Below are 56,199 nucleotides of genomic sequence, written 5' to 3'. Positions count from 1 at the left end.
ATGGGGTTCAGCCAGCACTCGGGGATGGTGATCTGCTGCGACGGGTCCGAGGACGCCGACCGGCGCCTCGCCCGCGTGCTGTGGAACGATCCGGCCACGGGCGTCATGCGCCACGCCGATGCGGGCTACGACATCGCGCTGGATTGCGCGCGCGAGCATGGGCTGAACCTGCCCGGCATCCTCGGATGAGGATCGTCCGCCGCGCCGAGCTGACCGGGCAGCCGTGGCGGAACGGCGGCGGGGTGACGTGGCAGATCGCCGCCGGCCCCGAGGGCGCGGACGTGGCAGCCTTCGACTGGCGATTGAGCATGGCCGAGGTCGCCGCGGACGGGCCGTTCTCGGCCTTCCCCGGCATCGACCGGACGCTGACGCTGATCGAGGGCGCGGGTCTGACGCTCGACTTCGGCGGGGCAGTCGTGCGGCTCGCGCCGGGCGACGCGCCGCTGAGCTTTCCGGGCGAGGCGCCGGTGACGGGGCGGCTCACCGCCGGGCCTGTGATCGACCTCAACGTGATGACCCGCCGCGGGGTGGTGGGCCACCACGTCGTGCCGCTGGCCGCGGCCGAGGCCGTGCCCGCGGGGACGGTGGCGCTGGTGGCGCTCAGCCCCCAGCCGGGACCGGCGGGCGGCGCGGGGCTCGCCCCCGGCGACACGCTGCTGGCCGATCCGGCGGGCGGTTTGGACGGATTGGCGGCAGCCGGCCCCGCGCTGGCCGTCGTCCTGCGGCCGGCCCGCCCGCAACGCTGGATTTCCGGTGCGGCCGACGCTTAGATCGGCCCGCCACATCAGCGGCGCCCGCCGGGCAGGACGCCGCGTTCAACCCGCCCGACAGGAGAGGACCGACACCATGACCATCCGCACCACCCTGCGCGCCGCGCTGCTGGGCGCCGCGACGCTCGCCTTTGCCGCCACCGGCGCGCTGGCCGACCAGCTCGCCGACATCAAGGCCGCGGGCAAGATCGTCACCGCGACCGACATGCACTACGCCCCCTTCGATATGCTGAACAACGGCACCTACGAGGGCATGACCAAGGACCTGTTCGACGAGGTCGCCAAGGAAATCGGCGTCGAGCCGGTCTATCAGGACATCCCCTGGACGGCCGAGCTGCCGGGCCTCGAGGTCGGCAAGTTCGACATCGTGATCGCGCCGGTCACCGTGACGGCCGAGCGGCTCGAGCGCTACACCTTCACCCCGCCGATCGCCGACGCGACCGTGTCGCTGGTCAAGGCGGCGTCGAACAAGGACCTGACCAAGCCCGAGGACATCAAGGGCAAGACCGTCGGCGTCCAGCAGGGCACCGCGCAGTTCCGCCAGCTCGACGCCTATGGCAAGGAGCTGGGCGGCGTCACCGTCAAGGAATACGGCACCACCGACGAGGCCTATGCCGACCTCGCCGCGGGCCGGCTGGACGCGGTCGCGGGCTCGCTGCCGAACCTGACCTATCTGGTGAAGAACCGCCCCGAGACCTTCGCCCTCTTCGAGCCGGCGCAGTTCGGCAAGCCCAGCTACTTCGCCTGGGTGCTGCGCAAGGGCGATGAGACCGAGAGCTTCCGCAAGGCCATCGAGGACGCGATGAAGAAGATGACCGCGGACGGTCGCGTCAAGGCGATCCAGGAAAAGTGGCTCGGCGCCTATACCGAGCTGCCGATCGAGCCGACCGCCAACTGATCGCGTGAACCGGCCGGGCGGGACAACCGCCCGGCCGCCTGCTTCCTTCGCTGACGGGCGCCCATGTTCTCGGTCCAGACCTTCCTCGACGCCTTCCTGCCGCTCGCCTGGGCGGCCCGGCAGACGCTGCTCGTCTCGGTCCTCGGCATCGCGCTGGGGCTGGTGATCGGGGTCGCGGTCTGCGCCATGCGGCTGGCCGGCTCGGGCGTGCTGCGCTGGATCGGGGCGCTGTGGGTCAGCTTTCTGCGCGGGGTGCCGCTGCTCGTGCAGCTTCTGCTGATGTTCTACCTGCTGCCGGTGATCGGCATCGACGTGCCGCCGCTGGTCGCCGCCGTGGTGACGGTGGGCATCTGCGCCAGCGCCTATATCTCGGAGATCTGGCGCGGCGCGATCGCCGCCCTGCCCCGCGGCCAGGCCGAGGCCGCGCAGGCCATCGGCATGGCGCCGGTGGCGATCTGGCGTCGGATCATCCTGCCGCAGGCGGTGGTGATGTCGCTGCCGGCGCTGGTCAACGAACTGATCCTGCTGGTCAAGGCCTCCTCGCTCGTCTCGGTCGTGGGGATCATGGAGCTGACCCGCGCGAGCCAGGCCCAGGCCGCCACGACCTTCCGGCCGCTCGAGGTCTACCTCGCCGCGGCCTGCATCTATCTGGCCATCAACCTCTGCCTCGCCGCCGCCGGCCGCTGGCTGGAAGTGCGGAGCGCAGTGTGATGGACCTGTCGATCCTTCAGCAATACGGGCCGATGCTGCTGCGCGGCTTCGGCGTGACGGTGTTCTGCTGGCTCGCCGGCACGGTGCTCAGCATGGCGCTCGGTCTCGTGATCGCGCTGATCCAGCGCTACGGGCCGCGCTGGGTCAACTGGCTGCTGCGCATCTATATCGAGGTGATCCGCGGCACCCCGTTCCTCGTCCAGCTCTTCGTGCTCTACTACGGCGGCCCGCTGGTCGGGCTGAGGCTCGAGGCGCTGACCGCGGGGCTGGTCGGGCTCACCGTCTATGGCAGCCCCTATTTCGCCGAAATCTTCCGCTCGGGCTTCAACGCCGTCCCGCGCGGCCAGATCGAGGCCGCCCGCGCCGTGGGCCTGTCCGAGCCTGTGATCGTGCGCCGCATCCTCTTGCCGCTGGCGCTCGTCTCGGCGCTGCCGGCGCTGGTCAACTTCTCGATCATCCTGACCAAGGAAACGGTGATCCTGTCGATCATCACCGTGCCCGAGTTGATGTATCAGGTGCAGCGGATGTCGACCGAGACCTTCCGCTTCCTCGAAGCCAACTTCGTCCTCGCGCTGTTCTTCTGGGGGCTGGTCGAGACGATCTCGCGGCTCGGGCGCCGGCTCGAGGCGCGCGTCACCCGCCATCTCATCGAAAGGAGCTGAGGCATGGCCGACGCCGCCTCTGTCGACATCCGCAAGGTCAGCAAGTTCTTCGGCCCCTTCCAGGCGCTGAAAGAGGTCGACCTGCACATCCCGCCGGGCAAGGTGACCTGCCTCATCGGCCCCTCGGGGTCGGGCAAGTCCACGCTTCTGCGCTGCATCAACTTCCTTGAGGAATACGACTCGGGCGAGGTGCGGATCGACGACCGGCTGATCGGCTACGAGAGCCCCGGCGGGCGCAGGATGAGCGGGCGCCGCCTGCGCGAGATGCGGCGCGAGATCGGGATGGTGTTCCAGCAGTTCAATCTGTGGCCGCACATGACGGCGCTGCAGAACGTGGCCGAGGGGTTGCAGCAGGTGCGCGGCCTCTCGCGCGCGGCGGCCGAGGCCGAGGCACGGGCGGCGCTCGACAAGGTGGGCTTGGGCGACAAGACCGCGAACCACCCCGGGCGGCTGTCGGGCGGCCAGCAGCAGCGGGTGGCCATCGCGCGCGCCATCGCCATGCAGCCGCGGGTGATGCTGTTCGACGAGCCGACCTCGGCGCTCGACCCCGAGCTGGTGGGCGAGGTGCTGTCGGTGATGAAGCGCCTCGCGGCCGAGGGCATGACGATGGTCGTCGTGACCCACGAGATGGGCTTCGCCGCCCATGTCGCCGACCGCGTGGCGTTCATGGAACGCGGCGAGATGGTCGCCGTCGGCTCACCGGCCGAGATCTTCGCCCGCCCCGAAGACCCGCGCATCCGGTCGTTCCTGCAGAGCTATCACGAGCGCAACGCGTTCGAGGTGTGAGCGGCAGCGCGCGGGGAGATTGGCCGGCGCGCGACGCTGTCCCGCTGTCCCGACCGCGACCGACTGGCGGGCCGATTTGGCGACGTCCGGTCTCGTGCCGGCAGGGCCGGCGTTCCCCCGCGACCCCGGGCGGCAGCCGGTCACGCCACCCTGCCCCGGCATCGGGACGGAAAAGGCGCCGGGGCCTTTCAGCCTCGGCGCCTCGGGAATGATGGTGGGCGATAACGGATTTGAACCGCTGACATCTTCGATGTGAACGAAGCGCTCTACCGCTGAGCTAATCGCCCGGTAGCGGGGTTCTTAGTCCGGGACGATCCCGGCGGCAAGCCCCCTTTTCACGGGTTTTCGCCATCCGTCCCGCTCCGCATCCAAGGCGCCACCGCACCCCTTCCGCCAATGAAAAGGGCGCGCGCCTCTCGACGCGCGCCCCCTGTTCTCTCGGCCTCAGGCCCTCAGTGGGCCGTGGGCGCCGCCGCGCTCTCGCGCAGCGCGGCGAGGCGCTTGGCCTCGGCGATCTCCCACGCGGCCTCGTCCCACTCCATCGGCTCGGGCATCCGCACCAGCGCGTGCTTCAGGACCTCGCGGACGTTCGACACCGGGATGATCGTCAGCCCCTCCTTCACGTTGGCGGGGATGTCGGCCAGGTCCTTCTCGTTCTCCTGCGGGATCAGCACCGTGCGAATGCCGCCCCTGAGCGCCGCGAGAAGCTTCTCCTTAAGCCCGCCGATGGCCAGCGCGTTGCCGCGCAGGGTGACCTCGCCCGTCATCGCCACGTCCTTGCGGACCGGGATGCCGGTCATCACGCTGACGACCGAGGTGACCATCGCCAGACCCGCCGACGGCCCGTCCTTGGGCGTCGCGCCCTCGGGAACGTGGACGTGGATGTCCCGCTTCGAGAACTGCGGCGGCTCGATCCCCAGCTCGGGCGCGACCGAACGGACGAAGCTGGCGGCGGCGTCGATGGATTCCTTCATCACGTCGCCGAGCTTGCCGGTCGTCTTCATCACGCCCTTGCCGGGCAGCTTCAGGGCCTCGATCTGCAACAGATCGCCACCCGTCTGCGTCCAGGCGAGGCCCGTCACCACGCCGACCTGATCGTCCTTCTCGGCCAGGCCATAGCGGTGCCGGCGGACGCCCAGATAGGCCTCGGCCTTCTCGGGCGTCACCTCCATCGACTTGACCGTCCCCTTCAGGATCTCGGTCACGGCCTTCCGCGCCAGCTTGGCGATCTCACGCTCGAGGTTCCGCACCCCCGCCTCGCGGGTGTAGTAGCGGATAACGTGGGTCAGCGCCTCGTCGGTGACCGAGAACTCGCCCTTGCGCAGGCCGTTCGCCTTGATCTGCTTGGGCAGCAGGTGCTGGCGCGCGATCTCGCGCTTCTCGTCCTCGGTGTAGCCGGCGAGAGAGATGATCTCCATCCGGTCGAGCAGCGGCCCCGGCATGTTGTAGCTGTTGGCCGTGGTCAGGAACATCACGTTGGACAGGTCGTATTCCACCTCGAGATAGTGGTCCACGAAGGTCGCGTTCTGTTCCGGGTCCAGCACCTCGAGCATCGCCGACGCCGGGTCGCCCCGGAAATCCTGCCCCATCTTGTCGATCTCATCGAGCAGGATGAGCGGGTTCGTCGTCTTGGCCTTCTTCAGCGCCTGGATGATCTTGCCGGGCATCGAGCCGATGTAGGTGCGCCGGTGACCGCGGATCTCGGATTCGTCCCGCACCCCGCCCAGCGAGATGCGGATGAACTCGCGCCCCGTCGCCTTGGCGACCGAGCGGCCGAGCGAGGTCTTGCCGACGCCGGGCGGGCCGACGAGGCAGAGGATCGGCCCCTTCAGCTTGTCCGAGCGGGTCTGGACGGCGAGATACTCGACGATCCGCTCCTTGACCTTCTCGAGCCCGTAGTGATCGGCATCGAGCACGCGCTCGGCCGCGCCGAGGTCACGCCGGGTGCGCGACTTGACGCCCCACGGCAGGCTCAAGAGCCAGTCGAGGTAGTTGCGGCTGACCGTGGCCTCGGCCGACATCGGCGACATAGCCTTGAGCTTCTTCAGCTCGCCCAGCGCCTTCTCACGCGCTTCCTTGCTGAACTTGGTCTTGGCGATCTTCTCTTCGAGCTCGGCGAGTTCGTTCTGGCCCTCGTCGCCATCGCCCAGCTCGCGCTGGATCGCCTTCATCTGCTCGTTGAGATAGTACTCGCGCTGCGTCTTCTCCATCTGGTTCTTGACGCGGCTCTTGATCTTCTTCTCGACCTGCAGGACCGACATCTCGCCCTGCATCAGGCCATAGACCTTCTCGAGCCGCTGGGCGACGTCGAGCGTCTCGAGCAGCTCCTGCTTGCGGGCGATGTCGATGCCGAGGTGGCCCGAGACGAGATCGGCCAGACGGCGCGGGTCGGCCGCCTCGGCGACCGAGGCCACGGCCTCCTCGGGGACGTTCTTGCGGATCTTGACGTATTTCTCGAACTCTTCGGCGACCGCGCGCAGCATCGCGGCGGCGCTTTCGGCGTCCCCGTCGGTTTCCTCGAGCGGTTCGGCCGAGGCTTCGAAATACTTCGGATTGTCGGCAAATCCGGTGATGCGGACACGGCTCTGCCCCTCGACCAGCACCTTGACGGTGCCATCGGGCAGCTTGAGCAGTTGCAGCACGTTGGCCAGCACCCCGGTTTCGTAGATGCCGTCGCTGTCGGGCTCATCGACCGAGGCGTCGCGCTGCGCCGCCAGAAGGATCGGCCGATCCTGCGCCATGACGGCCTCGAGCGCCCGCACCGACCGCTCGCGCCCGACGAAGAGCGGAACGATCATGTGCGGAAACACAACGATGTCGCGAAGCGGCAGCACCGGATAGGTGGTGGTATCGGTCATCTGTCGTCCTTTCCTGCCCGGACCGGACGGCCCCCAAGATGGCGGGCACAGGCGGTCCTGCTTGTGAATGCAATCTAGGAACCGCAAAGCCGTGCTGCAATCCCGGCAACCCGTCGCGCACGCTTGTGATCACAACCCGCCAGCGACGAAGTGGGGCGGTCGTCAGCGCGGGATCGTGACCTCGGCCCTGAGTCCGCCGAGGCGCTGTCCCTGCGTCAGCCGCAGGGTGCCGCCGTGGCCGCGCACGATCTCGTCGGCGATGGCGAGGCCGAGCCCCGTCCCCTGCCCCTGGTCCTGGTTGCGCGCGGGGTCGAGCCGCACGAAGGGCCGCAGCGCCTCCTCGCGCCGGTCGGCGGGGATGCCGGGGCCGTCGTCCTCGACCGCGATGCGGAAGCTGCGCGGGGTCACCGCCGCCTCGATCTCGGCGCGGGTGCCGTAGCGGACGGCGTTGCCGATCAGGTTCTCGACCGCCCGCCGCAGGGCCATCGGCCGCAGCGACAGCGTGGTGCCCGTGGCCGGGTCGGCCGAGAAGCCCGCCAGCCGCACCGCCTGCCCGCCACGCTGCGCATCGGCGACGATATCCTCGAGGAAGGCGCGGGCCTCGACCGGCTCGGTCACCGTCTCCTGCGCCTCGGCGCGGACGTGGTCGAGGAAGCCCTCGATCATCGTCCCCATCTCGGCCACGTCGCGCTCCATATCCGCGATCTCGGCGCGTTCAGGGGGCAGGTCCGGCGAAAGCATCGAGAGCCCGAGCCTGAGCCGGGTCAGCGGCGTCCTCAGGTCGTGGCTGATCCCCGACAGCATCAGCTTGCGCTGCTCGTTCTGGCGCTCGATCCGGCCGCGCATCTCGACGAAGGCGCGCCCGGCGCTGCGGACCTCGGCGGCGCCGGCCGGGCGATAGGGCAGGATCTGGCCGCGCCCGTAGGCCTCGGCCGCGATCGCGAGGCGGCGGATGGGTCGCAATTGGTTGCGCAGGAAGATCGAGGCGATGCCGCTCATCAACAGCGATGTGCCGAGCATCAGCACCAGCAGCTGGTGCGGGTTCGAGGCGGTGAGGCGGCTGCGCGGGAAGTCGAGCACGAACGGCCGCCCGCCGCCGACCAGCACCCGGACCCGGCGAATGTCGCGCAGGTCCACGGTCTCGACCGCCGGCACCGCCGCGTGCAGCGCCGAGATCACCACCCGGCCCGAGAGGTCGTAGAAGCGCCGCGCCTCGACCAGCCCCTCGGGGGCCGGCAGTTCGAGCGTCAGCCCCAGCGGCACGGCGATCTCGTTGCCTGCGGCGCGGGCGGCCTCGATGTCGGCGGCACCATCGACCCGGTCGGCGATCAGCGCAAGCTCGGCCGCCGCCGAGCGGACCATCTGCCGGGTCACGTCCTCGAAGTGGCGCTGCAGGAACATCACCGTGACGACCAGCGTCACCACCACCACTGGCAGGAACAGGATCAGCGCGGCCCGGCCGTAGAGCCCGCGCGGCATCAGTCGCTTGAGCCAGTCGAAGTTCATCGCCCTTCCCGCCTGCCGCACCCCGGCCCGCCTGCGCCGGCCACCTCGCGCGGCCGGCTTGCCGCGCCGCTTGCGCCCGCCGCGCGGCCGGTCCAGCCTAGTCGGATGAGCGAGCCTGCGAAAGTGCGCGTGATCCGCGCCGACAACCCCTCGCCCCTGACCGGGCCCGGCACCAACAGCTTCCTGATCGGCACCGAAGAGGTCGCCGTGATCGACCCCGGCCCCGACGACCCGGCCCATGTCGCGGCGATCCTCGAGGCCGCCGAGGGCCGCATCTCGCATATCCTCGTGACCCATCCGCATCTCGACCACTCGGCCGCTGTGCCGCGCCTGGCCGCGGCGACGGGGGCGCCGGTGATGGCGTTCGGCACCGCCGAGGCGGGGCGCTCGCCCCCCATGCAGCGGCTGGCCGAGGCCGGGGCCGTGGGCGGCGGCGAGGGCGCCGATGCGGCCTTCCACCCCGACGTGACGCTGGCCGACGGCGACGTCCTGCGCGGCGCGGGGTGGGAGATCACGGCGGTCCACACCCCCGGCCACATGGGCAGCCACCTGAGCTTTCGACTCGGGGACGCGGTGCTCTGCGGCGATCTGGTGATGGGGTGGGCGACGACTCTGATCTCGCCGCCGGACGGCGATCTGGTGGACTATCTGCGCAGCCTCGAGCGCCTCGCGCTGCTGGCGCCCCGCGCGCTCTATCCCGCGCATGGCGATCCGGTGACGGACCCCCTGCCCCGCCTCGCCGAACTCGCCACCCACCGCCGCGCCCGCACGGCCCAGATCCTCGCGGCGCTGGACGCAGCCCCCGGCACCGCCGAGGCCCTCGCCGCGCGCATCTACACCGAGATCCCCGCCGCGCTGTTGCCCGCCGCGACGCGCAACGTGCTGGCCCATCTCGTGGCACTGGGCGACCTTGGCGCGGTCGCGCCCGAGGGCGGGCTGACGGCCGGGGCGGTCTGGTCGCGCGCCTGAGCCGGGTCGCCGCGGGGGCCCGGGACCGAACGTAACGGCGAGGCGAAAATTTCTCGGCGCCCCCTCTGGACGCACCCGCCACCCGCTGCTACATGGCCCCCGTGTTCCGGCGTAGCTCAGCGGTAGAGCAGTTGACTGTTAATCAATTGGTCGTAGGTTCGATCCCTACCGCCGGAGCCAAAAATCTCAAGATAATCAGCTGACTCCGCAGGTCGCCCGCAAGGCGGCTGTGCTGGTTTTTGCGACAGGGCACCGACAGGTGTAACGATATGCAGAATCCTGATCTGTTCGGTTTCAAAGGCGGGCGTATAAAGATCGGGGAGCGCGAACACTCCATCTACTCCGCGAATGTTTGCGTTGAAGGAGGGATTGTCAAAATCACGGGGCGGTCTGGTCACTTTGACAGCGCCAGTCTGGTAGACCGCCCAGGAACTAACCTTGCTGTCCACCTGCCTTTGAATGTCACTAACTTGATAATCGCCGCATTCAGGGCCTTGCCAGAAGAGCGGCGCGCGCTGCTGCACCGTCAACTTTTCGACCAGATCCTTGATCCGGCGCAGTCAGGAAGGCCCCGTTGATCTGAGAGGGTGAACCGAGAAAGAGCCGCCGCCCTCGGTCTCTCAACGTGCCCATCCCGCTAAGACTAGTCGCGCTCTAAAGATGGTCCGCACTTGCCGTCTTGCGACCATACGATCCTGCCGGCTCCATCCCGCTAGACACCGAACCGCCCCGCACCCACCCCCGCCCACCCCGTGGCAAACGTCTCCGACAGCGCGCGCTGCAGGAAGTCGATGAACCGCCGCTGCTTCTCCGGCAGCGGGCTGACCGGGGGCCACACCGCCATCACCGGCAGCAACCGCGTCTCAGCGTCGGCCAGCAGCTGCACCAGCCGACCGGCAGCCACCGCATCCGCAACGATGAACGACGGCAGCATGGCCAGCCCCAGCCCGGCGATGGCCATGTCCCGCATCGCCTCGCCATTGTTCATGACCACGCGCGAGGTGATGCGCGGCGCGATCCACCGCGGGCCCTGCCGGAACTGCCATAGCGCGGAATCGGCCAGATGGGTGTAGCCGATGGCCTGATGTGCGCTCAGATCCGCAGGCGTCAGGGGGGTGCCGTGGCGGGCCAGATAGTCGGGGCTCGCGACGATCACCTGGCGCTCCTCGCACAGCTTCTTGCCGATCAGCGCCGAGTCGCGGGCGCCGCCGACGCGGATGCCGACGTCGAACCCCTCGCGCGCCAGATCGCGGGCGCGGTCGTCGAAGTCGATCCGCATCTCGAGCCCCGGATGGGCCGCCGCGAAACGGGCGAGGATCGGCGACAGGACCGTCGTGCCGAAGCTCATCGGGGCGGCAATCGCAAGGCTGCCGGTCAGCGTCCCGCCGTGGCCGCCCCAGGCAGCGCTATCGGTGGCCGCGGTCAGCTCGGCCAGCGCAGGGCGCAGCCGTTCGGCAAGGCGCAACGCGGCCTCGGTCGGGGCGATGCGGCCAGCGTTGCGGCGGAAGAGGGCCGCGCCGATGGTCGCCTCGAAATCCGAGATGCGGGTCGACACGACCGACTTGGACAGGTTCAGCCGCGCGGCCGCAGCGGTGACCGTGCCGGTTTCCAACACGGCCAGAAACGTCTCGATCTGGTTGAGGTCATAGCGCATGGCGGCAGTGTCACCCGCGAGGCCGTCGTTCGCAAGCGCCGAACGCGGCATTCGCCCCCTCCCAAGTGGCGTTCGGCAGGTCCGGCGCGCATATTTGCCCCGAACCCATCACGAAGGAGGCCTTGCATGCAACTGACCGGCATCCATCACCTGACGGCGATCACCGCCGATGCGCCCGGCAACAACCGGTTCTATACCGGCACGCTGGGGATGCGGCGAGTCAAGAAGACCGTCAACCAGGACGACACCTCGGCCTATCACCTGTTCTTCGCCGACGGCGCGGGCAGCCCCGGCACCGACCTCACGTTCTTCGACTGGCCGGCGGCGCCCGAGCGGCGCGGCACCCGCTCGATCAGCCGCACCGGCCTCAGGGTGGCCGAGGCGAGCCTCGACTACTGGGCGGCGCGCCTGGGCGAGGCGGGGCTGACGCGGGGCGCGCCGGGCACCACCGACGGCCGCGCCACGCTTGATTTCGAGGACCCCGAGGGGCAGCGCTTCCGCCTGACTGCCGATACCACCGGCACCCCCCACCCGTGGGAGCGGAGCCCGGTCCCGGCCGAGCACCAGATCCGGGGGCTCGGGCCGATCACCATCTCGGTGCCTGAGCTGGCGTCCACCGAGGCGGTGCTGACCCGCGTCATGAACATGCGCCGGATGCGCGACTATCCCGGCCCCGATGGGCAGGTGCATGTGTTCGAGATGGGCGACGGTGGCCCGTCCGCGGAACTGCACGTCGCGGTCGAGCCCGACCTGGCCACGGCGCGGCAGGGCGCGGGCGGGGTGCATCACGTGGCCTTCCGCGTCCCCGATGTCGCGGCGATCCACGACTGGACCCAGCGGCTGCGCGATTTCCGCATCCCGAACTCGGACGAGGTCGAGCGCTACTACTTCCGCAGCCTCTATTTCCGCGAGCCCGGCGGCAACCTGTTCGAGATCGCCACCGACGGTCCCGGCTTCGCGGTGGACGAGCCGTTCGAGACGATGGGCGAGGCGCTGTCGCTGCCACCGTTCCTCGAACCGCAGCGGGCCCGGATCGAGGCCGGGCTGCGGCCCATCGACTGACCCTCGACCCAGCGATGATGCGTGGCACCACACCCAGCGAACCCGCCGGCCCTGCGCCGGCGGGTTTGTCGTTGAAGGGCGCCCCGCGGGCCGCCATAACTTTGTTCAACTCGGATCGGAGAGTGCGATGGCGGTAGCAGGCTTGGGTCCGGTGATCGGACCGGCAGTCGTCCTGATGGGGGCCGCCGTCATCGCGGTGCCGCTGTTCCGGCGCCTCGGCCTCGGGTCGGTGCTGGGGTATTTCGCCGCGGGCGCGCTCGTCGGCCCCTCGCTGCTCGGCCTGTTCACGGACCCCGACACGATCCTGCATTTCGCCGAACTCGGCGTGGTGATGTTCCTCTTCATCATCGGGCTCGAGCTGCGGCCGCAGAAGCTCTGGACGATGCGGGGGCAGATCTTCGGTCTCGGGCTGGCACAGGTCTCGCTGGCCGTCGCGCTGCTGACGGCCGCCGGGATGCTGCTCTTCGGCCTGCCGCTGGTCACGGCATTCGTCGCCGGGGCGGGCTTCGTGCTGTCCTCGACCGCCGTCATCATGTCGACGCTGCAGGACCGGGGCGAGATCGCCAGCGCCGAAGGTCAGAAGGCGGTCTCGATCCTGCTGTTCGAGGATCTGCTGATCGTCCCGCTGCTGGCCATCGTCGCGGTCCTCGCGCCGGGCGGCGAGGCCGAGGGCGGGGCCATGGCGGTCCTGCTGCCGCTGGCGGGGCTCGCCGCGCTGCTGGTGGTCGGGCGCTGGCTGCTCGACCCGTTCTTCGGGCTGCTCGCCCGCGCCCGCTCGCGCGAGGTGCTGACCGCGGGCGCGCTGCTGGTGGTGCTGGGCGCGGCCTTGCTGATGGAGACGGTGGGCCTGTCGATGGCGATGGGCGCGTTCCTCGCCGGGGTCATGCTGTCCGGCTCGAGCTATCGCCACCAGATCGAGACCGACATCGAGCCGTTCCGCGGCCTCCTCATGGGGCTCTTCTTCCTCGCGGTGGGGATGTCCCTCGACCTGCGGGTGGTCGCGGCCGAATGGCCGCTGCTGTTCGCCATGCTCGCCGCCTACGTGGTGGTCAAGGCCATCGCCATCTACACCGTGGCGAGGGTCTTCGGCAGCTCCAACATCGCTGCGCTCAAGCGCACCGCCATGTTCGCGCAAGGGGGCGAGTTCGCCTTCGTGCTCTACAGCGCCGCGGCCTCCGGCGGCGTGATCGACGCGCGCGAGAACGCCATCTTCGGCTCGGTCGTGATCCTGTCCATGGCGTTCACGCCGCTGATCCTGATCGCCGCAGACCGGCTGCTGCGCCGCGACGCCTCGATGGAGGGGGTGGAGCGCGCCCACAACCTGCAGGGCCAGGCGCTGGTCATCGGCTTCGGCCGCTTCGGGCAGATCGCCCTGCAGATGCTGCTGGCGCGGGGGGCGCCGGCGTCGATCATCGACACCGACCCGGACCGCATCCGCGAGGCCGAGCGCTGGGGCTTCAAGGTCTATTTCGGCGACGGCAGCCGGCTGGACGTCCTGCACCACTCGGGCGCCGAGGATGCCGAGGTCATCATGGTCTGCGTGGACGACCCCAAGGTGGCGGCCCGCATCGTCGAGCTGGTGCGCCACGAGTTCCCGCAGGCCAAGCTTCTGGTGCGCGCCTATGACCGCAGCCACGCGGTCGAGCTGATCCACGCGGGCGTCGACTACCAGATCCGCGAGACGGTCGAGTCGGCCTATCTGATGGGTGCGCAGGGCCTGCGCGCGCTCGGCTGCTCCGAGGCCGTGGTCAGCGAGACGCTGCAGGACATCCGGTCGCGCGACAACGAGCGGCTGGGCCAGCAGGTCCAGAACGGCGCCATGGCCGGGCGCGACCGCCTGTATCAGACGCTCACCCCCGAACCTCTGGTCAAAGCGAAAAAGGACACTGCATGACGACGATCCTCGGTCTTTCCGGCAGCTTGCGCCGGGCGTCCTTCAATGCCGGCCTGCTGCGCGCCGCGGTCGAGCTGGCGCCCTCCGGCGTCACGATCGAGGTCGGCGACATCCGCGACGTGCCGCTCTACGATGCCGACGAAGAGGCGAAGTCGGGTCTGCCGGCCGGGGTCCAGCGCCTGCAGCAACAGCTTGCCGCCGCCGACGGGCTGCTGCTGGCCACGCCGGAGTACAACAACGGCATCCCCGGCGTCTTCAAGAACGCCATCGACTGGATGTCCCGTGGCGAGGGGCTGCGGCTCTTCAAGGGCAAGCCGGTCGCGGTGATGGGCACCTCGCCCGGCGGGTTCGGCACGATCCTGTCGCAGAACCACTGGCTGCCGGTGCTGCGCTACCTTCGCTGCTCGATCCGCGCCGAGGGGCGGCTGATCGTCTCGCGCGCCGGAGCCATCTTCGACGACGAGGGCAACCTGCATGACGAGAAGACCCGCGAGCTGGTCCGGGAGTTCGTGGCCGAGTTCGCCGATACGCTCTGAGACGAGCAAAGGCCCGGCACAGCGGCCGGGCCTTTTCGGTCTTGCTCGGATCAGGCCGCGGTCACTTCGCCGGGCCGGCACCGAAGATGAAGGCCGAGAAGGTGGGCGAGCCGAAGGCGAGGTCGCGCCCGGTCACGAACCCGTCCCCGTCGGGGTCCGAGTTCTTGAACTCGTCATCCGCCGTGGCCAGCACCTCGTCGCGGGTCGCGATCTTGTCGCCGTTCGCGTCCCAGTAGGCAAAGATCTCCTGCTTCATCGAGGTGAAGTCCTCGGACTTGCCGTTCAGCTCGGCGACGTAGCTGAAGCCGGGGTCCCAGGCCATGAACTCGGCCTCGTCCACCTGCCCGTCGTTGTTGCTGTCCATCGACGCCCAGACGAGCCGGGTGAACTCGCGGAACTCGTCGCGGTCGATCTTGTCGTCGTTGTTGGTGTCGAAGGACGCGGCGATGCGGCGCATCACGTCGATCTCTTCGGGAAAGTTCTGCGCGGCCAGCGGGGCGGCCAGCGCGACGACGAGCGCCAGTCCGGTGAGCGTGGTCGGCGTCAGCTTCGAAGCCTTCATGTCGTTCTCCTCCTCGATGGTGCGGCCCGGCAGGGACATGGTGTGGTCTCGGCATCCTCACGGCGCGGCGGCCGCGCAGCCGCCGCGCCGGGTTCTTTCCAGGTTCAGATCTTGCCGTCCTTCATCAGGCCGAAGCGCTTGGGGAAGTACCACTGCAGGACCTCGCGGAACTTGGACGAGTCCGGGCGGGCCCAATTGCGCATCAGCTCGGAGCCGAACTGGATCGCGGTGATCGGCGTGGCCCCGGCCTGCCGCATCCGCTCGATCGCGGCGTGATGGGCCACCGGCGAGATGCCGCCCACGGCGTCCTCGACCGGGTAGCAGTGCAGCCCCTCGGCCTGCATGTCGATCACCGGGAAGGTCAGGCAGACCTCGGTCCAGAGCCCCGCGATAACGATGTTCTTGCGCCCGGTGGCGAGGATGGCGTTGCGAAAGTCCTCGTCCTCCCACGCGTTGACGCCGCTGCGGTCGATTTCCTCGACGTCGGGCAGCTCGGCCAGGATTTCCTCGGCGGTGCCGGTGTTCACGCCCATGTCCACGCCGACCGTCGAGACGATCACCGGCACGTCGTAGGCACGCGCGAACTTGCAGAGCGCGATGACATTGAGGTTGATCTCCTCGGCCGAGGACGAGGTCACGGTGCGGTACTGCTCGGGCTGATAGTCGATCAGCGCGATGGCGCAGTTCTGCGGGGTGAGCAGCCGGTCGGAGGTCTGGTCGCGGATGGGTTCGGGCTCGGTCTTGGGCATGGGGTCCTCCCTCAGGGGTCTTCGCCGGGTTTGGTGGTGAACAGGTCGGCCCATTCGGGGTGGCGGGCATACTGGGCGCGCACGTAGGGGCAGACCGGGATGATGCGGAACGCGTTGGCCCGCGCATCCTCGAGCATGAAGTCGAGCAGCGCGTTGGCTACCCCCTTCCCGCCCATGGCGTCGGGCACGCCGGTGTGGTCGGCGCTGATCACGCCGTCGCCCCGGTGGGTGAAGGTGATCTCGCCCTCGGCGTCGATGCCGTCGATGCGGGCGACATAGCGGCCGTGCCGGCCCCCGCTGTCTTCCTTGGTGATGGTGATGTCGCTCATCGTCTCAGAACTCCCTCTTGAGGATCGTGCGGTCGATGGAGAGCGGCCCCGCGCCCCAGGCGGCGAGCAGCAGCGCCGCCACCGTCCAGATCGCCGAGAGGCCCTCGGCCTTGAACTGGACCATGTGCAGGAAGGTGGCCCCGCCATCGGCGCCGAGGTTGCGCAGCCCGTCGGCGGTGAAGAGCGACGCCTGCCCGGGCAGGGCCGCGATCCCCTCGGGCGTCAGCAGGGCGGTGCCGTAGGGGTGGGTGACGTGGAACCAGTAGGTGACGGCGAGCATCACGCCGTTCGCCAGCGCCGCCGGTCGGGTGAGGAACCCGACAAGGATCATCAGCCCCCCGACGAACTGCAGCACGGCGAGGACCGCCGACCACAGCCAGCCGGGATACATCCCGATGCTTTCGGTGAACCCCGCCATGGCGAAGGGCGCGGTGATCTTGGGCCAGCCCTCGACGATCAGCATCGCGCCGACCAGCACCCGCAACCCGAGATGGGCCAGCGGCTGTGCCACGCGATCGTAGAACGGCCCGAGGCCGGGCAGGATCAGCGGCGTGTCGTTCCTGTCCATGAGCACCTTCCCCCCGTGCGGGTCTGACAGTTTCACTGCACGCACTCTGCGGCAGGCTGACGTTCGCCTCCAGCTAGTTTTCTCTAATCCCGCGTTCCAGCCTACCGAACACCTCGCGCCTTGGCGAGAGGGTTCGTCGGCGCCATCTTGGTCGCAAGCGGCGGCACGGCCCGCCGGATCAACGGAGGACACCATGCGCAAGATCGTTGACACCACCACTGCACCGCGCGGCCATTGGGTCGGCGACGGCTTTCCGGTCCGCTCACTGTTTTCGCATATGTCGGGCCGGTCCGAGACCACGCCCTTCCTGATGCTCGATTACGGCGGGCCGCATCATTTCGAACCCGCCACCCGCCCGCGCGGCGTCGACGTCCACCCGCACAAGGGCTTCGAGACCGTCACCATCGTCTATGAGGGCGAGGTCGAGCACGGCGACTCGACCGGCCGCGGCGGCGTCATCGGGCGCGGCGACGTGCAGTGGATGACCGCCGGCGACGGGATCCTGCACAAGGAGTTCCACAGCCACGACTACACCGCCAGGGGCGGGATGTTCGAGATGGTCCAGCTGTGGGTGAACCTGCGCGGCCAGGACAAGTCCGCGGCGCCGGGCTATCAGAGCATCACCGACGCCCAGATCCCGGCGGTCGATCTGCCCGATGGGGCGGGGCGCGTCCGAGTGATCGCCGGCAGCTACGGCGACGCCAAGGGCCCGGCCTCGACCTTCACGCCGATGGACGTGCTGGACCTGCGGCTGAACGCCGGGGCGACGACGACGCTGACCCCGCCCGAGGGCTGGAACGTGCTGGTCGTCGCGCTGTCGGGCGAGGTCACGGTGAATGCCGAGGCCAAGCTCACCGGCCCCGCCGTGGCGCGCCTCTCGCGCGAGGGGGGCGGCGTGGTGATCGAGGCCGCGAGCGACGCCAAGCTGCTGTTCCTCGCCGGTGAGCCGATCGACGAGCCGATCGCCGCCTACGGCCCCTTCGTGATGAACACAGAGGGCGAGATCCGGCAGGCGATCCAGGACTTCAACGCCGGAAAGTTCGGGCGTCTGTAAGCGCGCCGGGCGGCGGGGCGACCCGCCGCCCGCCCTTGCAAGGAGTGTCACATGGACCAAGACATCACGCTGGGCAGCCGCACGGGTCTGCCCGAAGACCTGCTGTTCCTGACGCGCAAGCACCCACGCGGCACGTGGCGGGGGCAATCGGCGCTGGCCGGAACGGGCGAGATCTGGCTGGCCAACCACGATTACTTCCGCGCCATCACCGCGAAGATCGCCGACCAGCTGACGCGGCTGCGCGAGGACGGCGAGACGACCTATGACAGCGCCCCGGGCCTGCGGCGCCACATCGGCAGCCTGCTGGGCAGTCTCGACGGCCACCACCGGATCGAGGACCACCATTACTTCCCCGCCTTCCAGCGCGTCGAGCCGCGGCTGGTCCGGGGGTTCGAGATCCTCGACGCCGATCACCACCTGATCCACGACGCCATCGACGAGCTGGCGGCGGTGACGCAGGCCAGCCTGCGCCGCCTCGGTCAGGCCGAGGGCGTGATGACCAGCGACCAGAAATACGCGGTCGACGATCTGGCCGCGACGGTCGATCGCATCGCGCCCCTGCTGCGCCAGCACCTGGCCGACGAGGAGGACATCGTGATCCCGCTGATCCTCGAGCGCGCCAAGGCCGACCCGGAGTTCGGCGCATGACGACGATCCTCATCCTGCTGATCGCCGGGGTTCTGGGCGGGGTCCTGCTGGGGCTTCTGGGGGTGGGCATGGCGCTGGTCGCCGTGCCCGCGCTGGTGTTCTCGCTGCCGCTGCTGGGCGTGCCCGCGGCGCAGGCGCCACTGGTGGCGCTGGCGACCTCGATGGGGATCGTGACCATCGGATCGCTCAGCGCGGTCACGGCGCATCACCGCATGGGCAACGTCGACTGGGCGCTGTTCCGGCGCATCGTGCCGTTCAGCCTCATCGGCCTGCTGGCCGGATCGGCGCTGGTCACGGTGCTGCCGCCCATGGCCCTGCGGGTGATCTTCGCGGGCTTCCTCGTGTTCATCGCCGCCCGGATGCTGCGCGGGCGCAAACCTTCGCCGGGTGCGGGATCGGCTCGCCACGACCGGCTGGCCGGCGCCGCGATCGGCACCGCCGGGGCGCTGATCGGCGCGGGCGGCGGCGTCTTCATGGTGCCCTATCTCTCGGCCCGCGGCGTCAGCATGGTCCGCGCGGTGGCGAGTTCCGCCGCCATCGGCCTGCCGGTGACGGTGCTGGGCTTCGTGTTCCACGCGCTCCGCCCGCTCGCGGGGATCGCCGCGCCGATGCTGGGCTCGGTCCATCTGCCCGCGCTGATCGGGCTGGGGCTCGGCGGGGTGATCGGCGCGCCGTTCGGGGCGCGTCTGGCCGCGCGCCTGCCGGGGGATGCGCTGAAAAAGGGCTTTGCCGTGCTGCTGCTGGTGCTGGCCGCCGCGCTGGCCCTGGGATTGTAGGAGCAAGAGAATGCCAAGCTTACCTGCGCCGCGCCCGCTGGCGCGCGACCCGCGCGCCTGGGCGCTGATCCTCGCCGCGACGCTCACGATCCTGTCCAACGCGACCATCAGCCCCGCCCTGCCGGGGTTGGAGGCGAGTTTCGCCGACCACCCCGACGCCGCCCGGCTGGTGCGCCTTCTGGTGACGGCGCCGGCGCTCGCCGTGGCGCTGATCGCGCCCTTCGCCGGGATCATCACCGACCGCTTCAGCCGCCGCCGCCTGCTGCTCGGGGGGATCGCGCTTTACGCGGTGGCCGGGACCGTCGCGGCGTTCATCCCGACGCTCGAGGGGATGCTGGTCAGCCGCGTGGTGCTGGGCATCTCGTTCGCGGCGATCATGGTCGCCCAGACCGCGCTGATCGGCGATTATTTCGAGGGCGCCGCGCGGGGCCGGTTCATCGGCTGGCAGATGGCCGCGACGAATTTCGGCGGCTTCGTCTTCATCCTCGCGGCCGGCTGGCTGGCGGCGATCTCGCCGCGCTGGCCCTTCGCGCTCTACGCCGTGGGCTTTGCCTATCTGCCCTTCATCGCCGCCGTGCTGCGCGAGCGGCCCGCGACCGGCACAGGCAAGCCCGCGCATCGCCCCGCGGCAGAGCCCGCCGCCCCCGGCTGGGCGGGGCGCGTCGCGGTGCTGGCCGGCATGGCGGGCATGACCTTCGTGATGTTCTACATCGTGCCGGTGCACCTGCCCTTCTACCTCGCCAGCCTGGGCCTGGCGGACCCCGCGCTGACGGCGCAGGTGATGGCGGCCACGACCGTGGCGGGCGGGCTGACCGCGCTGGGCTTCGGCCGGGTCCGGGCCCGGCTGGGCGGCCGGGTGACGCCGGCGCTCGGCTATCTGATCGTGGCGGCGGGGTTTTCAGCGATGGCGGCGGCGGGGGGCGTGGCCGGGCTGATCGCGGCCAACGCGGTGCTGGGGATCGGGCTGGGGCTGGTGATGCCGAACTTCATGACCGCCGCGCTGAACGTCGCCCCCGCGCATCGGCGGGGGGCGGCCTCGGGCGCCATGACCACCGCGATCTTCACCGGCCAGTTCCTGTCGCCGCTGCTGACCGGGCCGCTCTTCGACGCGCTCGGCTATCCCGGCGGGCTGCGCGTCGCAGGGCTCGTCGCGGTCGGTTTCGCCGGTCTCGCCGCGCTGGTGCTGGCGGAGCGCTAACCCGCCAGCCAGCCCTGCACCGCCGTCAGATCGGCGCCCGACAACTCGTGCCCGGCCTCGATCAGCCGGGCATCGACATCGGCCCCGCTGGCCTTCAGCGAGGCCTCGAGCGGCGGGGCCATGCGGCCGTAGGGGTCGCGCGCCCCGGTCGTCATCAGCACGCGCGTGCCGGTCAGATCGGCCGCGGGGGCGTCGTCCAGAACCTCGATCCCGCGCAGGAGCACCGCGCGCCGCACCACCCCCGGATGCAGCCGCAGGATCGCGCCCAGCAGGTTCGCGCCGTTGGAATAGCCCAGGAACGTGAGCGCGTCGGCGTCGAGCCCGTAGCCCCGCACCGCGCCCGCGACGAACCCGGCGAACGCCTCGGCCTCGGCGGCGATGTCGGCCTGGTCGTAGGTGAGCGGGTCGAGGCGCCGGAACCAGCGGTTGATCCCCTCTTCGGTCGACCGCCCGCGCACCCCCAGCAGGGTCGCGCGCGGGTTGATCCGCGCGGCCAGCGGCATGAGGTCGGTCTCGGACCCGCCCGTTCCGTGCAGCAGCACCAGCACCGAGCCGTCGGGATCGTCCGGCGTGTGGAAGCGGTGGACGAAGGGCAGGTCGCGCATCGGCATCCTTTCCGCGCCGGGCCGCGCGAACTGCGGCAGGATCACCCGCAGGTCGGCGGCGCGCGCCTGATCGTGGGGCGGGACGAACAGGGTCTCGCCCAGGTGCTCGGCCGGCTCGTCCACGGTGAAGCCCGGCGCATCGGTCGCATATTCGAAGAGCGTCCCGGTCGGCTCGCGCACATAAAGCGACATGAAGTACTTGCGGTCATGAACCGCGGTCGCGCCGTCATGATCGCGCAGCGCGAGCCGCATTGCCCGCACCGCCTCGACGTCGGGGGCGCGGAAGGCCACGTGGTCGAACACGCCCGTGCCCTGACCGCCGGTCACGAACCCGGCCGACCCGCGGATGTCCACCACATCGCTGTCCGACGCCATGCGGATGAACGGACCGTCACGGCGTTGCTCGGCATAGCCGAAGCGGTGAAGGAAGCCCGCGACCGTCTCGGCATTCTCGGTCAGGATGGTCACCCCCCGGATCCGGGTCGGCGCCGTCGGATCGTCAAGCGGCGCCTCGGCCGGCATCTCGAGGCCGACCAGCTTGACGATGATCCCGTCCGGGTCGCGCAGGCGCAGGACGCTCTCTCCCATCTCCTGCGCGGGGCCGCTGACCGGCACGCCCGCCCGCATCGCCCGCGTCAGCCATTCGCCGAGGGAGGACGGCGCGACGGCAAAGGCGGTCTCTGAGACCTGCCCCAGACCCACGCGCCCCGCCGCCCCGTCCTGCCAGACGAGAAACGTCACGATCGAGCCCGGGCTGCCCAGCCGGTCGCCGTAGAACAGGTGCAGCTGCTCGGCGTCCTCGTAGCCGCCGGTCTGCTTGACCAGCCGCAGGCCCAGAAAACCCGCGTAGAAATCCACGTTCTTCTGGACGTTGCGGGTCAGGGCGGTGACGTGGTGGATGCCGGTCGTCACGCGGCGGCCTCGCGTGCGAGCACGCGCTGCACCGCCTCGTCGGCGGCCAGACGGTCGTGCAGCGCCTGCACGTTCGGGAAATCGGCGATCCCGTCGGGCAGCATCTTCACGCCCCAGCGGATCATCGGAAACGCATAGGCGTCGATGACCGAGCGCGTGCCGCGCCCCTCGCCCAGCACCCAGTCGCGGCCCTCGAGATGGGTGTTCAGCGCGGCCATCTGCTTGCGCACGAGCTTGTGGCCGGCCTCGACCACGGCCTTCTTCGCCGCGTCGCCCTGATCGACCGTGTAGCGATAGGGCATGAACACCGGCCAGAAGGCCGCGTGCATGTCCGAGGTGAAGAACGCCGACCAGCGATGCGCCTCGGCCCGCTCGCGCAGGCTGTCGCCGCCCGCCAGCCCGGCCTCGGGGTGCTTGTGCGCGAGGTATTCGAGGATCGCGCCCGCTTGGGTCAGCAGCCAGCCGTCGTCCTCGCGCAGCGTGGGCACCGCGCCGGCGGGGTTCACGGCCAGCAGCTCCTTGCTGCCGATCTGGACCTTCACCGCCTCGTAGGGCGCCCCGATCCATTCCAGCACGATATGCGGTGCCAGCGAACAGGCACCGACGGCGTAGTACAGCGTGGTCATCAAGCCCTCCCCCTTTTGGCGCAAATCTTTCGCGCGCGGCGCGGCTTGTCCAGCGAAAGCCGCGTTCGGGGGCGCCGAACGCGTTCCGGTTGATCGGTTTGCCGCAGCGGGCTAGCGTCAAGCCCAAAGCAGGAGGCACGCATGAGCTGGAACCCCGCCCTCGCACCCGCCTGCCCCGACGAGATCGGGGTCGAAGCCATCGAGACGCTGATCATCCCCCGCGCCCGCGACCTCGGCGGGTTCGAGGTCAAGCGCGCCCTGCCCGCGCCGCGGCGGCAGATGGTCGGGCCGTTCATCTTCTTCGACCAGGCCGGCCCCGCAGAGTTCCTGACCGGGCAGGGCATCGACGTGCGCCCGCATCCGCACATCGGGCTGGGCACCGTCACCTATCTCTACCGCGGCGACTTTCACCACCGCGACAGCATCGGCACCGATCAGGTGATCCTGCCCGGCGCAGTCAACTGGATGGTGGCCGGCAAGGGCGTGACCCACTCCGAGCGCACGTCGGCCGCGGGCCGCGCGGGGCCGCACAGCCTCTACGGCATCCAGACGTGGATCGCGCTGCCCGAGGAGCGCGAGGACATGGACCCGATCTTCGAGCATCACGGCAAGGACAGCCTGCCCGTGATCGAGGCCGAGGGCGTCCGTGCCAACCTGATCCTCGGCCAGGCCTACGGCGAGCGCGCGCCCGCGACGCTTTACTCGGAGACCTTCTATCTGGACGTGACGCTTACCCCCGGGGCGCGCTTTCCGCTGCCCGACGACCACGAGGATCGCGGGCTCTACATCACCGAAGGGTCGGTCCGCATCGCCGGACAGGATTTCGCCGCCGGACAGATGATGGTGTTCCGCCCCGGCGACAGCATCACCGTCGCCGCCGGTGCGCAGGGCGCGCGGCTGATGGCGCTGGGCGGGGCGACGCTGAACGGGCCGCGCCATGTGTGGTGGAACTTCGTCTCGTCCTCGCGCGAGAAGATCGAGGAGGCCAAGCGCGAATGGCGCGCCGCCGACTGGGGCATGGGGCTCTTCGACCTGCCGACCGGGGACCGGGCGGAGTATATCCCGGCGCCAGAGTAGGTCGCCGGGCGCCTCGGCACCGCCGCCCGCTCGTGGGATTCGAGGCCGGGCCGACGCGCGCGCCGTGGCCCGTCGGCAACAGCGCGCGTCCGCAAGGGCCGCGTACTGACGCTCACCCTTCCCCTCAGGCCCGCCGAGGCTTAGGGTGCCGCGCATGACCTGACATCTGGTCCTTCGATGTAGCCCGGTGCCCCGCCTGCTGGTGGGGCGTGGCCATATGGAAGGCTCCGCCATGTTCAGGAACTACATCGACCAGCATCGCCTGGTCGGCGCCGTCGACTCCCGGCTCGATGCCGCCTCCCCTGCCCTTCATCCCCACGCTCCGCAACTGCGGCGCCTGCTGGTCCGCTGGCTTCCCACCATGGCGCTGGGCACCCGCACCATCGCCGAGGGGCGCGACCCGCAATGGGCCCGCGACCGGTCGAGCCGGGGCGAGCGCCTCTATCGCCTCGGCGCCGAGGGCGAGTTCGCCGCGCGACGGCTGGCCAGCGACCTTCTCTTCGACGTCGAGCGGCTGGTGATGATCGGCGCCGACGACGCGCACCCGTTTCGCGCCCGCGCGGTGCGGGCGCTGCGAGGGATGCCGCACTGGACGGCGCTCACCGACTGGGACGACTGGGAGGGCCCCCCGGAAGACCTGTCCCGGCGCCTCGGGCTGTCGCAGATCCTTGTCGCGGCGGACGAGGCCGACCGGCGGCGCGGCGAGGACGCCCGCCACGCCAGCCCCGCCCGGCTCACCTCGGGGCGTCTGACGGGCCGCCGCACGACGACGCTGGGCGAGGTTCTCGCGCTGGGACGCGAGGCGCGCAATTGCCTGTCAAAGCACGGCGCGGCGCGCGAGAGTATCGCGGCCGGCCACGACGTCTGGGCCCTGCGCGACGGGCCGACGCTGGTGGCGCTGATCAAGGTCGGTGCGGACGGGGTGGTCCGCCAGTTGCGGGGCCCGGGCAACGGCACGCGCTTCACGGGCTACCTGCTCGACATCGTGCAGTTCTGTACGGCGGCCGGGTTCAAGGTGGGAATGGGCATCGAGGTCAAGCTGGCCGACCTGATGCCTGCGCCGTTGCAGGTGACGAACGACGCCGGGCTCGACCTCGCGCGGCTGATCCGCGGGGTGCCCCGCTGACGACGAAGCCCCCGCCGCGCGTCCGGGCGCGGCGGGGGCCTCGCAGAGCACCGGGGGCGCTCGACGCGCCCCCGGGTCGTCCCATGGCGTCAGCGGTTCCCGACCGAGAGTTCCGCAGCCTGCCGCCCGCGCAGCAGGGCATAGGCCGCCCCGGCCGCGACGAAGGTCGCGGGCGCCGAGAAGCTGCCCAGCGCACCGCCTGCCAGATGCAGGATCAGCCCCAGCACCGACGCCGCGATCCAGGCGCCCAGACCCGCGGGGTTCACCGCAGGGGTGTCGCGCAGCCGGAAATGCGTCGCGTCGTGATCGACGCCGCCCCGCCCCTCGGTGACGATATGGACCAGCGCGATCGCCACCCAGGCGACCACGAAGATGCCCTGATAGGCCAGCGCCTGCAGGATATAGTGGAACACGTCGGCCAGCATCAGCACATAGGCGATCACCCCCACCACGCAGGCCCAGACGACCTTGGGCAGCCGCAGGCGGAAGGCGGTCTGGGCAAAGCTCTCCATGTTGACGGCGGCGAGATAATAGTTCGCGGTGTTGATCCGGGTCTGCGAGATCCAGACGAAGGCCAGCCCGGCAAAGCCCATCAGCTGGATCAGCGCGAGGACGACCGAGACCTCGGTGACGCCGCCCTCGGTCGGCAGGCTCGCGGCCAGGAAGATGCCGACGAGGCCGTTGAGCAGGAAGGCCACGAGGTAGAAGGGCGCGCCGAAGTTCACCTTGGCGTGGTATTCGCGGTCCTCGTCGCGGCCGAAGCGGGCGTAGTCATAGGTGAACATCATGAGGATCCAGACCCCCATGAAGGCCACGAAGCAGTTCCACCAGCCGGTCGCAGGCGCCCCGCCCGCGGGGCCGAGCTTCAGCCAGGCGTCCGAGTAGCCGTATTTCGAGATCGCCAGCACCACCGCCGACAGAAGCCCGATGAGGTAGAAGGGCAGCAGCACGCCGTTGAACTTGTCGAGCCAGTTCTGGATCGACCCGAAGATCAGCAGCACCGAATAGACCACGACGATGAGCGCCGCGACCGGATAGGCGATGCCGGCATAGCTCTGCAGCGCCAGCGCGATCACCGAGCCCTCGAACACGGCGTAATAGATCGCGGTGGCAAAGAAGATCAGCGTGGCGACCGCCGCCCCCGTCTGCCCCAGCAGGATGCGCGAGAAGAGCGAGACCGACAGCCCGGTGCGGATCGCGTGCCGCACCAGCACCGCGTTGACCGCGGCATAGGCGATCACCGAGAGCACCAGCCCGATGATGGCGTTGACCGAGCCATAGGCCAGCGCCAGCGAAGCGGAGACGACGAGATAGAACATCGCCGAGCAGACCGACCACCAGGCCATGGTCAGCGGCATCCGCCCCATGCGCTGATCGGGCGGAACGGGGCGATCGGAAAACTCCAGCCCTTCGGCTGGATCGACAGCGGTTTCGAGACTTCCGGCCATATGCGTGCACTCCCTGCTGAACGGGCCGCCTTGTCTGCCCGGATGGGGCGCGGCCTCTGGACTGCGGGTCATGGTGGGGCGACCGGATCAGCGCGTCTTGCGCGGGGATGCACGAAGATTTGCATCTGCGCGCGCCGCCCCGCGCGCGGCGGTCGGCGGGGCCCGAAGGCCCCGGCCGTCAGCCCTCGGACTGGCGCTCGGCGCGGCGGCGCCAGTCGCTCGGGGTCATGCCGAAGCGGGCGCGGAAGAGGCGCGAGAACTGCGCCTGGTCCGAGAACCCGAAGCGATAGGCAATGACCGCCAGCGGCACGGCGCGGGCGGTGGCGATCTCGTCACGCGCCGCGATCAGCCGCTCGTCGCGGATGAACTGCGACACGGTCGCCTCGGTATCGCCGAACAGCTCGTGCAGGTAGCGCTTCGAGATGCCGCAGGCATCGGCCACGAACTCGGGCGAGAGCGCGGGATTGGGCAGGTTCTGCCGGATCACCTGCTCGGCGCGGCGGAGATGCCCGGCGCGGACCGAGCTCTGCGCCTCCTCCCCCCGCCCGCGCGTTCGTCCAGTGCCAAAGCCAGCACCTCGACGATCTGCCGCCCGAGGATGTTGGCTGCGTGCGACTGGCTGAGCGGCAGGGCCTGCAACTGCCCCATCATCGCGGTGAAGAGCGCGGGCAGCCCTGCGCCCGCGTCGATCGCCTGGGCGCAGAACCGGTCCGGGCTGCGCAGCTTTTCGGACAGCGCGCGCTTGCCGACCTTGAGCACCGCCAGCTCGTTCGGCGCGCCATAGCTGAACCGATAGGGCTCGTCGCCCCGCTCGATGATGAAGCCGCCGGGGTTGCAGCGGACGCTGCGCCCGAGCTGGTGGAACTCGACCGCGCTGCGACGGGGGACGGTGACGAGGTAATCCTCTTCGGTCGTCGAGGTGATGTGGCGGGCGTGACGCTCGTAATGCAGCGGCTCGGTCTCGAGCCGCGACAGCGACACCGCCCCGATCTGGCGCCGCTCAAGCTGGCCGCAGAAGCGGTCGGCATCGCGGAACGTCAGGTGCAGGGGAAAATAGGTGTCCGCGATCACCCGCTCCCACTCGGCGGCGCGATGGGCCGGGTTGGTTCCGGCCGTGCAATAGGCAGTCGACTCCATCCGCCATCCCCCAAGCGCGGTGAGACATCGTGCCGCGCCCCCGGTCGCCCGATCAAGAATTTTTCGTGTCGACCGTGGGCTGGTGCGCGGATCGACAAGAGCGGGCGCGCCCGGCGGCAAATCCGCGCCTTGCGTGCACGGATCGTCAAGCAATCGCTCACTTCGCTGCAAGCGCGCCGGACACGATCGCGCCAGTCTGGAGGGATCAGAACCGGCGCCCTGCACGCCGGCAGACACGGGAGGAAGCACCATGCCCAGACGCAATGTCGATCCGATCACCCTGTCGGTGGTCCGCGGCGTCCTTGAGACCACCCAGCGCGAGATGACGCTGACGCTGGAACAGACCGCACGGTCGAGCGTGTTCAACCTCGCGCACGACTATTCGACCGCGCTGTTCAACCACACGCCCGAGATGATCCTGCAGGGGCAGGACATCCCGATTCACCTGGGCAGCCTGATTCCGGCGATGAAGTCCGTCGCCAGGTTCTTCGAGGGCGACATCCACGAGGGCGACCTGATCCTGCACAACGACCCGGCCTATGGCGGGTCGCACATCATCGACACCTGCATGTATTACCCGGTGTTCTACCAGGGTGAGCTGGTGTTCTGGACCGTGTGCAAGGGCCACCTGACCGACATCGGCGGCCCGGTGCCCGCAGGCTACAACCCCAACGCCACCGAGATCTTTGCCGAGGGCCTGCGCATCCCGCCCGTCAAGCTGTGGGACCGCGGCAAGCCGCGCCGCGACGTGATGAACCTGCTGCTGACCAACATGCGCGCCCGCCGCGACCAGGAGGGTGACTTCAACGCCCTGATCGGCGCCTGCCAGGTCGGCGCGCGCGCGCTCGTGCGGCTGATGGACAAGTACGGCAAGGACGTGGTGCAGGACTGCATCGCCGAACTTCTCGACATGGCCGAGGCGCATATGCGCAAGCTGATCGCCACGGTCCCCGACGGCACCTACACCGGCACCGCGATCCTCGAGGATGCGGGCCACGGCTTCGGGGACTTCGAGATCACCGCCACCGTGACCATCAAGGGCGACGGCTGCCACATCGAGATCGCCTCGCCCCCGCAGGTGCCCTATTTCATCAACAGCTACGAGGGGAACAGCCACTCGGGCGTCTATCTGGGCTTGATGATGTTCGCCCAGCTGCCGCCGCCCTACAACGAGGGGCTCTATCGCTGCGTGACGACCGACATGGGGCCCAAGGGGACGCTCTGCAACGCGAAATCCCCCGCCCCGCACATGAACTGCACCACGACCCCGATGGAGACGCTCACTGACGCCGTGCGCCTCGCCTTTGAACAGGCGGCGCCGCAGAAGGTCTCGGCGAGCTGGGGCCACGCCAACGGCTGCAACATCGCCGGCTGGGACACCCGCCACGACGAGGAATACGTGACGATGGTGCTCGCCTCGATCATCTCGGGCGCCGGCGCCACGGCCAGCCAGGACGGCTGGCACGCCTGCGGGCCGGAGTGCTGCTTCGGCGCGCTGACCTCGGGCGACATCGAGATGCTGGAACACAGCTACCCGATCATCATCCACCGCTATTCGCTGATGGAGGACTCGGGCGGGGCCGGCAAGAACCGCGGCGGCTCGGGCACCTGCTGGGAGGTCGAGCCGATGGACAAGCCCATGACGCTCATCACCTTCGGCGAGGGGCGGCGGATCCCGGCGATGGGCGCGGCGGGCGCCAAATCCGACATGATCGCCCCCAAGGTCGGCCGGCTTGAGGTCACGCGCAACGGCGAGACGCAGATCATCACCGAGAACGTGATCGAGACGATCCAGCCCGGCGAACGCGCCGCCAACAAGAACCCCGGCGGCGGCGGCTACGGCAACCCGTTCGAACGCGACATCGCCCGCGTGATCGAGGACGTCCGCAACGGCCTCGTGAGCATCGAGGGCGCGCGCCGCGACTACGGCGTGGTCTTCGCCGATCCGGCGACCTTCAAGGTCGATCACGCCGAGACCGAACGCCTGCGCGCCGCCTGACCCCGGCCCGTTCTTTCCTGCCCCAATATCCCGCGGGGTCCGGGGGCGCGAAGCCCCCGGTGGTCCCGCCCGAGACAAGGTTTGACCCCATGCAGAACCGTTACCGCCTCGGCATCGACGCCGGGGGCACCTTCACCGACTTCATCCTCGCCGACCGCGAGGGCGACCTGCGCATCTTAAAGGCGCTCTCCACCCCGACCCGGCCGACCGAGGCGATCCGCAACGGCCTCGCCATCATCGAGGAAGAGACCGGCCTCTCGCCGCGCGAGATCGTCTCGAACGCCGATCTGTGCATCAACGGCACCACGGTCGGGCTGAACGCGCTGATCACCCACACCGGCGCCAAGACCGGGCTGATCGCCACCAAGGGCCACGAGGACAGCATCGAGATCCGCCTCGGCCACAAGGAAGACGGCTACCGCTACGACCCCGAATATCCGCCGGCCACGATGCTGGTGCCGCGCTACCTGCGCCGCGGCGTGCCCGAGCGGGTGCTGTCGAACGGCACCGTGCACACCCCGCTCGACGAGGAGGCGGTGCGCGACGCCTGCCGGCATTTCCTCGCTGAAGGGGTCGAATCGGTGGCCATCAGCTTCGTCTGGTCGGTCCTGCACCCCGATCACGAGAACCGCGCGGCCGAGATCGTGCGCGAGATGATGCCCGACGTGCGCCTGACCGTCGGCAGCCAGCTCTATCCGCAGGTGCGCGAATATACCCGCACCTCGACGGCGATCGTCAACGCCTATCTCGCCCCGATCCTGCAACGCTATGTCGAGGCGATCGACGGCTATTTCCAGTCGCTCGGCGCGCGTCACCCGGTGCGCTACTTCCAGTCGAACGGCGGGCTGGCGCTCGGCCGGATCGTCTCGGACCAGTCGGTCTACGCGATCAACTCGGGCCCCGCCTCAGCCCCGCAGGCGGCGCTCTGGCTGGGTGAGCCGTGGGGGTTCAAGGACATCATCACCGTCGACATGGGCGGCACCAGCTTCGACATCACGCTGACCCGTGACGGGCGGGCGAACGTGTCGAAGAACATCGACTTCCTGCGCTACCGGATCGGCATCCCAATGATCCAGGTCGAGACGCTGGGCGCGGGCGGCGGGTCGATCGGCTGGATCGACGCGATGGGGCTGATGCAGATGGGCCCGCAGTCGGCAGGCTCCGAGCCCGGCCCCGCCTGCTACGGCCAGGGCGGCACGCGGCCCACGACCACCGACGCGAACCTCGTCCTCGGCTATCTCAGCCCCGAGGGGCTGGTAGGCGGGCGCCTGCCGCTCGACCTGCAGAAGGCGCGCGAGGCGATCCGCATCCATCTGGCCGAACCGCTGGGGATCAGCATCGAACAGGCCGCCTACGGGATGTTCACCATCGTCAACAACAACATGGTGAACGCCATCCGCCGCGTCTCGGTGGAACGCGGCTATGACCCGCGCGACTTCGTGCTGAACTGCGCGGGCGGGGCCACGGGGGCGCACATCACCGCGCTCGCCCGCGAGATGGGCATCCGCAAGATCCTCGTGTCGAAACTCGCCTCGGGGCTCTGCGCCTTCGGCCAGATACTGTCGGACGTGAAGTACAACTACATGGCCCCCGCCCCGATCCGGCTGGAAGGCGCCAAGGCCGCCGCGCGGCTCGACTCGCTCTTCAACGAGCTCGAGGCCCGCGGCCGCGCCGATCTGGCCGAGGACGGGTTCGCCGACAAGGACATCACCATCCGCCGCAGCCTCGACATGCGCTATGTCGGGCAGGTCCACGAATGCACCGTCGACGTCGATCCGTTCGAGGTGAACGAGGCCTCGCTCGACCGGCTCAAGGCCGCCTTCCACGCCCGGCACGAGGAGCTCTACACCTACGCCGAGCCGCAGAGCCCGGTCGAGATCGTCAACGTCGAAAGCGCGATCACCGGCGGCGTGGACAAGCCCGGCCGCATCACCATCGCCGCGGGCGAGGGCGCGCACGCCGCGCTGGCCGGCACGCGCGAGATGATCTTCAAGCGCGACGGCCAGGCCCACGAGACCCCCGTCTACGACGGCGCGAAACTGGGCGCGGGCGACCGCGTGACCGGCCCCGCCGTCATCGAGGAGGTGACGACGACCATCGTGATCGAGCCCGGCTGGTCGGCGGAACTGGACGCCTCGGGCGTCTATATCGTGACGCTGGCGCCGTCCGAGGGCGTGACGGCCATCGCGCGGATGATCAAGGAAACCGCCTGAACCCCGACCCGGGCGGCGCGCCCCAGCCGCGCCGCCCGGCCCTACAGATAGGGCGGCGTGCAGGCCGAGACGACCTCGGCCGCACGGTCGCCGACATTGCGAAAGGGGTGCGGCCGGCGCGAATCGAACAAAAAGCCGTCGCCGGCCTTCAGCACCTCGGTTTCCTCCCCCACCGTCACCTCGATTTCGCCCGCGATGACGATCCCACCCTCGTGCGCCGGATGCTCGAGCATCTGGTCGCCGGTGTCGGCGCCCGGCTCGTAGCGCTCGTGCAGGATCTGCAGCCCGTGCGCGCGGGCATCGCCCACCTGCCGGATCACGATCCGCCCGCGCGGATCGTCGAGCGCCGCGTGCAGCCGGGCGGTCAGGTCGCGCATCTCGCCGGGCCGGAAGAAAACCGCCTGCGACGCGGGCGCATCAGGTTCGAAGAACTCGGACATCGAGAGCGACAACCCGCCCAGTATCCTGCGCAGGGATGCCACCGAGGGACTCGACCGATTCGTCTCGACCATCGAGATCTGCCCATGCGGCACCCCCGCCGCCTCGGCGAGCTGCCGCTGCGACATCCCGGCCTGCACGCGCAATTCCTTAAGCCTCGCGCCGATGTCGAACTCGTCCACTTCCTGCCCCCGCCGCCCCGGACCTGTCGCCGGGCGCGCGAAGTCTTGTCGCCGGGCGCACAGGATCACCGATCCATCTTGCGTGCAATCTTGAGCGCGGGGTAGCGCAGGGTCAACCCGAACCATGAGGTCTGCCCATGTCCCGCGCCGCCGATCTGTCCGCCCGCAAGTCCCGCGCCGTCGCCCGGGGCGTCGCCACCCGCGGCATCTTCGCCGCCCGCGCCGAGAACGCGGAAATCTGGGACGCCGACGGCCGGCGCTTCCTCGACTTCGCGGCCGGCATCGCCGTCACCAACACCGGCCACCGCCACCCCCGCGTCATGGCCGCCGTGGCCGCGCAGGCCGAGGCCTTCACCCACACCTGCTTCCACGTCGCCCCCTACGAGGGCTACGTCCGCCTTGCCGAGCGGCTGAACGCCCTGACCCCCGGCGACTTCGCCAAGAAGACCATGCTCGTCACCACCGGGGCCGAGGCGGTCGAGAACGCCGTCAAGATGGCCCGCGCCTTCACCGGCCGGTCCGGCGTCATCGCCTTCAGCGGCGGTTTCCACGGTCGCACGCTGCTCGGCATGGCGCTGACCGGCAAGGTCTCGCCCTACAAGAAGGGCTTCGGTGCCATGCCCCCCGAGGTCCATCACGCCCCCTTCCCGAACGCCTTCCACGACATGCCCGAGGCGGTCGCCCTGACCGAGCTCGAGCGTCTGCTCGCCGCCTCGGTCGACCCCGAGCGCATCGCCGCGATCATCATCGAGCCGGTGCAGGGCGAGGGCGGCTTCACCATCGCGCCGGCGGGCTTCCTGCGTGCGCTGCGCACGCTCTGCGACCGGCACGGGATCGTGCTGATCGGGGACGAGGTGCAGGCGGGCATGGCGCGCACCGGGCGGATGTTCGGGTTCGAGCACGCGGGCGTCGCCCCCGACCTCGTGACGATGGCCAAGGGGCTGGCGGGCGGCTTCCCGCTGTCGGCCGTCACCGGTCGGGCCGAGATCGTGGACGCCCCGGCGCCCGGCGGACTGGGTGGCACCTATGCCGGCCATCCGCTCGCGGTCGCGGCGGCCGAGGCGGTGCTGGACGTCATAATCGAGGACGACCTCTGCGCGCGCGCCGATCAGATCGGCCGGGTGATCCGCGACCGGCTGACGGCGCTCGCCGCCCGTCCGGGCTTCGCCTGCATCGGCGAGGTCCGCGGTCTGGGCGCGATGAACGCGATCGAGTTCGTGACCGACCGCCGCACGAACGCGCCCGACGCGGCGATCACCTCGGCCATCGTGGCCGAAGCCGAGGCGCGGGGCCTGATCCTGCTCGCCTGCGGGACGCGCTACAACGTCATCCGCCTGCTGCCGCCGCTGACCATCCCGATGGATCAGTTGGACGAGGCGCTGGACATCCTCGAGGCCTCGATCGCCGCCGTCGCGCTGCGCGCGGCCGCCTGACCCGCGACCGCCTGACCCTCGGCCCGGGCGTCCGCCGCCCGGGCCCACGGCGCCCGGCTTGCCAAGCACGGCGGCCGGGCGCAGACTTTCGCCCATGCGACGGCAGCGCCAAGGCCGGGGCGGGGTCCGCCCCGCACCTCGGCAGGGATCGGGAGGCAGGCGCATGACCCGGCACGTCACCATCAGCTACAGCGCCCTGCCCGGCACCGCCGCCGGGGTGGCGCGCACCGGCGGCGCGGTGGTGATCGCCGATCGCCCCGCGGGCGTCGCGGGCGGCGAGGGGCTGGGCGCGAACGGCGCGCAGTTGCTGGCCGCCTCGGTCGGGGGCTGCTTCTGGAACGACCTGCACAGCATCGGCGAGCGGCTGGGACTGTCGGTCGCTGGCGCCGGCGTCGAGGTCGAGGTGGTGTTGGCCGGCCAGCCATCCCGCGTCGTCCGCATCGAGGTCGAGGCGCGGCTGCCCGCCAGCGCCCGCCCGGTCTTCGAGGCCGCCTGCGCCGAGACGATCATCGGTCAATCGCTGATGGCCGCGTTTCCGGTCCAGTTCCGCATGACCGAGATCGGCTAGAGGGCGCAGCCCCCATAGCCCCCCCCCACGCGGCGAGGCCTGCCCAATCCCTGCCCATGCTGCCCGCGGATCAGCCGCCTGCGCCGCCCGCGCGACGCGGGCCCGCCTCTCCGCCACGCCCCCGCTTCCGCCTGCGCGGCGGACCGCGCAGCCTCGGGCCGCATCCCAGCCCGCAGGGACCGATGACCCGCCTAGGTATCCTGATCGTCGAGCCTGACCGCGAGCGCGCCCTGCGCATCGTGGACGGGCTGCGCGCGACCGGGGACCACGACATCACCGTGCTGTCCGAGACGACGGCCCTCGCCCGCCGGATCGCCGCGCATGATCCCGACATCGTGCTGATCGACGTGGCCGACCCGTCACGCGACGTGCTCGAGGAGCTCGCCCTCGTCTCGGGCCCGATGGAGCGGCCGGTGGCGATGTTCGTCGACCGCTCGGACGAACAGATGACCCGCGCCGCCATCGAGGCCGGGGTCTCGGCCTATGTCGTGGACGGGCTGCGGCCCGAGCGGGTGAAGCCGATCCTCGATGCGGCCATCGCCCGCTTCCACCTGTTTCACAAGATGCGCGCCGAGCTGGCGGCCACCCGCGCCGCGCTGGAAGAGCGAAAGACCATCGACCGCGCCAAGGCGATCCTGATGAAGGCGCGCGGCATCGACGAGGGGGCGGCCTATGCGCTCTTGCGCAAGACGGCGATGGACCAGAACCGGCGCATGGCCGAGATCGCCCAGCAGCTGGTGATGGCCGCGGGGCTGCTGACATGAGCCTCACCCGCCTGCGCCTCGGCTATCTGCCCCTGACCGACGCCGCGCCGCTGATCGTGGCGGCCGAGCTGGGGTTCGCGGCCGAAGAGGGCCTCGCCTTCGACCTCGTGGCGCTGCAGAGCTGGGCGCAGAGCCGCGACATGCTGGGGCTCGGGGCGGTGGATGCCGCGCAGATGCTGGTGCCGCTGCCCATCGCCCAGACCCTCGGCCTCGGCCCGGCCTACCCGCCCTTCGACCTGCTCATGGTCCTGTCCGTGGGCGGCGAGGCCATCGCCGTCAGCGCCCGGCTGGCCGAGGGGCTGCGGGCGCGCGGCCACGGCTTCGCGCTGAACGATCCGGCGGCCGCCCGCACGGCGCTGGCCGCGGTGGCCGGGCCCGAGATGACGGTCGGCGTCCCCTTCCCCTTCTCGACCCACACCGAGCTCGTCTGGCGCTGGTGGGAGGGGGGTGAGACCGGCGTCCGGCTGACCATCCGCACGGTGCCCCCGCCCCGCATGGCCGAGGCGCTGTCCGAGGGCGAGGTCGACGCCTTCTGCGTGGGCGAGCCCTGGGCCTCGCACGCGGTCGAGCGTGGCGCGGGCACGCTGCTTCTCGCCGGTCGCGCGATCTGGGCGGCGCCGCCGGAAAAGGGGCTGGTCGTCACGCGTGAGTTCTCGACCCGCCGCCCCGACGAAACCGGCCGGCTGATGCGGGCGGTGTGGCGGGCGTGCCGCTGGCTGGATATGCCGGGCAACCGCGCCACGGCGGCCGAGATCCTGTCCCGGCCCGCCTATCTCGACCTGCCGCCGGAGCTGGTCGAGCGCGGCCTGATGGACCGGCTGCACGTCAGCGCGGCGGGCGAGGTGCGGCGCTTTCCGGGCTTCATCCGCTTTCACGACGGCGCGGCGAACTTTCCCGCGCGCAGCCTCGCCGCCGGTTTCGCCCGCCGCATCGCCCGGCAGCACGGGCTTGAGGTCGAGGCCGCCATGCAGGCCGCAACGGGGTGTTTCCGCCCCGACCTCTACCGCCAGCACCTGCGCGCCGTCGGCGCTGAGCTGCCAGCCGACTCGGCCCCGACCGCCCGCCCGCAAGGCGAGCTGATTCTGCCCGCGGATGCCGCGGTCGACGGCGAAACACCCGCGCCGCCGTTCACGGCGCGCTGAGTTTTCGGGCAAAGCGCGGCAAGACTGCGGAGAAATGATGCTGCGACCGCAATACTGCAACGCAGCGCTTGACGGGTGAGAACCGCACGGCGACCCTGAACTCAAGCGCCGGGCAACGAGGTCCGACCGCAGCGACGGCCGCAAGGGCGCGGCCTTTTCCCCACCATGGCAACGACGCCACCGCTGTCCGTCCCGTCGGGACGGTGCCGGTGGCCTGTCCGCGTTCGATCACGCCAGAGGAACCGCCTGATGACCTCCTCCCTTCCGACCCGCCGCCGTTTCCTGACCTCTGCCGCCGGGCTGGCCGCGACCGTGGCCGCGGCCCGGCTGGTCCTGCCGCAGGGCGCCTGGGCCGCCACGCCCGCGCCCGAGGTGACCGGCTGCAGCCTGGGCTACATCGCCCTGACCGACAGCGCGCCGCTGATCATCGCGGCGGAAAAGGGCCTCTTTGCCAAGCACGGGATGCCCGACGTCAAGGTCGAGAAACAGGCCAGCTGGGGCGCCACGCGCGACAACATGGCGCTGGGGTCGGCCGCGGGCGGGATCGACGGCGGGCATCTGCTGCGGCCGAAGGTGCATCTCTACTCCACCGGCAAGGTCATGCAGAACCAGAAGCCGCTGGCGATGTACACGCTGCTGAACCTCAACGAGAACGGCCAGGCGATCTCGGTCGCCAAGGCTCATGCCGAGACCGGCGTCGGCCTGTCGAGCGCCCCGCTGCGCGAGGTCTTCGCGGCCCGCCGCGCGGCCGGCGGCGAGGTGCCGGTGGCGATGACCTTCCCCGGCGGCACCCATGACCTGTGGATGCGCTACTGGCTGGCCGCGGGCGGCATCGATCCGACCAAGGACGTCAACCTGATCGTCGTGCCGCCGCCGCAGATGGTCGCCAACATGAAGGTCGGCAACATGGAGGCGTTCTGCGTCGGCGAGCCGTGGAACGAGCAGCTCGTCCGCCAGGGCATCGGCTTCACCGCTTGCACCACCGGCGAGCTCTGGAAGGGCCACCCCGAAAAGGTGCTGGGGATGCGCGCCGACTGGGTGGACGCCCACCCGAACGCCACGCTGGCGCTGATGCGCGCGGTGATCGAGGCGCAGATGTGGTGCGACGACCGCGCCAACACCGACGAGATGGCCGCGATCATCGGCCGGCGCCAGTGGTGCAACGTGCCCGCCGGCGACATCGCCCCGCGCCTGAAGGGCGAGGTGAACTACGGCAACGGGCGCAGCGAGACCCGGCCGGAGCTGGCGATGACCTACTGGGGCGAGGGGGGCGCGGCCTCCTATCCGTGGAAATCGCTCGACAGCTGGTTCATCACCGAGAACAAGCGCTGGGGCACCCTGCCGGGCGACCTCGACACCCGCGCGCTGGTCGATCAGACCAACCGCGCCGACCTGTGGCTCGAGGCGGCCAGGGGGCTGGGGCTGACCCCGGACTTCGGCGACAGCCGCGGGGTCGAGACGTTCTTCGACGGCACGACCTTCGATCCGGCCGACCCCGAGGGCTACCTCGCGCGTCAGTCGATCAAGGCCATGGCGTGAGGGGGGCGGTCATGCCGGTCGTCGCCCTGAAGGCCCCGCCCCCCGCCCCTCGCGCCGGGCAACCTCAAACCCCTGACGCCACCCCGGCGCTGGCGAGGGACCCCAGCCGGGCACGGGTCGCACGTCTCCCGGCGGTGTCCAGGCCCCGCCCCGACGCGCGGCGCATCGCCCGCGACTTAGCCGGGGCGGTGCTGCCGCCGCTGGTCGTGCTGCTGGTCCTGCTCGGCCTCTGGCAGCTCGCCTTCTCCGGCCCCGAGTCGGGCCTGCCCACCCCGCTCGCGGTGTGGCGCGAGAGCGGCGACCTGCTGCTCGACCCGTTCTATGTCGCGGGAACCCAGGACATGGGGCTGGGCTGGCGCGTGCTCGCCTCGCTCGAGCGGGTGGCCTACGGCTTCGGCCTTGCCGCCGTGGTGGGGGTGCTCACCGGCGCGGTGATCGGTCAGTCCGACCTGATGATGCGCGGCTTCGACCCGATCTTTCAGGTGCTGCGGACGGTGCCGCCGCTGGCCTGGCTGCCGATCTCGCTCGCGGCCTTCATGGACAGCGGGCCGAGCGCGATCTTCGTCATCTTCATCACCGCCATCTGGCCGATCATCATCAATACCGCCGCGGGCGTGCGCGCCATCCCGCAGGACTATCGCAACGTCGCCGCCGTCCTGCGCCTCAACCAGATCGAGTTCTTCTGGAAGATCATGATCCCCGCCGCCGCCCCCTACATCTTCTCGGGGCTCAGGATCGGCGTCGGGCTGTCCTGGCTGGCCATCGTCGCGGCCGAGATGCTGACCGGCGGCGTGGGCATCGGCTTCTTCATCTGGGACGCGTGGAATTCCTCGCGCCTGACCGACATCATCGTGGCGCTGGTCTACATCGGGCTGACGGGGTTCGTCCTCGACCGCCTGGTGGCCCTGATCGGCCGCAGCCTCTCGCGGGGGACGGCATGACCCATCTCATCATCGACCATGTGAGCAAGAGCTTCGCCCGGGGCGCGCGGGTGACCGAGGTGCTCTCGGACATCCGGCTGAGCATCGGCAAGGGCGAGTTCGTCAGCATCATCGGCCACTCGGGCTGCGGCAAGTCCACGCTGCTGAACCTGATCGCCGGGCTGACCGAGGTGACCCGCGGCGGCATCATCCTCGACGGGCGCGAGATCACCGGCCCCGGCCCCGACCGCGCCGTGGTGTTCCAGAACCACAGCCTGCTGCCGTGGCTGACCGTCTATGACAACGTGCGGCTGGCCGTGACCAAGGTATTCGGCACCGCGAAGTCGCGGGCCGAGCAGCACGACTGGATCATGGCGAACCTCGACCTGGTGCAGATGACCCACGCCGCCGACAAGCGGCCGGGCGAGATCTCGGGCGGGATGCGCCAGCGGGTCGGCATCGCCCGCGCCCTGGCGATGGAGCCCAAGATCCTGCTGCTCGACGAGCCCTTCGGGGCGCTCGACGCGCTGACGCGGGCGCACCTGCAGGATGCGGTGATGGCGATCCACGCGCGGCTCGGCAACACCATGATCATGATCACCCATGACGTGGACGAGGCGGTGCTGCTCGCCGACCGCATCGTGATGATGACCAACGGCCCCGCCGCCACCATCGGCGAGGTGCTAAATGTGCCGCTGCCCCGCCCGCGCGACCGCATCGCGCTCGCCGCCGACCCCGATTACCTCCGCGCCCGCGAAGCCGTGCTGCGGTTCCTCTACGAACGTCACCGCTTCGTGGAAGCGGCGGAGTGAGCATCATGACCCAGCGACTTGTGGTGATCGGGGCCGGGATGGCCTCGGGCCGGCTGCTCGAGCAGCTCTTCGAGGCGGGGTATCAGGGGCAGGTCACCCTGATCAACGCCGAGCCGCGCGGCAACTACAACCGGCTGATGCTGTCGCCGGTGCTGTCGGGCGAAAAGACCTATGCGCAGATCGTGACCCATGACGCGGACTGGTACGCCGCGCACGGCGTCACCTGCCGCTTCGGCGAAAGCGTGACGGCGATCGACCGGGCCGCGCGGACGGTCAGGACCAGCGCAGGCTTGGTCCCCTATGACGCGCTGGTCATCGCCACCGGCTCGGCGCCGTTCCTGATCCCGGTCGCCGGGCGCGACCTGCCCGGCGTCGTGACCTACCGCGACCTCGAGGACACCAACGCCATGATCGCCGCCAGCCAGCCCGGCGCGAAGGCGGTGGTGATCGGCGGCGGCCTGCTGGGGCTCGAAGCCGCGGCGGGAATGGCCGCGCGCGGGGCCGAGGTGACGGTGATCCACCTGATGGGTCACCTGATGGAACGCCAGCTTGACCCCGCCGCGGGCTACCTGCTGCAGCGCGACCTCGAGGCGCGGGGCATCCGCGTCCACTGCCAGGGCGCCACCAAGGCGATCCTCGGCCGCGACCGGGTCGAGGCGGTGCTGCTCGAGGACGGCACGATCTACCCCGCCGACCTCGTCTGCATGGCGGTGGGCATCCGCCCCGAGGTGCGGCTGGCCACTGACGCGCATCTCGAGATCGGGCGCGGCATCACCGTGGACGACCAGATGCGGACCTCGGACCCGGCGATTTTCGCGCTCGGCGAATGTGTCGAGCATGAGGGCCAGGTCTTCGGCCTCGTCGCGCCGCTCTACGATCAGGCGAAGGTGCTGGCCGCGACGCTGATGGGACAGGACGCCACGTTCCAGCCGCAGCAGACGGCCACCAAGCTGAAGGTCACGGGCGTCGATCTGTTCAGCGCCGGCGATTTCGCCGAGGCGCCGGGGCGCGAGGACATCGTGTTCCGCGACCCGGGCCGGGGCATCTACAAGCGCCTCGTGCTCGAAGGCGGGCGGCTGGTCGGCGCGGTGATGTATGGCGACACCGCCGACGGGTCGTGGTTCTTCGACCTGATCCGGCAGGGCACCGACGTCGAGCCGATGCGCGACACGCTGATCTTCGGCCCGGCCTTCCAGGGGGGCGCCTCTGCGGACCCTCTGGCAGCCGTTGCAGCCTTGCCGCCTGAGGCGGAGATCTGCGGCTGCAACGGCGTCTGCAAGGGCACCATCGTCGCCGCCGTCGAGGCGGGCGCCGGCACGCTGGACGCGGTGCGCACCGCCACCCGCGCCAGCGCCTCGTGCGGCAGCTGCACGGGCCTCGTCGAGCGGGTCATGGCGCTGACGCTCGGCGCGGACTTCCGGCCCGAGGCGAACCCGCCGATGTGCCGCTGCACCGACCACACCCACGACGAGGTGCGGCGCCTGATCCGCACCATGGGCCTCAAGTCCATCCCGGCGGTGATGCAGGAGCTGGGCTGGACCACCGCGGGCGGCTGCGCCTCCTGCCGCCCGGCGCTGAACTACTATCTGCTCGCCGACTGGCCGACCGAGTACCGCGACGACCGCCAGAGCCGCTTCGTCAACGAGCGCAACCACGCCAACATCCAGAAGGACGGCACCTATTCGGTCGTCCCGCGAATGTGGGGCGGGGTGACGACGCCCGACGAGCTGCGCGCCATCGCCGACGCCGCCGACCGCTACGCCGTGCCGATGGTCAAGGTGACGGGCGGCCAGCGGATCGACCTGCTGGGGGTCCGGAAAGAGGATCTGCCCGCGATCTGGGCGGACCTCAACGCCGCCGGCATGGTCTCGGGCCACGCCTACGCCAAGGGCCTGAGGACCGTGAAGACCTGCGTCGGGACCGAGTTCTGCCGCTTCGGCACGCAGGATTCGACCGGCCTCGGGATCCGGCTGGAAAAGCTGCTGTGGGGGTCGTGGACGCCGGCCAAGGTCAAGCTCGCCGTCTCGGGCTGCCCGCGCAACTGCGCCGAGGCGACCTGCAAGGACATCGGCGTGGTCTGCGTCGAGTCGGGCTACCAGATCAGCGTCGCGGGCGCCGCCGGCATGGACGTGAAGGAGACCGAGCCGCTGATCACGGTGGCGACCGAGGACGAGGCGCTCGAGGTCATCGCGGCCTTCACCCAGCTCTACCGCGAGAATGCCCGCTACCTGCACCGGATCTACAAATGGGTGGCCAAGGTCGGGCTGGCGTGGTGCCAGGCTCAGATTGCCGATCCGGCGACGCGCCGGGCGCTCTACGACCGCTTCCTGATCTCGCAGTCGGTCTATCAGGCCGACCCCTGGGCCGAACACGCCGCCGCGCCGGCCGCGTGGCAGCCCGTCGCCGACCTGACGCTGAGGGCCGCGGAATGACCATGATCGACATCGCCGCGCTGGACGACATCCCGCGGCAGGGCGCGCGGGTGGTCCGCACCCCGCAGGGCTGCGTCGCGGTGTTCCGCACCGCGACCGACGAGGTCTTCGCCCTCGACGACCGCTGCCCCCACAAGGGCGGACCGCTGTCAGAGGGGATCGTGCACGGGACGCAGGTGACCTGTCCGTTGCACGGGCTGGTCTTCGACCTCGCCTCGGGCCTGTCCACCGGACCCGAGGCCCTGCGCGTGGCAACCCGTGCGGCGCGCATCGAGAGCGGGCGGGTACTCATCGACGCGGCCATCCTCGCCCGGCGGACGGCCGCATGACCGCCGCCCCCCGCCGCCCCGCCGAGGGGGCGCCGCTGCGCACCACCTGTCCCTATTGCGGGGTGGGCTGCGGGGTGATCGCCCGCCCCACGCCCGCGGGCGGGATCGAGATCGCGGGCGACCCCGACCACCCGGCGAACCGCGGCCGGCTGTGCGTCAAGGGCGCGGCGCTGGGTGAGACGCTGGGGACCGCGCACCGGCTCTTGTCGCCGCGCATCCACGGGGCGGATGCCTCCTGGGACGCGGCCCTCGGGCTGGTCGCCGAACGCTTCGCCGACGCCATCGCCACGCACGGGCCGGACTCGGTGGCGTTCTACGTCTCGGGCCAACTGCTGACCGAGGATTACTACGTCGCCAACAAGCTGATGAAGGGCTTCATCGGCAGCGCCAACATCGACACCAACTCGCGGCTTTGCATGGCCTCGACCGTGGCCGGCCACCGCCGCGCCTTCGGCAGCGACACGGTGCCGGGGCAGTACGAGGATCTTGAAGAGGCCGACCTGGTGGTGCTGGTCGGCAGCAACCTCGCCTGGTGCCACCCGGTGCTCTACCAGCGCCTCATGGCCGCCCGCGCGGCCCGCGGCACGCGCGTCGTGGTGATCGACCCGCGCCGCACCGCCACCTGCGAGGGGGCGGACCTGCACCTGCCGCTGGCTGCGGGCGCGGATGCGCATCTCTTCAACCTGCTACTCTGCCATCTGGCGGCACACGGGCATCTGGACGCGGACTATCTGCGCCACGTGACCGGCCTTGCCCCCGCGCTCGACGCCGCCCGGCGCAGCCGGCCCGCCGACACCGGCCTGCCGCCCGAGACGCTGGCGCGGTTCCTGTCGCTCTGGGCGGGGACCGAGAAGGTCGTCACCGTCTATTCGCAGGGCATCAACCAGTCCGACAGCGGCACCGACAAGGTGAACGCGATCCTGAACTGCCACCTCGCCACCGGGCGGATCGGGCAGCCCGGCATGGGGCCGTTCTCGGTCACCGGCCAGCCCAACGCGATGGGCGGGCGCGAGGTCGGCGGCCTCGCCAACACGCTCGCCTGCCATCTGGAGTTGGAGAACCCCGCCCACCGCGACGCCGTGCAGGCGTTCTGGGCCGCGCCCGCCATGGCGGCGGGGCCGGGGCTGAAGGCCGTCGAGATGTTCCGCGCCGTCGAGTCGGGGCGGATCAAGGCGCTGTGGATCATGCACACCAACCCCGCCGCGACCATGCCCGACGCCGACCGGGTGAGGCGCGCGCTCGCCGCCTGCGATCTCGTCGTCGTCAGCGACATCCGCGCCGACACCGACACCGCCCGGCTGGGCCACGTGCTTCTGCCCGCGACGGCGTGGGGCGAGAAGGACGGGACCGTCACCAACTCGGAACGGATGATCAGCCGCCAGCGTGCGTTCCTGCCGGCCCCGGGGCAGGCGCGGCCCGACTGGTGGCAGTTGGCGCAGGTCGCGCAGCGCATGGGCTTTGCAGGCTTCGACTGGACGGGTCCAGCCGCCATCTTTGCCGAGCACGCCCGCCTGTCCGCCGTCGCCGCCGCGCTGGGGGGCGACTTCGACATCGGCGCCCTGAGCGGGGTCGACTATGCCACCCTCGCCCCGTTGACCTGGCCGCAGGGGGCCAGCACCCAGCGTCGGTTCTTCGCCGACGGCCGCTTCCACACCCCCGACGGCCGGGCGCGGATGATCCCCGTCACCGCCCGCCTGCCGGCGCCGGGGCCCGACGACCGGTCGTTCCGCCTGAACACCGGGCGCATCCGTGACCAGTGGCACACGATGACCCGCACCGGCCTCGCGCCCCGCCTCGCCCGGCACCTGGGCGAGCCCTATCTCGAGATCCACCCCGCCGACGCCGCCCGCCTCGGCCTCGCGCCCGCGAGCCTCGCCGAGGTCGAGGCTGCGGGCGGCCGGGCCGTGCTGCGGGTGCTGGTCAGCGAGGCGGTCGCCCCGGGCCACCCCTTCGCGCCGATGCACTGGACGGGCGAGACGGCGCCCACCGGCCGGGTCAACGCGCTCGTCCCGCCCCTGACGGACCCGGTCTCGGGCCAACCGGCGAGCAAGTCCGCCCCCGTCTCGATCCGCGCCTTTCCGGCCGCGTGGTACGGCTTCGCCATCAGCCGCGGCGCGCTGCACCCCCACTGCGCCTACTGGGCCACGGCGCCCGTGGCGGGGGGGATGCAGGCCGAACTGGCCGGGACGGCCGCGCCCGCCGACTGGACGGACTGGGCGCGCGACCTCTTCGCCGGCGCGACGCCCACGCTGACGGTCGAGGACGCCGCCCGCGGCGTCCATCGCCTCGCCGTGACCGACGGGGGCCTCGTCACCGCGGCGCTGTTTATCGCGCCCACGCCGGTGCGGCTGGCGCGCGAGCACGTGGCGGGCCTGCTGGGACGACCGGCGCCCGAGATGCTGGCCGGCCTGCCCGCCCGCGAATGCCCCGACCCCGGCCCCATCGTCTGCGCCTGCCTGAACGTCGGGATGAACACCATCCTGAGCGCGCTGTCCGCGGGCCGGGCCGACAGCGTCGAGACGCTGGGTCGGCTGCTCGGCGCGGGCACGAACTGCGGCTCTTGCCGGCCCGACCTCGCCGCGCTGGTCCGGCGGCAGGATGCCGCTTCTGCGGCGTCGGCCGCTGGGCAGGCGGTCGGCGGCGAGACGTCGAGCGAGAGGACGAGCGTGATGCACAAGGCCCCCGCGAGATCGTGCGCCTGACGCTCGTCGTTTAGCGCTGCTATGGGCGCCTACCAGCCCCCTGATCGGCGACATTCACGGACCCGCGCTCGCCAAGCGTCACAACCATATCGGCTGAAGCTGCCGCCCGGCCGCCCCACTCCCGTCACAGCCCACCCCCGCCATCACGCCGGCTCTGGAACTCCGCCCCGTCTTCCCCGAAGGTCCGTCACGGGCGCTGGCCGGTAACCCGGTGCGGCGCCACACGCTGCCGTGGCTGTGAGAGGAACGGATGTCTCAAACGCAAATCGCCATCGTCGGGGCGGGGCTGATCGGCCGGGCCTGGGCCTATGTGTTCGCCCGCGCGGGGTCGACCGTCCGGGTCTGGGACGCCGATCCCGCCGCGCTCGACCGCCTGCCGGCCGAGATCGCGGCGATGATCGACGCCGCCGGGGGCGACCCGGCCATCGCGGCCCGCATCCGCGCCGTGCCGACGCTGGCCGAGGCGCTCGACGGGGCGGCGCTGGTGCAGGAGAACGGTCCCGAGCGGATCGAGGTCAAGCGCGAACTGTTCGCCGCGATGGATGCCGCGGCCGCCCCCGGGACGATCCTCGCCTCGTCCTCGTCGGCGCTGCCGGCGTCGGCGTTCTCGGCCGGGCTGCCGGGCGCGGCGCGCTGCCTCGTCGCCCATCCGGTCAACCCGCCCCATGTCGTGCCGGTGGTCGAACTCTGCCCCTCGCCCGCGACCGATCCCGCCGTCATGGCCCGCGCGCAGGCGATCTATGCCGCCGCCGGGCAGGTGCCCGTCCTGCTCTCGCGCGAGATCGAGGGGTTCGTGCTCAACCGCCTGCAGGCCGCGCTGCTGGCCGAGGCGATGCGGCTCGTCGACGAGGGCCTCTGCACGGTCGAGGGGCTGGACGATACCGTCAAGCACGGGCTCGGCCGCCGCTGGGCGATAATGGGCCCGCTCGAGACGATCTCGCTCAACGCGCCCGACGGGGTGCCCGACTACATCCGCCGCTACGGCCCGATGCTGGCGGGGCTGGCCGACAGCTGCGCCCAGGGCGAGGCCTTCACCGCCAGCGCCGCCGAGCGGGTCGCGGCCGCCTTCCCCCAGCGCGCCACGCCCGAGGGCGTCCGCGCCGGCACCGCCTGGCGCGACGCGGAACTCGCCGCGCTCGACACCCACCTGCGCAGCCGCGCCCGAAAGGACTAGGACCATGGCCAAGACCCGCAAGACGATCATCACCTGCGCCGTGACCGGGGCGATCCACACGCCGTCGATGTCGCCGCACCTGCCGATCACCCCGGCCGAGATCGCCGAGGCCGCCATCGGCGCCGCCGAGGCCGGCGCCGCCATCGTCCACCTGCACGCCCGCGACCCGCAGGACGGCCGCCCCGACCAGTCGCCCGAGGCGTTCCTGCCGTTCCTGCAGATCATCAAGCAGCGCTCGGACGTGGTGCTGAACCTCACCACCGGCGGCGCCCCCACCATGACCATCGAGCAGCGGATGAAGCCCGCCGCGACCTTCCGCCCCGAGGTCGCCTCGATGAACATGGGGACGATGAACTTCGGCCTCTTCCCGATGCTCGACCGCTTCGAGGGCAAGCTGAAGCACGCGTGGGAGCAGGATTACCTCGGCAACCGCGACATCGTGTTCCGCAACACATTCGGCGATCTCGAGCGGGTGATGACCGATCTGGGCGCCAACGGCACCCGGTTCGAGTTCGAGTGCTACGACACCTCGCACCTCTACAACCTCAAGTATTTCCACGACCGCGGCATCGTGAAGGGGCCGCTGTTCATCCAGACGGTGTTCGGGCTGATGGGCGGGATCGGCGCGCACCCGGACGACGTGATGCACATGAAGCGCACTGCCGACCGGCTGTTCGGCGACCAGTACCGCTGGTCGGTGCTGGGGGCGGGCAAGAACCAGCTGCCGATCGCGGCGATGGCCGCGGCGATGGGCGGCAATGTCCGCGTTGGCCTCGAGGATTCGCTCTGGGCCGGGCCCGGCAAGCTGGCCGAGACGAACGCTCAGCAGGTGCGCCTGGTGCGCCAGATCATCGAGGGGCTGGGGCTCGAGGTCGCGACCCCCGACGAGGCGCGCGAGATCCTCGCCCTGAAGGGCACCGACGACCTGGGGTTCTGAGGTCCGCCACACCTCGCGCTGCAGCGGGCGCCTTCGTTCGACAGGACAGAACGCCGGTTTCTCGGAACCGGCTCTGGTCGCCGGCCCGCCGCAGGGCCAAGTAGGTGGCACACCCGGCGCGTGCACCGGCACGCCACCACCCGTGACTGCGACAGACGAAGGACCGCTGCACCATGACCAAACCGCATATCGCCATCATCATCGGCTCGACCCGCAAGGCCCGGTTTGCCGACAAGCCCGCGAACTGGCTGCTCGAGAAGGCCAGCGCCCGCGACGACATGACCTTCGAGCTGGTCGATCTGCGCGACTTCGACCTGCCGTTCTTCGACGAGGTCGCCTCGAACGCCTGGGTGCCGTCCAGCGATCCGCGGGCCGTGGCCTGGCAGGACAAGATCGGCAGCTTCGACGGGTTCATCGTCGTGACGGGCGAGTACAACCACTCGATCACCGGCGCGCTCAAGAACGCGCTGGACCAGGCCTACAAGGAATGGAACCGCAAGCCGCTGGCCGCGATGGGCTATGGCGGCGTGGGTGCGGCCCGCGCGATCGAGCATCTGCGCACGATCGGCGTCGAACTGCAGATGGTGCCGCTGCGCAACGCCGTCCACCTGGGCGGGGGCGAGTTCTTCAAGGTCTCGCCGCTGGGTCAGAACGGCGAGATGAGCACGGTGGAAGAGGTGCTGGCCCCGTCGCTCAACGCCATGCTGGACGAGCTCGCGTGGTGGGCCAACGCGACGATGGCGGCGCGCGCCGCCTGACGGACTGGGCCGGGGGTCGCCCCGGCCTCCCAACCCCCGACTGGACAGGAAGCGACACGAATGACCGACGTCACCATCACCCGCGAGGACGGCGGCCCCGGCGGCCGCTACGTGGCCCGGATCGAGGGCCTCGACGCCGAGGGCGAGCTGACCTTCACCCGGCAGGGCGAGGGCCTCATCAGCGCCGACCACACCGGCGTCCCCGACGCGATGGGTGGGCGCGGGGTGGGCAAGGCGCTCGTGCAGGCGCTGGTGGCGGACGCGCGGGCGAGTGGCGAGCGGATCGTGCCGCTCTGCAGCTTCGTGCGCGCCGAGGCGGAACGTCATCCCGAGTGGGCCGATGTGTTCGCCGATCCAGGCGATGATCGGCAGTAAGGTCTGACCTGCACCTCGTGACCCGGGGCGGCCGAGAGGCCGCGCCCGGGTTTTCTGTTCAGGTGGCGCGGGCTCGCGGCCCCCCTGCCGCGCTCACGGGAGCGTCTTGGCGCTGCTCCGCTCGATTACGATGCAACCGATCTGCCTGCGGCCCGCCGCAACAGGCAGGCCCCGCTCGCCCGCGATGTTCGGCACGGCCGCAACAGGCCCCCGACCGGCGAACGGGCGTCGGAATCTTCGCCGAACGCTGGGTTCCTCGCCCGCGCCGTCGCCACCCGCTTGGCCCGGCGGCCGGCGTTTGGCATCGTCACCGCGACGCCCGAGACACATGCGAGACGACACGCCATGAACCTGCGCAAACCCCTCGGCCTCGCCATGCTGCCGCTGCTCTTCGGGCTGCTGTTCTTCGCCGCCTCGCTCACCCCCTCGCTCATCCCGCGCAGCTGGCAGGTGCAGGGCGCGCTCGGCGGCCTCGTGGCCGCGTTGGGATACCTGATCGCGCGGTTCTGGCTCAGCCTCTGGCGGGCGCTGATGCTGCCCGAACTGCGCGGACGGGCGGCGGACGTGGCCCATGCGGTGCTCGCCGCGCCGGTCCTCGCGGCGCTGGCCGTCTGTCTCGCGCAGGCAGGCGAGTGGCAAAACGGCATCCGCACCCGCATGGGGATGGCGCCGATCGAGACGATCCAGTCGCTGCCGATGCTCGCGCTCGCCATCACCGTCTTCACCGTCCTGATGCTGGCGGGGCTGATGATCCGGCTCAGCTTCGACGCCGTGCGGCAGCGGCTGGCCCGGCACATGCACAGCCGCACGGCCGATGTCGCGGGGCTGCTGCTGGTGCTGATCGCGCTGCTGATCGTCACCCGCGACGGGGTGCTCGACCGGGTGATCGCGGGGCTCGACGCGTCCTACACCGCGGCGCAGGCGCTCTTCGACACCGCGCCGCCGCCGCCCGCGGACCCGGCCCTGCCGGGCAGCGCCGCCTCGGGCATCGACTGGGCGGCGATGGGCCAGCCCGGCCGCGATTTCGTCACCGGCGGGCCGTCTGCCGAAGCGATCGCTGCCTTTTCGGGGCGCCCGGCGCTGCGGCCGGTCCGGGTCTATGTCGGGCTTGCCCAGGACGAGGATCCCGCGATCCGCGCCCGCATCGCGCTCGAGGAGCTGAAGCGGGTCGGCGGGTTCGACCGCAAGGTGCTGGTCGTGGCGCTGCCGACCGGCACCGGCTGGCTCGACCCCGGCAGTTTCGACGTGCTCGAATACATGCACAACGGTGACGTGGCCACGGTCGCGGCGCAGTATTCCTATCTGCAATCGCCGCTGGCGCTGCTGCTTGAGACGAACTCGGGGCTCGAGCAGGCGACTGCGCTGATCCGCACAATCCACGCCTACTGGCGCAGCCTGCCGCGCGAGACGCGGCCGCGGCTCTACATCCACGGGCTCAGCCTCGGCGCCTGGGCCTCGATGCACGGCACCGACCTCTTCGCGCTGCTCGACGATCCGATCGACGGGGCGTTCTGGACCGGCTCGCCCTTCCCCTCGGGCTTCTGGGCCGAGGCGACCGCGGCGCGCGATCCGGGCAGCCCGCACGTCATGCCGGTGGTGGGCGACGGGCGGCTGATCCGCTTCGCCTCGCACCTGCGCGACGCAGGGGGGCCCGAGGGGTGGGGGCCGATGCGGCTGATGTTCCTGCAGTATCCGAGCGACCCGATCGTGTTCTACGAGCCGGCGTCGTTCTGGCGCGCCCCCGCCTGGATGCGCGAGCCGCCGGCCCCGGACGTCTCGCCCGAGCTGCGCTTCGTTCCGGTGGTGACGCAGTTTCAGCTGGCGCTCGACATGGCGCTCGCCACCACGGCGCCGGCGGGCTACGGCCACAGCTACTATGCGCCGGACTACGTCGGGCCGTGGGCCGCGGTCACGGCGCCCGAAGGCTGGACTGCGGCGGACAGCGCCCGGCTGGCGCGGCACTGCGACCGCGGCTTCCAGCAGGGTTGCCCGGATTGAGGCCGGACTGAGCCACCCCGCTCAGCGCGGCGCGACGCTCGACCGGCAGATCAGCCGCAGCGCGTCGGCGAGGCTCGGACGGTCGTTCGGGGACTGGACGACATACCCCGTCCAGAGGGTGTGCAGCATCTGCGACAGATGCAGCGGCGGAACCTGCCACTTCACCCCGTGCCGCGCCGCGAGCCCGTCGAGCAGGCGCGCGAAGTCGGTGTGATAGGCGGCCCGCAGCCGGTCGAGATGGGCGGAAAAGTCCGGGTCGCGGCGGGCGTGGAGGTAGAGCTCGATGGTCAGCCGGGCCGGGACCGGCTGGTCGCCCAGCTCCTGCAGCCGGGCGGCCAGCAACGACAGGTCCTCGTCCAGCGAGCCGCCGACCATCCGCGCCATCAGATCCTCGATCTCGCGGATGGCGGCGTGCATCTGCTGCTCGAGCAGCGCCAGCAACAACTCCTCCTTGTCGGCGAAGTTGGAATAGAACGCGCCCTGCGAGAACCCGGCCCGCTCGCACACGCCGCGGATCGAGGCGGCCGCCACACCGCCTTCGGCGATGATGTCATTGGCGGCCTCGATCAGGCGGGACCGGGTTTCCTCTTGCATCTGGGCGCGGCTGCGGCGCTGCGGCAGCTGGGTCATGTGCGACGGTCATCCTTCTGCTGCGGGCTGAGCGTCGCCGCGAGGCGCCGCACCACTCCGGTAATGGCCTGACCACCGCCGCGGATCAACAGACTTGCATCCGCCCCGATCGGCCCGCCGTCGTCATGCTCGGGCAGCGGCGGCAGGATATGGGCATAATAGGTGTTGCCCAGCAGCTTGTGCAGCAGCCGCTCGCCCGGGAAGGGCTGGTTGCTGTTGAGCGCCCGCGCCGCCTTGAGCAGGTTGCGGATGTCGTACTGCGTCGGGCTGAGGTCCGGCACCTGCTTGGGCAGGTCGAGCAGCGTATAGGCCGCGACCCGGCCGGTGCGGACCGAGCTTTCCACCGTGAACACGACGTCGTTGCGGGTCTCCACGAACTGCCCCAGCAGCGCGAGGTTGGTGCAGCCCTCGGGCACGATCTCGGGCCGGTCGCCCCTGGCGCGCGGCATGAATTGCGCGGTGATGTAGGGCATCAGCGCCAGCCGCACCTTGGTCTGCTGGACGATGCCGTCGAGCTGCGACTGCGGGATGCCGAGGTGGTGGCAGAGCTCGGACAGGATCTCTCGCCCCGTGCACTCGGGCATGGTCTTCTTCACCTTGTCGCCGGGCTTGTCCATCAGCAGCGCATAGACCCAGACCACCAGCGTGTCCTTGGGCTGGTCGGGGAAATGCGGCTGGCGGTTGATGGTGACGCTGAGCACCCAGGACGAGTCGGTGAAGGTGATGATCCCGCCGGTCGCGGTGCGGCCCGAATAGGGGTCGTTGACCGACAGGTCGGCCAGCCGCTCGGTCAGCGCCGACGGCTTGCAGGTCAGCGTCGCGGATTCCCACATCGAGCGGTCGGGCTGGCTGTAGAATTTCTCCGGCTTGCCGAAGACCGGCGACTTGGCGGCGAGGTTGCGCCACAGCGTCCAGTCACTCTCGGGCCCCGGCTCGCCCTCGAAGCGGATGCGGGGCGGGGCGGTGTCCATGTCGCCGTAGCTCGTGCCCTCGGTGATCGAGCCGGGCAGCGCGAAGACGAGGTCGCGGGGGCCGACCGCGATCTCCTGCGGGGTGCCGTCCACGACCGCGTGCAGCGCGGTGACGGTGCGGGCGCCGTCCTTTTCGTCGAAGCTCATGTCGGTGACGCGGGTGCCGAAGCGGAACGTCACGCCGCGGTCCTTGAGGTGGCGGACCAGCGGTTTGATGAAGCCGTCGTTCTGGTTGTACTTCGGAAACACCAGCGCCGACATGTCGGTCAGCCCGTCGATCGAGTCGACGAAGCGGTGCACGTAGAGCTTCATCTCGAGCAGGCTCTGCCAGTTCTCGAAGGCGAACATCGAGCGCCATAGGAACCAGAAGTTCGACTGCAGGAAGCCCTCGCTGAACCAGTCCTCGATGGTGAGGTCGTCCAGGTCCTCTTTCCGGGCCAGCATCAGCCGGACGAGTTCCCACTGCTGCGGCTTGGTCAGCCCGAGGGTCGAGAAGTCGCGGATCTGGCCCTGCTTGTGCATGAGCCGCGCCTTGGACCAGTTCGGGTCGGCGTCGTTGACCATGCGGTATTCGTCAAGGACGCTGTAGCCCTCGGGCAGTTCCAGCGCCTGCACGTCCTGCAGCATGTCCCACAGCTGGTCGTAGTTCCAGTTCATCTCGCGGCCGCCGCGGACGATGTAGCCGTCCTCGGGGTTGCCGGCCCCGTCCATCGACCCGCCCGAGACCGGCAGCGCGTCGTAGACGGTGATGTTGGCCCCCGGCATGTGGCCGTCGCGGATCAGGTAGAACGCGGCCGCGAGCCCGGCGATGCCGCCGCCGACGATCAGCGCCTTGCGATCCTTCACCCCCTCGGGCGCGAACGGCTTGTGACGCTGGTAGGTGCCGATCATGTCCGGCTGGGGCAGGGTGTTCTGCTTGCTGTGGTGCCAGTAGCCGGCGGTGGCGTCGGGCTGATGGTCCACGGGGCGCGGTGCATGGGGATAGGCGGGATTTCGCATGACGTGTCCTCTTTTTCAGATTCGCAGTCCGGAACTTGAACCGAACAGGTCGTTCCTGCGTTTCATAGATAACACTAGTAATTCAGATTTCAACTGATATCCCAACTGACGCTGCGGAAACTCGGATATCACTTGATATCTCAAACCCCTGACCCGATATCTGCTTCAGGCACACCGAACCGCCCCCCCGAACTGCCCCTCGAACCGACCTGCCGAAAGGATCGCCCGATGACCGACAACTACGTCCGCTATTCCCCCGAGGTCGAAGTCCCGGTCGAGGACGAGGCGCGCCTCATCGCCGAGATCACCGACCAGATGTCCGAGACGAACCTGGAGGCGTTCGAGCGCCACCGGCACGCCATCCGCGACGCCCACGCCAAAAGCCACGGCGTCCTGACCGGCACGCTGACCATCCCCTCCGACCTGCCCCCGCATCTGCGCCAGGGCGTCTTCGCCCAACCGGGCGAGTACGACGTGGTGGCCCGGATCTCGTCGGCCCCCGGCGACATCCACAGCGACGAGATCCCCCAGCCGCGCGGCTTCGCGCTCAAGATCATGGGGGTCGAGGGCAACCGTCTGCTCAAGCGCGACGACAGCCACTCGCAGGACTTCCTGATGGTGAACCTGCCGGTGCTGCCCTTCGGCGACATCCCGAAATACAAGCAGATGCTGGGCCTGCTCGAAAAGCGCGCCCATGCCCCCGAGCGGGTGCAGCGCTTCGGTGCGGCCGTGGCCCGCGGGCTCGAGAACGCGATCGAGGCCGTCGGCGCCACCCCGGGCGTGACGCTGCAGGGCCTTGCGCTCTCGAACGACAACCTGCTGGGCGAGACGTTCTTCACCCAGGGCGCGCTGCGCTTTGGCGACTATATCGGCAAGGTCTCGCTCGCCCCTCGGTCCGAGAACGTCCGGGCGCTGACCGGCCAGCCGATCGAGGACATGTCCTATTCGCGCATCGAAGAGGTCGTGCGCGACTTCTTCCGCGACAACGAGGCGGTCTATGACCTGCGCGTGCAGCTCTGCACCGATCTGGACGAGATGCCGGTCGAGGATGCCGCGATCCTCTGGGACGAGGAGGAATCCCCCCAGCAGGTGATCGGCACCGTCCGCTTCGCCCCGCAGGACAGCTTCAGCGACGCGCGGCGCGTCTATGCCGACGACGTGCTGTCCTTCAACCCGTGGCAGGGGATCACCGCGCACCAGCCGCTCGGCTCGATCATGCGCATCCGGCGCACGGTCTATGACGTCTCGTCGGACCGCCGTCACCGGCTGAACGCCGTGACGCGGACCGAGCCCGCGTCGGCTGCCGACATCCCCGCCTGACCCCCCTCCCCTCCCCCCCCTCACCCGATCAGAGAAAGGACCACAGCCATGGCCGAGAAACTGCGCGAGACCGGCGGCGACCCCCGCCTCGAGGACGAAAGCAAGCTGGCCGAGATCCGTCGCCGGATCGAGGAGGTTGCGACCGACGCCCCGACGCTGGCGAAGATCGCGCTCGAGGCGATCATCCGCAAGCACAACCCCGACCTGAAGGGCACCGCCCAGAGCGCCGGCCGCGCCGGGATGCAGTCGGGCAACGTGTCCGAGCTGACCGCCATCGCCGACCTCAAGCCCGGCGGCGCCGACCGCCTGCGCCGCATTTTCAACCTGACCAACGGCAATTTCGACGGCGCGCAGCGGGTCTCGACGCTGCACGACATGCGGTTCGTGTTCCTCGACAACGACACCAAGATCCTGTTCGCCACCACCTATGACGGCGACTGGGATGCCTACATCAACGACTTCGCCACCAAGATCCCCGAGCTGATGGACCTGCTGTTCCAGAACGTCGAGGGCTGGCCGGGCATCGACAGCCCCGAGGTCAAGGACTTCATCGCCGATCACCAGATCGACGCCTCGGGCTGGTTCGTGGCCAACCCGCAGGTCACCGTCGTGGACGTGCGTCGCTATCAGCGCACCGAGCACGCGCTGAACGAGTTCCTCGACACGATGAACAAGAACGCGGACGTGGACGACACGACCCGGGCGGCGATGAAGAAGCTGACCGACGAGATCGCCAAGCCCGAGCCGGTGGACTACTGAGATGGCGCTTCTTTCCCGCATCAAGCAGCGGTTCTCGCGCGACAAGGTGGACCTGCAGCTGGACGACATCCAGGCGCTGATCCTGCGCAACCGGCCCGAGCCCTATTGCGGCGTCCACGCGATGCTGCATGTCGATGAGGCCGAAGGGGGGCGCGACCTGATCGCGCGCCTCGCGCCGCACATCCCCTCGGCCGACGGGTTCCACGACGACCTCGACGCCTGGACCGGGGTGGCGATCAGCCACGCGGGCCTCAAGGCGCTTGGCCTGCCCGAGGACACGCTGAAGACCTTTCCGCTGCCCTTCCAGCAGGGCATGGCCGCCCGCGCCGACATCCTGCGCGACTTCGACGAGAACGCCCCCGAGCACTGGGACGAGGCGTTCCGCGAGGGGCATTGCCACATCGCCCTGACGATCTACGCCGTGGACAAGGCGGCGCTCGACAAGGCGGTGGAGAAGGCGAAGGGCGAGCTCGACAAGTCGAGCGGTGTCACGCTGCTCGGCACGCACGAGTTCGCGGCCGACGAAGAGGCCAAGAACCCCTTCGGCTTCCGCGACTCGATCGCCCAGCCCGACATCAAGGGCAGCGGCGTCGACCCGTGGCCCGGCGATCAGGAGGCGATCGCGCCGGGCGAGTTCATCCTCGGCGAGAACAGCGAGACCGGCAGCCCGCTGGGGATGCCCGAGCCGGCCGATCTCGGCCGCAACGGCAGCTATGTCGTGCTGCGCAAGTTCATCAGCCGGGTCGGCGCGTTCAACGACTTCGTCAAGTCGCACGCCGAAGGTGCGGATGCCCAGCACCTGCTGGCCGCCAAGATGTTCGGCCGCTGGCGGTCGGGCGCGCCGCTGGTGCTGTCGCCCGAGCACGAGGACAAGGAGCTGGGCGACGATCCGGCGCGCAACAACGACTTCGACTTCTCGAACGACCAGAAGGGCCTGATGTGCCCGATGTCGAGCCACATGCGCCGGATGAACCCGCGCGACGGGCAGATGACGATCCTCACCGACGTGAAGATCAAGCGGATCATCCGCCGGTCTTCGACCTTCGGGCCGAAGTGGACGCCGGACGTCACCGCCGCCGACGACGCGGCCGAGGATCGCGGCATCTTCTTCATCTTCATCAGTGCCCGGGCCTTCGACACGATCGAGTTCATGCAGCAGGAGTGGATCAACCGCGGCAACTTCATCGACCTCGGGGAAGAGCGCGACCCGATCGTGGGCCTGCATCCCGAGCCGGGGCAGTTCACCATCCCCGAGGAACCGGCCCGCAAGCGCATCAACGGCGTGACCACGTTCAACCGCATGGCGGGGGGCGAGTACATGTTCATGCCGTCGCTGACCGCGCTGCGCTGGATCGGCGAAGGCAGCTGGGCCAAGTGACGCCAAGCTGACCGGCGTAGCAACGCCGGTCAGCCCCTCCCTCGCGCAAGTCCGCCCCCCTCCCCTTGGAGGTGCAGACCATCGGCGCGGAACCCGTCGCCGCGCGCTCCTCCCCGCGCAAGGCGGCCCGGGCCGGCAGAGCGATCTGCCGGCCCCTTTGATTCCTTGCGCCCGCCGTAGACTCGGGGGGTTGCCAATCCGGCCCCGCCGGGGATGTTCAGCGGAATGGATCCGACCCTCTCCCCCGGTTTTCGCCAGACCGCCGACGCCGCGGTGATCGTCGCCTGCGACGGCGCGGTGATCGTC

Annotated in this window: 53 protein-coding genes and 2 tRNA genes (2 of these 55 only partly in view); 39 read left to right on the top strand and 16 right to left on the bottom strand. The window is 70.4% G+C overall.

Going from position 1 to position 56,199, the window contains the following annotated elements; translation table 11 throughout:
* The 6 genes from hutU to HGN31_RS13615 all read left to right on the top strand — a co-directional run.
* A protein-coding gene (gene hutU, locus HGN31_RS13640; RefSeq protein WP_036730913.1) for a urocanate hydratase crosses the window boundary here: on the top strand, positions 1–189 show its 3' end. The gene continues 1,509 nt to the left of window position 1, outside the view; the window shows 189 of its 1,698 coding nt (coding positions 1,510–1,698); its start codon lies off the left edge, out of view; the stop codon is at positions 187–189.
* A complete protein-coding gene (locus HGN31_RS13635; RefSeq protein ID WP_168783555.1) occupies positions 186–770 on the top strand; it encodes a HutD/Ves family protein in 585 nt (194 codons plus the stop codon). The genes hutU and HGN31_RS13635 overlap by 4 nt, the downstream gene beginning before the upstream one ends.
* Positions 771–846: 76 nt before the next feature.
* Positions 847–1,668, top strand: coding sequence for a transporter substrate-binding domain-containing protein (locus HGN31_RS13630; RefSeq protein WP_036730915.1), 822 nt, complete (start codon positions 847–849; stop codon positions 1,666–1,668).
* Between the two features lie 63 nt (positions 1,669–1,731).
* Entirely contained in the window at positions 1,732–2,379 is a 648-nt protein-coding gene (locus HGN31_RS13625) for an amino acid ABC transporter permease (protein ID WP_168783554.1), read from the top strand.
* Complete coding sequence (locus HGN31_RS13620) at positions 2,379–3,041, top strand: amino acid ABC transporter permease (RefSeq protein WP_168783553.1); 663 nt, start codon at positions 2,379–2,381, stop codon at positions 3,039–3,041. Before HGN31_RS13625 ends, HGN31_RS13620 begins: the two co-directional genes overlap by 1 nt.
* 3 nt (positions 3,042–3,044) lie before the next feature.
* On the top strand, positions 3,045–3,827 hold the full coding sequence (locus HGN31_RS13615) for an amino acid ABC transporter ATP-binding protein (RefSeq protein ID WP_043132144.1): 783 nt from the start codon (positions 3,045–3,047) through the stop codon (positions 3,825–3,827).
* A gap of 212 nt (positions 3,828–4,039) precedes the next feature.
* Here the strand turns inward: HGN31_RS13615 and HGN31_RS13610 are convergent.
* The 3 genes from HGN31_RS13610 to HGN31_RS13600 form a co-directional block, all read right to left on the bottom strand.
* Positions 4,040–4,114, bottom strand: a tRNA-Val gene (locus HGN31_RS13610).
* A 165-nt stretch (positions 4,115–4,279) separates the two neighbouring features.
* Positions 4,280–6,685 (bottom strand): endopeptidase La, encoded by a 2,406-nt coding sequence (gene lon / locus HGN31_RS13605; RefSeq protein WP_168783552.1) that lies wholly within the window; start codon positions 6,683–6,685, stop codon positions 4,280–4,282.
* Between the two features lie 162 nt (positions 6,686–6,847).
* Positions 6,848–8,191: an ATP-binding protein gene (locus HGN31_RS13600; protein WP_168783551.1), complete on the bottom strand. Its 1,344-nt coding sequence runs from the start codon at positions 8,189–8,191 to the stop codon at positions 6,848–6,850.
* Between the two features lie 105 nt (positions 8,192–8,296).
* Between HGN31_RS13600 and HGN31_RS13595 the strand changes: the two genes are divergently transcribed.
* The 3 genes from HGN31_RS13595 to HGN31_RS13585 all read left to right on the top strand — a co-directional run bounded on the left by HGN31_RS13595 (position 8,297) and on the right by HGN31_RS13585 (position 9,738).
* Complete coding sequence (locus HGN31_RS13595; RefSeq protein ID WP_168783550.1) at positions 8,297–9,160, top strand: MBL fold metallo-hydrolase; 864 nt, start codon at positions 8,297–8,299, stop codon at positions 9,158–9,160.
* A gap of 105 nt (positions 9,161–9,265) precedes the next feature.
* Positions 9,266–9,340 (top strand) — tRNA-Asn (locus HGN31_RS13590).
* Positions 9,341–9,429: 89 nt separating this feature from the next.
* On the top strand, positions 9,430–9,738 hold the full coding sequence (locus HGN31_RS13585) for a hypothetical protein (RefSeq protein ID WP_168783549.1): 309 nt from the start codon (positions 9,430–9,432) through the stop codon (positions 9,736–9,738).
* A 134-nt stretch (positions 9,739–9,872) separates the two neighbouring features.
* Here the strand turns inward: HGN31_RS13585 and HGN31_RS13580 are convergent, their stop codons facing one another.
* Complete coding sequence (locus tag HGN31_RS13580; protein WP_244961035.1) at positions 9,873–10,865, bottom strand: LysR family transcriptional regulator; 993 nt, start codon at positions 10,863–10,865, stop codon at positions 9,873–9,875.
* Between the two features lie 75 nt (positions 10,866–10,940).
* Here HGN31_RS13580 and HGN31_RS13575 point away from each other — a divergent pair, with 75 nt between their 5' ends.
* The 3 genes from HGN31_RS13575 to HGN31_RS13565 all read left to right on the top strand — a co-directional run bounded on the left by HGN31_RS13575 (position 10,941) and on the right by HGN31_RS13565 (position 14,306).
* Positions 10,941–11,876, top strand: a complete 936-nt coding sequence (locus tag HGN31_RS13575) for a ring-cleaving dioxygenase (RefSeq protein WP_168783548.1) — start codon at positions 10,941–10,943, stop codon at positions 11,874–11,876.
* A gap of 151 nt (positions 11,877–12,027) precedes the next feature.
* A complete protein-coding gene (locus HGN31_RS13570) occupies positions 12,028–13,770 on the top strand; it encodes a monovalent cation:proton antiporter-2 (CPA2) family protein (protein ID WP_168783547.1) in 1,743 nt (580 codons plus the stop codon).
* Entirely contained in the window at positions 13,767–14,306 is a 540-nt protein-coding gene (locus tag HGN31_RS13565; RefSeq protein WP_168783546.1) for an NADPH-dependent FMN reductase, read from the top strand. The genes HGN31_RS13570 and HGN31_RS13565 overlap by 4 nt, the downstream gene beginning before the upstream one ends.
* Before the next feature lie 61 nt (positions 14,307–14,367).
* Here HGN31_RS13565 and HGN31_RS13560 read toward each other — a convergent pair whose 3' ends face one another.
* The 4 genes from HGN31_RS13560 to HGN31_RS13545 form a co-directional block, all read right to left on the bottom strand.
* Positions 14,368–14,907: an EF-hand domain-containing protein gene (locus HGN31_RS13560; RefSeq protein ID WP_168783545.1), complete on the bottom strand. Its 540-nt coding sequence runs from the start codon at positions 14,905–14,907 to the stop codon at positions 14,368–14,370.
* Positions 14,908–14,972: 65 nt separating this feature from the next.
* Positions 14,973–15,617 (bottom strand): isochorismatase family protein, encoded by a 645-nt coding sequence (locus tag HGN31_RS13555; RefSeq protein WP_168783544.1) that lies wholly within the window; start codon positions 15,615–15,617, stop codon positions 14,973–14,975.
* 11 nt (positions 15,618–15,628) lie between these two features.
* Positions 15,629–15,946, bottom strand: a complete 318-nt coding sequence (locus tag HGN31_RS13550) for a GNAT family N-acetyltransferase (RefSeq protein ID WP_168783543.1) — start codon at positions 15,944–15,946, stop codon at positions 15,629–15,631.
* A 4-nt stretch (positions 15,947–15,950) separates the two neighbouring features.
* On the bottom strand, positions 15,951–16,514 hold the full coding sequence (locus HGN31_RS13545) for a DoxX family protein (RefSeq protein ID WP_168783542.1): 564 nt from the start codon (positions 16,512–16,514) through the stop codon (positions 15,951–15,953).
* Between the two features lie 193 nt (positions 16,515–16,707).
* Here HGN31_RS13545 and HGN31_RS13540 point away from each other — a divergent pair, with 193 nt between their 5' ends.
* Genes HGN31_RS13540 through HGN31_RS13525 form a run of 4 tightly spaced genes read left to right on the top strand, consistent with a single transcriptional unit; the run spans position 16,708 to position 20,190 of the window.
* Positions 16,708–17,568, top strand: a complete 861-nt coding sequence (locus HGN31_RS13540) for a pirin family protein (protein ID WP_168783541.1) — start codon at positions 16,708–16,710, stop codon at positions 17,566–17,568.
* A gap of 51 nt (positions 17,569–17,619) precedes the next feature.
* Entirely contained in the window at positions 17,620–18,216 is a 597-nt protein-coding gene (locus HGN31_RS13535; RefSeq protein ID WP_168783540.1) for a hemerythrin domain-containing protein, read from the top strand.
* Positions 18,213–18,992, top strand: a complete 780-nt coding sequence (locus HGN31_RS13530; protein ID WP_168783539.1) for a sulfite exporter TauE/SafE family protein — start codon at positions 18,213–18,215, stop codon at positions 18,990–18,992. The genes HGN31_RS13535 and HGN31_RS13530 overlap by 4 nt, the downstream gene beginning before the upstream one ends.
* A gap of 10 nt (positions 18,993–19,002) precedes the next feature.
* Positions 19,003–20,190 (top strand): MFS transporter, encoded by a 1,188-nt coding sequence (locus HGN31_RS13525; protein ID WP_168783538.1) that lies wholly within the window; start codon positions 19,003–19,005, stop codon positions 20,188–20,190.
* Here HGN31_RS13525 and HGN31_RS13520 read toward each other — a convergent pair.
* A complete protein-coding gene (locus tag HGN31_RS13520; protein WP_168783537.1) occupies positions 20,187–21,707 on the bottom strand; it encodes a VOC family protein in 1,521 nt (506 codons plus the stop codon). The genes HGN31_RS13525 and HGN31_RS13520 overlap by 4 nt on opposite strands.
* On the bottom strand, positions 21,704–22,333 hold the full coding sequence (locus HGN31_RS13515) for a glutathione S-transferase family protein (RefSeq protein WP_168783536.1): 630 nt from the start codon (positions 22,331–22,333) through the stop codon (positions 21,704–21,706). Before HGN31_RS13515 ends, HGN31_RS13520 begins: the two co-directional genes overlap by 4 nt.
* A gap of 141 nt (positions 22,334–22,474) precedes the next feature.
* Here HGN31_RS13515 and HGN31_RS13510 point away from each other — a divergent pair, with 141 nt between their 5' ends.
* Positions 22,475–23,410 (top strand): pirin family protein, encoded by a 936-nt coding sequence (locus HGN31_RS13510; protein ID WP_168783535.1) that lies wholly within the window; start codon positions 22,475–22,477, stop codon positions 23,408–23,410.
* Between the two features lie 232 nt (positions 23,411–23,642).
* Positions 23,643–24,536, top strand: coding sequence for a hypothetical protein (locus tag HGN31_RS13505; protein WP_168783534.1), 894 nt, complete (start codon positions 23,643–23,645; stop codon positions 24,534–24,536).
* A gap of 89 nt (positions 24,537–24,625) precedes the next feature.
* Here the strand turns inward: HGN31_RS13505 and HGN31_RS13500 are convergent, their stop codons facing one another.
* From HGN31_RS13500 to HGN31_RS13495, 3 genes are all read right to left on the bottom strand, one after another.
* The gene (locus tag HGN31_RS13500; protein WP_036730955.1) at positions 24,626–25,984 is read right to left on the bottom strand and encodes a purine-cytosine permease family protein; all 1,359 of its coding nucleotides are present in this window, start codon (positions 25,982–25,984) and stop codon (positions 24,626–24,628) included.
* Positions 25,985–26,162: 178 nt separating this feature from the next.
* Positions 26,163–26,471: a helix-turn-helix domain-containing protein gene (locus HGN31_RS16565; RefSeq protein WP_244961033.1), complete on the bottom strand. Its 309-nt coding sequence runs from the start codon at positions 26,469–26,471 to the stop codon at positions 26,163–26,165.
* On the bottom strand, positions 26,468–27,121 hold the full coding sequence (locus tag HGN31_RS13495; protein WP_244961031.1) for a cupin domain-containing protein: 654 nt from the start codon (positions 27,119–27,121) through the stop codon (positions 26,468–26,470). Before HGN31_RS13495 ends, HGN31_RS16565 begins: the two co-directional genes overlap by 4 nt.
* Positions 27,122–27,371: 250 nt before the next feature.
* Here HGN31_RS13495 and capB point away from each other — a divergent pair, with 250 nt between their 5' ends.
* Together capB and capA are read left to right on the top strand one after the other, a co-directional pair.
* A complete protein-coding gene (gene capB / locus HGN31_RS13490) occupies positions 27,372–29,120 on the top strand; it encodes a caprolactamase subunit beta (protein WP_168783533.1) in 1,749 nt (582 codons plus the stop codon).
* Between the two features lie 89 nt (positions 29,121–29,209).
* Positions 29,210–31,333, top strand: coding sequence for a caprolactamase subunit alpha (capA, locus tag HGN31_RS13485; protein WP_168783532.1), 2,124 nt, complete (start codon positions 29,210–29,212; stop codon positions 31,331–31,333).
* A gap of 41 nt (positions 31,334–31,374) precedes the next feature.
* On the opposite strand, the gene HGN31_RS13480 is transcribed toward capA, so the two are convergent.
* Complete coding sequence (locus tag HGN31_RS13480; RefSeq protein ID WP_244961029.1) at positions 31,375–31,953, bottom strand: cupin domain-containing protein; 579 nt, start codon at positions 31,951–31,953, stop codon at positions 31,375–31,377.
* Between the two features lie 137 nt (positions 31,954–32,090).
* Between HGN31_RS13480 and gabT the strand changes: the two genes are divergently transcribed.
* From gabT to HGN31_RS13405, 15 genes are all read left to right on the top strand, one after another.
* Positions 32,091–33,386, top strand: coding sequence for a 4-aminobutyrate--2-oxoglutarate transaminase (gene gabT / locus HGN31_RS13475; protein WP_168783530.1), 1,296 nt, complete (start codon positions 32,091–32,093; stop codon positions 33,384–33,386).
* Between the two features lie 163 nt (positions 33,387–33,549).
* The gene (locus tag HGN31_RS13470) at positions 33,550–33,954 is read left to right on the top strand and encodes an OsmC family protein (protein WP_168783529.1); all 405 of its coding nucleotides are present in this window, start codon (positions 33,550–33,552) and stop codon (positions 33,952–33,954) included.
* 182 nt (positions 33,955–34,136) lie between these two features.
* The gene (locus HGN31_RS13465) at positions 34,137–34,718 is read left to right on the top strand and encodes an ANTAR domain-containing response regulator (protein ID WP_036730965.1); all 582 of its coding nucleotides are present in this window, start codon (positions 34,137–34,139) and stop codon (positions 34,716–34,718) included.
* Positions 34,715–35,860 carry an ABC transporter substrate-binding protein gene (locus tag HGN31_RS13460; protein WP_168783528.1) on the top strand — a complete coding sequence of 382 codons (1,146 nt, stop codon included), beginning with the start codon at positions 34,715–34,717 and terminating at the stop codon, positions 35,858–35,860. Before HGN31_RS13465 ends, HGN31_RS13460 begins: the two co-directional genes overlap by 4 nt.
* A gap of 249 nt (positions 35,861–36,109) precedes the next feature.
* Positions 36,110–37,399 (top strand): CmpA/NrtA family ABC transporter substrate-binding protein, encoded by a 1,290-nt coding sequence (locus HGN31_RS13455; protein WP_168783527.1) that lies wholly within the window; start codon positions 36,110–36,112, stop codon positions 37,397–37,399.
* A gap of 134 nt (positions 37,400–37,533) precedes the next feature.
* The gene (gene ntrB / locus HGN31_RS13450) at positions 37,534–38,340 is read left to right on the top strand and encodes a nitrate ABC transporter permease (protein WP_211096302.1); all 807 of its coding nucleotides are present in this window, start codon (positions 37,534–37,536) and stop codon (positions 38,338–38,340) included.
* Positions 38,337–39,131: an ABC transporter ATP-binding protein gene (locus HGN31_RS13445; protein WP_168783525.1), complete on the top strand. Its 795-nt coding sequence runs from the start codon at positions 38,337–38,339 to the stop codon at positions 39,129–39,131. The genes ntrB and HGN31_RS13445 overlap by 4 nt, the downstream gene beginning before the upstream one ends.
* Before the next feature lie 5 nt (positions 39,132–39,136).
* Entirely contained in the window at positions 39,137–41,563 is a 2,427-nt protein-coding gene (gene nirB, locus HGN31_RS13440) for a nitrite reductase large subunit NirB (protein ID WP_168783524.1), read from the top strand.
* Positions 41,560–41,892, top strand: a complete 333-nt coding sequence (gene nirD, locus HGN31_RS13435; protein ID WP_168783523.1) for a nitrite reductase small subunit NirD — start codon at positions 41,560–41,562, stop codon at positions 41,890–41,892. The genes nirB and nirD overlap by 4 nt, the downstream gene beginning before the upstream one ends.
* Positions 41,889–44,594: a nitrate reductase gene (locus HGN31_RS13430; RefSeq protein ID WP_168783522.1), complete on the top strand. Its 2,706-nt coding sequence runs from the start codon at positions 41,889–41,891 to the stop codon at positions 44,592–44,594. The genes nirD and HGN31_RS13430 overlap by 4 nt, the downstream gene beginning before the upstream one ends.
* A 250-nt stretch (positions 44,595–44,844) precedes the next feature.
* Positions 44,845–45,768, top strand: coding sequence for a 3-hydroxyacyl-CoA dehydrogenase (locus tag HGN31_RS13425; RefSeq protein ID WP_168783521.1), 924 nt, complete (start codon positions 44,845–44,847; stop codon positions 45,766–45,768).
* Between the two features lie 4 nt (positions 45,769–45,772).
* Positions 45,773–46,705: a 3,5-dioxohexanoate:acetyl-CoA acetone transferase gene (kce, locus tag HGN31_RS13420; RefSeq protein WP_168783520.1), complete on the top strand. Its 933-nt coding sequence runs from the start codon at positions 45,773–45,775 to the stop codon at positions 46,703–46,705.
* Between the two features lie 173 nt (positions 46,706–46,878).
* Positions 46,879–47,463, top strand: coding sequence for an NADPH-dependent FMN reductase (locus HGN31_RS13415; protein WP_036730981.1), 585 nt, complete (start codon positions 46,879–46,881; stop codon positions 47,461–47,463).
* 60 nt (positions 47,464–47,523) lie between these two features.
* Positions 47,524–47,838, top strand: coding sequence for a GNAT family N-acetyltransferase (locus HGN31_RS13410; protein ID WP_036730982.1), 315 nt, complete (start codon positions 47,524–47,526; stop codon positions 47,836–47,838).
* A 345-nt stretch (positions 47,839–48,183) separates the two neighbouring features.
* A complete protein-coding gene (locus HGN31_RS13405; RefSeq protein WP_168783519.1) occupies positions 48,184–49,836 on the top strand; it encodes an alpha/beta hydrolase in 1,653 nt (550 codons plus the stop codon).
* A gap of 21 nt (positions 49,837–49,857) precedes the next feature.
* Here HGN31_RS13405 and HGN31_RS13400 read toward each other — a convergent pair whose 3' ends face one another.
* Positions 49,858–50,466, bottom strand: a complete 609-nt coding sequence (locus HGN31_RS13400; RefSeq protein ID WP_168783518.1) for a TetR/AcrR family transcriptional regulator — start codon at positions 50,464–50,466, stop codon at positions 49,858–49,860.
* Positions 50,463–52,436, bottom strand: a complete 1,974-nt coding sequence (locus tag HGN31_RS13395; RefSeq protein ID WP_168783517.1) for an oleate hydratase — start codon at positions 52,434–52,436, stop codon at positions 50,463–50,465. Before HGN31_RS13395 ends, HGN31_RS13400 begins: the two co-directional genes overlap by 4 nt.
* 228 nt (positions 52,437–52,664) lie before the next feature.
* Between HGN31_RS13395 and HGN31_RS13390 the strand changes: the two genes are divergently transcribed.
* The 4 genes from HGN31_RS13390 to HGN31_RS13375 all read left to right on the top strand — a co-directional run.
* Positions 52,665–53,756 carry a catalase family protein gene (locus HGN31_RS13390; RefSeq protein WP_168783516.1) on the top strand — a complete coding sequence of 364 codons (1,092 nt, stop codon included), beginning with the start codon at positions 52,665–52,667 and terminating at the stop codon, positions 53,754–53,756.
* Between the two features lie 48 nt (positions 53,757–53,804).
* On the top strand, positions 53,805–54,515 hold the full coding sequence (locus tag HGN31_RS13385; RefSeq protein WP_168783515.1) for a hypothetical protein: 711 nt from the start codon (positions 53,805–53,807) through the stop codon (positions 54,513–54,515).
* Position 54,516: 1 nt separating this feature from the next.
* Complete coding sequence (locus HGN31_RS13380) at positions 54,517–55,893, top strand: Dyp-type peroxidase (RefSeq protein ID WP_168783514.1); 1,377 nt, start codon at positions 54,517–54,519, stop codon at positions 55,891–55,893.
* A gap of 225 nt (positions 55,894–56,118) precedes the next feature.
* Positions 56,119–56,199: the start of a glycosyltransferase family 8 protein gene (locus tag HGN31_RS13375; RefSeq protein WP_168783513.1), read on the top strand. It continues 894 nt past the right edge of the window; 81 of the gene's 975 nt are visible here — the first part of the coding sequence; the start codon lies at positions 56,119–56,121; its stop codon lies off the right edge, out of view.

Source organism: Paracoccus sanguinis (genome assembly GCF_012689545.1).
Lineage (GTDB): Bacteria > Pseudomonadota > Alphaproteobacteria > Rhodobacterales > Rhodobacteraceae > Paracoccus > Paracoccus panacisoli.
Note: the sequence above shows the minus strand (reverse complement) of the source record. Positions and strands in the feature narration are given on the sequence as shown.

Bases quoted from the DNA above. Each gene is read 5' to 3' on its own strand.
- HGN31_RS13635 (WP_168783555.1), top strand. From the start codon at position 186: ATGAGGATCGTCCGCCGCGCCGAGCTGACCGGGCAGCCGTGGCGGAAC.
- HGN31_RS13630 (WP_036730915.1), top strand. From the start codon at position 847: ATGACCATCCGCACCACCCTGCGCGCCGCGCTGCTGGGCGCCGCGACG.
- HGN31_RS13625 (WP_168783554.1), top strand. From the start codon at position 1,732: ATGTTCTCGGTCCAGACCTTCCTCGACGCCTTCCTGCCGCTCGCCTGG.
- HGN31_RS13620 (WP_168783553.1), top strand. From the start codon at position 2,379: ATGGACCTGTCGATCCTTCAGCAATACGGGCCGATGCTGCTGCGCGGC.
- HGN31_RS13615 (WP_043132144.1), top strand. From the start codon at position 3,045: ATGGCCGACGCCGCCTCTGTCGACATCCGCAAGGTCAGCAAGTTCTTC.
- lon (WP_168783552.1), bottom strand. From the start codon at position 6,685: ATGACCGATACCACCACCTATCCGGTGCTGCCGCTTCGCGACATCGTT.
- HGN31_RS13600 (WP_168783551.1), bottom strand. From the start codon at position 8,191: ATGAACTTCGACTGGCTCAAGCGACTGATGCCGCGCGGGCTCTACGGC.
- HGN31_RS13595 (WP_168783550.1), top strand. From the start codon at position 8,297: ATGAGCGAGCCTGCGAAAGTGCGCGTGATCCGCGCCGACAACCCCTCG.
- HGN31_RS13585 (WP_168783549.1), top strand. From the start codon at position 9,430: ATGCAGAATCCTGATCTGTTCGGTTTCAAAGGCGGGCGTATAAAGATC.
- HGN31_RS13580 (WP_244961035.1), bottom strand. From the start codon at position 10,865: ATGCCGCGTTCGGCGCTTGCGAACGACGGCCTCGCGGGTGACACTGCC.
- HGN31_RS13575 (WP_168783548.1), top strand. From the start codon at position 10,941: ATGCAACTGACCGGCATCCATCACCTGACGGCGATCACCGCCGATGCG.
- HGN31_RS13565 (WP_168783546.1), top strand. From the start codon at position 13,767: ATGACGACGATCCTCGGTCTTTCCGGCAGCTTGCGCCGGGCGTCCTTC.
- HGN31_RS13560 (WP_168783545.1), bottom strand. From the start codon at position 14,907: ATGTCCCTGCCGGGCCGCACCATCGAGGAGGAGAACGACATGAAGGCT.
- HGN31_RS13555 (WP_168783544.1), bottom strand. From the start codon at position 15,617: ATGCCCAAGACCGAGCCCGAACCCATCCGCGACCAGACCTCCGACCGG.
- HGN31_RS13550 (WP_168783543.1), bottom strand. From the start codon at position 15,946: ATGAGCGACATCACCATCACCAAGGAAGACAGCGGGGGCCGGCACGGC.
- HGN31_RS13545 (WP_168783542.1), bottom strand. From the start codon at position 16,514: ATGGACAGGAACGACACGCCGCTGATCCTGCCCGGCCTCGGGCCGTTC.
- HGN31_RS13540 (WP_168783541.1), top strand. From the start codon at position 16,708: ATGCGCAAGATCGTTGACACCACCACTGCACCGCGCGGCCATTGGGTC.
- HGN31_RS13535 (WP_168783540.1), top strand. From the start codon at position 17,620: ATGGACCAAGACATCACGCTGGGCAGCCGCACGGGTCTGCCCGAAGAC.
- HGN31_RS13530 (WP_168783539.1), top strand. From the start codon at position 18,213: ATGACGACGATCCTCATCCTGCTGATCGCCGGGGTTCTGGGCGGGGTC.
- HGN31_RS13525 (WP_168783538.1), top strand. From the start codon at position 19,003: ATGCCAAGCTTACCTGCGCCGCGCCCGCTGGCGCGCGACCCGCGCGCC.
- HGN31_RS13515 (WP_168783536.1), bottom strand. From the start codon at position 22,333: ATGACCACGCTGTACTACGCCGTCGGTGCCTGTTCGCTGGCACCGCAT.
- HGN31_RS13510 (WP_168783535.1), top strand. From the start codon at position 22,475: ATGAGCTGGAACCCCGCCCTCGCACCCGCCTGCCCCGACGAGATCGGG.
- HGN31_RS13505 (WP_168783534.1), top strand. From the start codon at position 23,643: ATGTTCAGGAACTACATCGACCAGCATCGCCTGGTCGGCGCCGTCGAC.
- HGN31_RS13500 (WP_036730955.1), bottom strand. From the start codon at position 25,984: ATGGCCGGAAGTCTCGAAACCGCTGTCGATCCAGCCGAAGGGCTGGAG.
- HGN31_RS13495 (WP_244961031.1), bottom strand. From the start codon at position 27,121: ATGGAGTCGACTGCCTATTGCACGGCCGGAACCAACCCGGCCCATCGC.
- capB (WP_168783533.1), top strand. From the start codon at position 27,372: ATGCCCAGACGCAATGTCGATCCGATCACCCTGTCGGTGGTCCGCGGC.
- capA (WP_168783532.1), top strand. From the start codon at position 29,210: ATGCAGAACCGTTACCGCCTCGGCATCGACGCCGGGGGCACCTTCACC.
- gabT (WP_168783530.1), top strand. From the start codon at position 32,091: ATGTCCCGCGCCGCCGATCTGTCCGCCCGCAAGTCCCGCGCCGTCGCC.
- HGN31_RS13470 (WP_168783529.1), top strand. From the start codon at position 33,550: ATGACCCGGCACGTCACCATCAGCTACAGCGCCCTGCCCGGCACCGCC.
- HGN31_RS13465 (WP_036730965.1), top strand. From the start codon at position 34,137: ATGACCCGCCTAGGTATCCTGATCGTCGAGCCTGACCGCGAGCGCGCC.
- HGN31_RS13460 (WP_168783528.1), top strand. From the start codon at position 34,715: ATGAGCCTCACCCGCCTGCGCCTCGGCTATCTGCCCCTGACCGACGCC.
- HGN31_RS13455 (WP_168783527.1), top strand. From the start codon at position 36,110: ATGACCTCCTCCCTTCCGACCCGCCGCCGTTTCCTGACCTCTGCCGCC.
- HGN31_RS13445 (WP_168783525.1), top strand. From the start codon at position 38,337: ATGACCCATCTCATCATCGACCATGTGAGCAAGAGCTTCGCCCGGGGC.
- nirB (WP_168783524.1), top strand. From the start codon at position 39,137: ATGACCCAGCGACTTGTGGTGATCGGGGCCGGGATGGCCTCGGGCCGG.
- nirD (WP_168783523.1), top strand. From the start codon at position 41,560: ATGACCATGATCGACATCGCCGCGCTGGACGACATCCCGCGGCAGGGC.
- HGN31_RS13430 (WP_168783522.1), top strand. From the start codon at position 41,889: ATGACCGCCGCCCCCCGCCGCCCCGCCGAGGGGGCGCCGCTGCGCACC.
- HGN31_RS13425 (WP_168783521.1), top strand. From the start codon at position 44,845: ATGTCTCAAACGCAAATCGCCATCGTCGGGGCGGGGCTGATCGGCCGG.
- kce (WP_168783520.1), top strand. From the start codon at position 45,773: ATGGCCAAGACCCGCAAGACGATCATCACCTGCGCCGTGACCGGGGCG.
- HGN31_RS13415 (WP_036730981.1), top strand. From the start codon at position 46,879: ATGACCAAACCGCATATCGCCATCATCATCGGCTCGACCCGCAAGGCC.
- HGN31_RS13410 (WP_036730982.1), top strand. From the start codon at position 47,524: ATGACCGACGTCACCATCACCCGCGAGGACGGCGGCCCCGGCGGCCGC.
- HGN31_RS13405 (WP_168783519.1), top strand. From the start codon at position 48,184: ATGAACCTGCGCAAACCCCTCGGCCTCGCCATGCTGCCGCTGCTCTTC.
- HGN31_RS13400 (WP_168783518.1), bottom strand. From the start codon at position 50,466: ATGACCCAGCTGCCGCAGCGCCGCAGCCGCGCCCAGATGCAAGAGGAA.
- HGN31_RS13395 (WP_168783517.1), bottom strand. From the start codon at position 52,436: ATGCGAAATCCCGCCTATCCCCATGCACCGCGCCCCGTGGACCATCAG.
- HGN31_RS13390 (WP_168783516.1), top strand. From the start codon at position 52,665: ATGACCGACAACTACGTCCGCTATTCCCCCGAGGTCGAAGTCCCGGTC.
- HGN31_RS13385 (WP_168783515.1), top strand. From the start codon at position 53,805: ATGGCCGAGAAACTGCGCGAGACCGGCGGCGACCCCCGCCTCGAGGAC.
- HGN31_RS13380 (WP_168783514.1), top strand. From the start codon at position 54,517: ATGGCGCTTCTTTCCCGCATCAAGCAGCGGTTCTCGCGCGACAAGGTG.